The organism is Pseudomonas alliivorans (assembly GCF_017826695.1).
In the GTDB taxonomy this organism is placed as follows: Bacteria; Pseudomonadota; Gammaproteobacteria; order Pseudomonadales; family Pseudomonadaceae; genus Aquipseudomonas; species Aquipseudomonas alliivorans.
This window is the reverse complement of sequence record NZ_JAFFZW010000010.1, coordinates 1-55,693: the sequence shown is the minus strand read 5'-3', so window position 1 is coordinate 55,693 and position 55,693 is coordinate 1. Positions and strand designations below refer to the sequence as shown.

The 55,693-nt window shown below is 60.1% G+C and carries 52 protein-coding genes, 7 tRNA genes and 1 riboswitch; of the genes, 35 read left to right on the top strand and 24 right to left on the bottom strand.

Features of this window, described 5'->3' with window-relative positions:
- Window positions 1-28 precede the first annotated feature (28 nt).
- Entirely contained in the window at window positions 29-700 is a 672-nt protein-coding gene (locus JTJ32_RS22030) for a thiopurine S-methyltransferase (RefSeq protein ID WP_210043269.1), read from the top strand.
- Between the two features lie 117 nt (window positions 701-817).
- On the opposite strand, the gene htpX is transcribed toward JTJ32_RS22030, so the two are convergent.
- Both htpX and JTJ32_RS22020 read right to left on the bottom strand, forming a co-directional pair.
- Window positions 818-1,705, bottom strand: coding sequence for a protease HtpX (gene htpX, locus JTJ32_RS22025; protein WP_004884238.1), 888 nt, complete (start codon window positions 1,703-1,705; stop codon window positions 818-820).
- Window positions 1,706-1,971: 266 nt separating this feature from the next.
- Complete coding sequence (locus JTJ32_RS22020; RefSeq protein ID WP_004884240.1) at window positions 1,972-3,183, bottom strand: pyridoxal phosphate-dependent aminotransferase; 1,212 nt, start codon at window positions 3,181-3,183, stop codon at window positions 1,972-1,974.
- A 191-nt stretch (window positions 3,184-3,374) separates the two neighbouring features.
- Here JTJ32_RS22020 and msrB point away from each other — a divergent pair, with 191 nt between their 5' ends.
- Entirely contained in the window at window positions 3,375-3,770 is a 396-nt protein-coding gene (gene msrB / locus JTJ32_RS22015; RefSeq protein ID WP_210043268.1) for a peptide-methionine (R)-S-oxide reductase MsrB, read from the top strand.
- A 128-nt stretch (window positions 3,771-3,898) separates the two neighbouring features.
- Window positions 3,899-4,384 (top strand): glutathione peroxidase, encoded by a 486-nt coding sequence (locus JTJ32_RS22010; protein WP_099229183.1) that lies wholly within the window; start codon window positions 3,899-3,901, stop codon window positions 4,382-4,384.
- Here JTJ32_RS22010 and JTJ32_RS22005 read toward each other — a convergent pair.
- Window positions 4,381-6,744, bottom strand: coding sequence for a hybrid sensor histidine kinase/response regulator (locus JTJ32_RS22005; protein ID WP_210043267.1), 2,364 nt, complete (start codon window positions 6,742-6,744; stop codon window positions 4,381-4,383). The genes JTJ32_RS22010 and JTJ32_RS22005 overlap by 4 nt on opposite strands.
- Before the next feature lie 89 nt (window positions 6,745-6,833).
- Here JTJ32_RS22005 and JTJ32_RS22000 point away from each other — a divergent pair, with 89 nt between their 5' ends.
- Entirely contained in the window at window positions 6,834-7,724 is an 891-nt protein-coding gene (locus JTJ32_RS22000; RefSeq protein ID WP_099229181.1) for an ATP-binding protein, read from the top strand.
- Window positions 7,721-8,203, top strand: a complete 483-nt coding sequence (locus tag JTJ32_RS21995) for a free L-methionine (R)-S-oxide reductase MsrC (RefSeq protein WP_210043266.1) — start codon at window positions 7,721-7,723, stop codon at window positions 8,201-8,203. The genes JTJ32_RS22000 and JTJ32_RS21995 overlap by 4 nt, the downstream gene beginning before the upstream one ends.
- 151 nt (window positions 8,204-8,354) lie before the next feature.
- On the opposite strand, the gene JTJ32_RS21990 is transcribed toward JTJ32_RS21995, so the two are convergent.
- Complete coding sequence (locus JTJ32_RS21990) at window positions 8,355-9,113, bottom strand: hypothetical protein (protein ID WP_099229179.1); 759 nt, start codon at window positions 9,111-9,113, stop codon at window positions 8,355-8,357.
- Between the two features lie 285 nt (window positions 9,114-9,398).
- On the opposite strand from JTJ32_RS21990, the gene JTJ32_RS21985 reads away from it, so the two are divergent.
- The 4 genes from JTJ32_RS21985 to JTJ32_RS21970 all read left to right on the top strand — a co-directional run bounded on the left by JTJ32_RS21985 (window position 9,399) and on the right by JTJ32_RS21970 (window position 9,806).
- Window positions 9,399-9,474 (top strand) — tRNA-Glu (locus JTJ32_RS21985).
- Between the two features lie 2 nt (window positions 9,475-9,476).
- Window positions 9,477-9,552: transfer RNA gene (locus JTJ32_RS21980), tRNA-Gly, on the top strand.
- A 99-nt stretch (window positions 9,553-9,651) separates the two neighbouring features.
- Window positions 9,652-9,727 (top strand) — tRNA-Glu (locus tag JTJ32_RS21975).
- A 3-nt stretch (window positions 9,728-9,730) separates the two neighbouring features.
- Window positions 9,731-9,806, top strand: a tRNA-Gly gene (locus JTJ32_RS21970).
- 61 nt (window positions 9,807-9,867) lie between these two features.
- Here JTJ32_RS21970 and JTJ32_RS21965 read toward each other — a convergent pair.
- Entirely contained in the window at window positions 9,868-10,293 is a 426-nt protein-coding gene (locus JTJ32_RS21965; protein ID WP_099229178.1) for a cupin domain-containing protein, read from the bottom strand.
- A gap of 213 nt (window positions 10,294-10,506) precedes the next feature.
- A complete protein-coding gene (locus JTJ32_RS21960; protein WP_099229177.1) occupies window positions 10,507-11,229 on the bottom strand; it encodes a pirin family protein in 723 nt (240 codons plus the stop codon).
- A gap of 337 nt (window positions 11,230-11,566) precedes the next feature.
- Here JTJ32_RS21960 and JTJ32_RS21955 point away from each other — a divergent pair, with 337 nt between their 5' ends.
- Both JTJ32_RS21955 and JTJ32_RS21950 read left to right on the top strand, forming a co-directional pair.
- Complete coding sequence (locus JTJ32_RS21955) at window positions 11,567-12,517, top strand: GlxA family transcriptional regulator (RefSeq protein WP_099229176.1); 951 nt, start codon at window positions 11,567-11,569, stop codon at window positions 12,515-12,517.
- Window positions 12,518-12,641: 124 nt separating this feature from the next.
- Entirely contained in the window at window positions 12,642-14,150 is a 1,509-nt protein-coding gene (locus JTJ32_RS21950) for an ATP-binding protein (RefSeq protein WP_210043265.1), read from the top strand.
- On the opposite strand, the gene JTJ32_RS21945 is transcribed toward JTJ32_RS21950, so the two are convergent.
- From JTJ32_RS21945 to JTJ32_RS21935, 3 genes are all read right to left on the bottom strand, one after another.
- On the bottom strand, window positions 14,130-16,901 hold the full coding sequence (locus JTJ32_RS21945) for an ATP-binding protein (RefSeq protein ID WP_099229174.1): 2,772 nt from the start codon (window positions 16,899-16,901) through the stop codon (window positions 14,130-14,132). The genes JTJ32_RS21950 and JTJ32_RS21945 overlap by 21 nt on opposite strands.
- A 63-nt stretch (window positions 16,902-16,964) precedes the next feature.
- Entirely contained in the window at window positions 16,965-17,402 is a 438-nt protein-coding gene (locus tag JTJ32_RS21940; protein WP_236059396.1) for a helix-turn-helix domain-containing protein, read from the bottom strand.
- Between the two features lie 160 nt (window positions 17,403-17,562).
- Window positions 17,563-18,990 carry a mechanosensitive ion channel family protein gene (locus tag JTJ32_RS21935; protein ID WP_210043264.1) on the bottom strand — a complete coding sequence of 476 codons (1,428 nt, stop codon included), beginning with the start codon at window positions 18,988-18,990 and terminating at the stop codon, window positions 17,563-17,565.
- A 115-nt stretch (window positions 18,991-19,105) separates the two neighbouring features.
- Here JTJ32_RS21935 and JTJ32_RS21930 point away from each other — a divergent pair, with 115 nt between their 5' ends.
- The 3 genes from JTJ32_RS21930 to JTJ32_RS21920 all read left to right on the top strand — a co-directional run bounded on the left by JTJ32_RS21930 (window position 19,106) and on the right by JTJ32_RS21920 (window position 23,674).
- Entirely contained in the window at window positions 19,106-20,014 is a 909-nt protein-coding gene (locus tag JTJ32_RS21930; RefSeq protein WP_184320397.1) for a LysR family transcriptional regulator, read from the top strand.
- 174 nt (window positions 20,015-20,188) lie between these two features.
- Entirely contained in the window at window positions 20,189-21,100 is a 912-nt protein-coding gene (locus JTJ32_RS21925) for an ABC transporter substrate-binding protein (protein ID WP_210043342.1), read from the top strand.
- Window positions 21,101-21,403: 303 nt separating this feature from the next.
- Window positions 21,404-23,674 carry a molybdopterin guanine dinucleotide-containing S/N-oxide reductase gene (locus JTJ32_RS21920; protein ID WP_210043263.1) on the top strand — a complete coding sequence of 757 codons (2,271 nt, stop codon included), beginning with the start codon at window positions 21,404-21,406 and terminating at the stop codon, window positions 23,672-23,674.
- On the opposite strand, the gene JTJ32_RS21915 is transcribed toward JTJ32_RS21920, so the two are convergent.
- The 4 genes from JTJ32_RS21915 to JTJ32_RS21900 form a co-directional block, all read right to left on the bottom strand.
- Window positions 23,675-24,850 carry an acyl-CoA dehydrogenase family protein gene (locus tag JTJ32_RS21915; protein ID WP_210043262.1) on the bottom strand — a complete coding sequence of 392 codons (1,176 nt, stop codon included), beginning with the start codon at window positions 24,848-24,850 and terminating at the stop codon, window positions 23,675-23,677. It lies immediately after the preceding gene.
- A gap of 40 nt (window positions 24,851-24,890) precedes the next feature.
- Window positions 24,891-25,877 carry an ABC transporter substrate-binding protein gene (locus JTJ32_RS21910; RefSeq protein WP_210043261.1) on the bottom strand — a complete coding sequence of 329 codons (987 nt, stop codon included), beginning with the start codon at window positions 25,875-25,877 and terminating at the stop codon, window positions 24,891-24,893.
- A gap of 155 nt (window positions 25,878-26,032) precedes the next feature.
- On the bottom strand, window positions 26,033-27,616 hold the full coding sequence (locus JTJ32_RS21905) for a rhodanese-related sulfurtransferase (RefSeq protein ID WP_210043260.1): 1,584 nt from the start codon (window positions 27,614-27,616) through the stop codon (window positions 26,033-26,035).
- Window positions 27,616-28,221, bottom strand: coding sequence for a cysteine dioxygenase family protein (locus tag JTJ32_RS21900; protein ID WP_210043259.1), 606 nt, complete (start codon window positions 28,219-28,221; stop codon window positions 27,616-27,618). Before JTJ32_RS21900 ends, JTJ32_RS21905 begins: the two co-directional genes overlap by 1 nt.
- A gap of 206 nt (window positions 28,222-28,427) precedes the next feature.
- On the opposite strand from JTJ32_RS21900, the gene JTJ32_RS21895 reads away from it, so the two are divergent.
- The gene (locus tag JTJ32_RS21895; protein ID WP_099229166.1) at window positions 28,428-29,333 is read left to right on the top strand and encodes a LysR family transcriptional regulator; all 906 of its coding nucleotides are present in this window, start codon (window positions 28,428-28,430) and stop codon (window positions 29,331-29,333) included.
- Between the two features lie 50 nt (window positions 29,334-29,383).
- On the opposite strand, the gene JTJ32_RS21890 is transcribed toward JTJ32_RS21895, so the two are convergent.
- On the bottom strand, window positions 29,384-30,472 hold the full coding sequence (locus tag JTJ32_RS21890) for an LLM class flavin-dependent oxidoreductase (RefSeq protein ID WP_210043257.1): 1,089 nt from the start codon (window positions 30,470-30,472) through the stop codon (window positions 29,384-29,386).
- A 258-nt stretch (window positions 30,473-30,730) separates the two neighbouring features.
- On the opposite strand from JTJ32_RS21890, the gene JTJ32_RS21885 reads away from it, so the two are divergent.
- From JTJ32_RS21885 to JTJ32_RS21875, 3 genes are read left to right on the top strand one after another with little or no spacing between them, the layout of a single operon-like run.
- The gene (locus tag JTJ32_RS21885) at window positions 30,731-31,585 is read left to right on the top strand and encodes an ABC transporter permease (RefSeq protein WP_210043256.1); all 855 of its coding nucleotides are present in this window, start codon (window positions 30,731-30,733) and stop codon (window positions 31,583-31,585) included.
- 2 nt (window positions 31,586-31,587) lie between these two features.
- Window positions 31,588-32,421: an ABC transporter ATP-binding protein gene (locus JTJ32_RS21880; RefSeq protein ID WP_236059395.1), complete on the top strand. Its 834-nt coding sequence runs from the start codon at window positions 31,588-31,590 to the stop codon at window positions 32,419-32,421.
- A 51-nt stretch (window positions 32,422-32,472) separates the two neighbouring features.
- Window positions 32,473-32,775 (top strand): Rdx family protein, encoded by a 303-nt coding sequence (locus JTJ32_RS21875; protein WP_184320373.1) that lies wholly within the window; start codon window positions 32,473-32,475, stop codon window positions 32,773-32,775.
- On the opposite strand, the gene JTJ32_RS21870 is transcribed toward JTJ32_RS21875, so the two are convergent.
- On the bottom strand, window positions 32,769-33,644 hold the full coding sequence (locus tag JTJ32_RS21870; protein WP_210043255.1) for a DMT family transporter: 876 nt from the start codon (window positions 33,642-33,644) through the stop codon (window positions 32,769-32,771). The genes JTJ32_RS21875 and JTJ32_RS21870 overlap by 7 nt on opposite strands.
- Before the next feature lie 132 nt (window positions 33,645-33,776).
- Here JTJ32_RS21870 and JTJ32_RS21865 point away from each other — a divergent pair, with 132 nt between their 5' ends.
- Window positions 33,777-34,604, top strand: a complete 828-nt coding sequence (locus JTJ32_RS21865) for a UDP-2,3-diacylglucosamine diphosphatase (RefSeq protein WP_099229162.1) — start codon at window positions 33,777-33,779, stop codon at window positions 34,602-34,604.
- Window positions 34,605-34,613: 9 nt separating this feature from the next.
- Here JTJ32_RS21865 and JTJ32_RS21860 read toward each other — a convergent pair whose 3' ends face one another.
- A complete protein-coding gene (locus JTJ32_RS21860; protein WP_099229161.1) occupies window positions 34,614-34,925 on the bottom strand; it encodes an Mpo1-like protein in 312 nt (103 codons plus the stop codon).
- A gap of 166 nt (window positions 34,926-35,091) precedes the next feature.
- Window positions 35,092-36,546 (bottom strand): TrkH family potassium uptake protein, encoded by a 1,455-nt coding sequence (locus JTJ32_RS21855; protein ID WP_210043254.1) that lies wholly within the window; start codon window positions 36,544-36,546, stop codon window positions 35,092-35,094.
- Between the two features lie 174 nt (window positions 36,547-36,720).
- On the opposite strand from JTJ32_RS21855, the gene JTJ32_RS21850 reads away from it, so the two are divergent.
- Window positions 36,721-37,281 carry a nitroreductase family protein gene (locus JTJ32_RS21850; RefSeq protein ID WP_210043253.1) on the top strand — a complete coding sequence of 187 codons (561 nt, stop codon included), beginning with the start codon at window positions 36,721-36,723 and terminating at the stop codon, window positions 37,279-37,281.
- 6 nt (window positions 37,282-37,287) lie between these two features.
- On the opposite strand, the gene JTJ32_RS21845 is transcribed toward JTJ32_RS21850, so the two are convergent.
- From JTJ32_RS21845 to JTJ32_RS21820, 6 genes are all read right to left on the bottom strand, one after another.
- On the bottom strand, window positions 37,288-38,643 hold the full coding sequence (locus JTJ32_RS21845) for a sensor histidine kinase (RefSeq protein ID WP_210043252.1): 1,356 nt from the start codon (window positions 38,641-38,643) through the stop codon (window positions 37,288-37,290).
- A 90-nt stretch (window positions 38,644-38,733) separates the two neighbouring features.
- Window positions 38,734-39,204 carry a Spy/CpxP family protein refolding chaperone gene (locus tag JTJ32_RS21840; RefSeq protein WP_210043251.1) on the bottom strand — a complete coding sequence of 157 codons (471 nt, stop codon included), beginning with the start codon at window positions 39,202-39,204 and terminating at the stop codon, window positions 38,734-38,736.
- Between the two features lie 120 nt (window positions 39,205-39,324).
- A complete protein-coding gene (locus tag JTJ32_RS21835) occupies window positions 39,325-40,002 on the bottom strand; it encodes a response regulator transcription factor (protein WP_099229156.1) in 678 nt (225 codons plus the stop codon).
- A 7-nt stretch (window positions 40,003-40,009) separates the two neighbouring features.
- Window positions 40,010-40,417, bottom strand: coding sequence for an SH3 domain-containing protein (locus tag JTJ32_RS21830; RefSeq protein ID WP_184320358.1), 408 nt, complete (start codon window positions 40,415-40,417; stop codon window positions 40,010-40,012).
- Window positions 40,418-40,573: 156 nt separating this feature from the next.
- Window positions 40,574-40,873 carry a YciI family protein gene (locus JTJ32_RS21825; protein ID WP_004884303.1) on the bottom strand — a complete coding sequence of 100 codons (300 nt, stop codon included), beginning with the start codon at window positions 40,871-40,873 and terminating at the stop codon, window positions 40,574-40,576.
- A gap of 1 nt (window position 40,874) precedes the next feature.
- Window positions 40,875-41,471 carry a septation protein A gene (locus JTJ32_RS21820; protein WP_099229295.1) on the bottom strand — a complete coding sequence of 199 codons (597 nt, stop codon included), beginning with the start codon at window positions 41,469-41,471 and terminating at the stop codon, window positions 40,875-40,877.
- Between the two features lie 65 nt (window positions 41,472-41,536).
- On the opposite strand from JTJ32_RS21820, the gene JTJ32_RS21815 reads away from it, so the two are divergent.
- The 8 genes from JTJ32_RS21815 to arfB all read left to right on the top strand — a co-directional run bounded on the left by JTJ32_RS21815 (window position 41,537) and on the right by arfB (window position 48,656).
- On the top strand, window positions 41,537-42,400 hold the full coding sequence (locus tag JTJ32_RS21815; protein WP_099229154.1) for a PHP domain-containing protein: 864 nt from the start codon (window positions 41,537-41,539) through the stop codon (window positions 42,398-42,400).
- A gap of 13 nt (window positions 42,401-42,413) precedes the next feature.
- Window positions 42,414-43,043, top strand: a complete 630-nt coding sequence (locus tag JTJ32_RS21810) for an L-threonylcarbamoyladenylate synthase (protein ID WP_004884308.1) — start codon at window positions 42,414-42,416, stop codon at window positions 43,041-43,043.
- Between the two features lie 119 nt (window positions 43,044-43,162).
- Window positions 43,163-43,861 carry a segregation and condensation protein A gene (locus tag JTJ32_RS21805; protein WP_173335978.1) on the top strand — a complete coding sequence of 233 codons (699 nt, stop codon included), beginning with the start codon at window positions 43,163-43,165 and terminating at the stop codon, window positions 43,859-43,861.
- Between the two features lie 15 nt (window positions 43,862-43,876).
- Window positions 43,877-44,662: an SMC-Scp complex subunit ScpB gene (gene scpB, locus JTJ32_RS21800; RefSeq protein ID WP_210043250.1), complete on the top strand. Its 786-nt coding sequence runs from the start codon at window positions 43,877-43,879 to the stop codon at window positions 44,660-44,662.
- Window positions 44,663-44,819: 157 nt separating this feature from the next.
- Complete coding sequence (locus tag JTJ32_RS21795) at window positions 44,820-45,011, top strand: DUF1289 domain-containing protein (protein WP_184320352.1); 192 nt, start codon at window positions 44,820-44,822, stop codon at window positions 45,009-45,011.
- A gap of 185 nt (window positions 45,012-45,196) precedes the next feature.
- Window positions 45,197-46,420: a 23S rRNA pseudouridine(2605) synthase RluB gene (gene rluB / locus JTJ32_RS21790; protein ID WP_210043249.1), complete on the top strand. Its 1,224-nt coding sequence runs from the start codon at window positions 45,197-45,199 to the stop codon at window positions 46,418-46,420.
- A 296-nt stretch (window positions 46,421-46,716) separates the two neighbouring features.
- Window positions 46,717-48,126 (top strand): amino acid permease, encoded by a 1,410-nt coding sequence (locus JTJ32_RS21785; protein WP_210043248.1) that lies wholly within the window; start codon window positions 46,717-46,719, stop codon window positions 48,124-48,126.
- A gap of 116 nt (window positions 48,127-48,242) precedes the next feature.
- Window positions 48,243-48,656, top strand: a complete 414-nt coding sequence (arfB, locus tag JTJ32_RS21780; protein ID WP_004884324.1) for an alternative ribosome rescue aminoacyl-tRNA hydrolase ArfB — start codon at window positions 48,243-48,245, stop codon at window positions 48,654-48,656.
- A 57-nt stretch (window positions 48,657-48,713) separates the two neighbouring features.
- Here the strand turns inward: arfB and JTJ32_RS21775 are convergent, their stop codons facing one another.
- Window positions 48,714-49,226, bottom strand: a complete 513-nt coding sequence (locus JTJ32_RS21775) for a 6,7-dimethyl-8-ribityllumazine synthase (protein WP_004884325.1) — start codon at window positions 49,224-49,226, stop codon at window positions 48,714-48,716.
- A 126-nt stretch (window positions 49,227-49,352) separates the two neighbouring features.
- Window positions 49,353-49,520: riboswitch (FMN riboswitch) on the bottom strand.
- 212 nt (window positions 49,521-49,732) lie between these two features.
- Between JTJ32_RS21775 and ltaE the strand changes: the two genes are divergently transcribed.
- The 7 genes from ltaE to JTJ32_RS21740 all read left to right on the top strand — a co-directional run bounded on the left by ltaE (window position 49,733) and on the right by JTJ32_RS21740 (window position 55,692).
- The gene (ltaE, locus tag JTJ32_RS21770) at window positions 49,733-50,737 is read left to right on the top strand and encodes a low-specificity L-threonine aldolase (protein ID WP_210043246.1); all 1,005 of its coding nucleotides are present in this window, start codon (window positions 49,733-49,735) and stop codon (window positions 50,735-50,737) included.
- Window positions 50,738-50,880: 143 nt separating this feature from the next.
- Window positions 50,881-53,505: an alanine--tRNA ligase gene (gene alaS, locus JTJ32_RS21765; RefSeq protein ID WP_099229148.1), complete on the top strand. Its 2,625-nt coding sequence runs from the start codon at window positions 50,881-50,883 to the stop codon at window positions 53,503-53,505.
- 93 nt (window positions 53,506-53,598) lie between these two features.
- On the top strand, window positions 53,599-54,831 hold the full coding sequence (locus JTJ32_RS21760) for an aspartate kinase (RefSeq protein WP_004884328.1): 1,233 nt from the start codon (window positions 53,599-53,601) through the stop codon (window positions 54,829-54,831).
- 172 nt (window positions 54,832-55,003) lie between these two features.
- Window positions 55,004-55,192, top strand: coding sequence for a carbon storage regulator CsrA (gene csrA / locus JTJ32_RS21755; protein WP_002554426.1), 189 nt, complete (start codon window positions 55,004-55,006; stop codon window positions 55,190-55,192).
- Between the two features lie 62 nt (window positions 55,193-55,254).
- A tRNA-Ser gene (locus JTJ32_RS21750) sits at window positions 55,255-55,345 on the top strand.
- 109 nt (window positions 55,346-55,454) lie between these two features.
- A tRNA-Arg gene (locus JTJ32_RS21745) sits at window positions 55,455-55,531 on the top strand.
- 87 nt (window positions 55,532-55,618) lie between these two features.
- A tRNA-Arg gene (locus JTJ32_RS21740) sits at window positions 55,619-55,692 on the top strand.
- Window position 55,693 lies beyond the last annotated feature (1 nt).

The window sequence follows — 55,693 nt, the reverse complement described above, 5'->3', positions numbered from 1 at the left end:
CTGTTTGATCGGATTATCAGGAGGGTTTATGGAAACGGAATTTTGGCAGCAGCGCTGGACGGCGGGGCAGATCGGGTTTCATCAGGCCGACGTGAATCAGGACTTGCGCAGACTCTGGCCTGAACTGGGGCTGGAGAAGGGTGCCCGCGTTCTGGTGCCCTTGTGCGGCAAGAGTCATGACATGAGCTGGCTGGTCGAGCAGGGGTATCAGGTGGTCGGTGTCGAGCTGTCGCAGGCGGCGGTCAAAGACTACTTTGCTGAGCATCAGATCGAGCCGCAGTTGACGCAGCGGGAAGGCTTCGACCTGTACTCGGCATCGGGCATCGAAATCTGGTGCGGTGATTTCTTTGCGCTGACGGCTGAAGACATCGGCCGGTGCGCAGCATTTTATGACCGCGCCGCGATGATCGCGCTGCCGCCTGATATGCGTGAGCGTTACGTCCGACAGCTGGAACAGTTGATGCCGCCGGTGTGCAGCGGATTACTCATCACCCTGGATTACGATCAGGCCGAACTGGATGGTCCGCCGTTCTCGGTTCCTCACGAGTGGCTGCAGGCTCATGTGTCGGCACACTGGAGCATGAAGCGGGTCAGCGAGCGCGATGCGCTCCAGAGCAGCCCCAGAGCGTTGGATGCAGGCTTGGGGCGTATGCAAGAGTGTGTTTACTGGATGGAGCGCAGGGTTACAGCCGACGCTTGATTCTGCAGACACAGCGTCTCGTACCAGGCAGGTGTGCTGTAAGCAGTGTTGCGTCGGCTATCGAAAGCATAAAAAAGGGCGACTCACGTCGCCCTCTTTCCGTCACTGTCAGCTTGATCAACCGCGGCGACGCAGCGCCTCGATACGCACTTCCAGCGGCGGGTGGCTCATGAACAGGCCGGCGATACCGTGCTTCAGGCTGGCATTGATGCCGAACGCCGTCAGGCTGTCAGGCATGTTAACCGGTACACCCTGCTCGGAGCGCAGACGCTGCAAGGCACTGATCATCGACTGGGTTCCGGCCAGGCGTGCACCGGCATCGTCGGCGCGGAACTCACGTTTGCGCGAAAACCACATCACGATGGCGCTGGCCAGGAAACCCAGGACCAGTTCGGCGAAAATCGTCGTGATGTAGTAAGCGATGCCCTGACCGTTTTCGGTCTTGAATATGACCTTGTCCACAAAGTTACCGATGATACGGGCAAAGAACATCACGAAGGTGTTCACCACGCCCTGTACCAACGCCAGTGTCACCATATCGCCATTCGACACGTGGCCGATCTCGTGGGCCAGCACCGCCTTCACCTCATCGGGCGAAAAACGCTCGAGCAGACCCTGGCTGACGGCAACCAGTGCGTCGTTCTTGTTCCAGCCCGTCGCGAACGCGTTGGCCTCGTAGGCCGGGAAGATACCGACTTCCGGCATCTTGATGCCTGCATCGCGGGACAGTTGTTCCACGGTCTGCAGCAACCATTGCTCATGGCGGGTACGCGGCTGGGTAATGATCTGAGTGCCGGTGCTCATCTTGGCCATCCATTTGGAAATGAACAGCGAAAACAGAGAGCCCGCGAAACCGAACACAGCGCAGAAAACCAGCAGCTGATTGAGGTTCAGATCAACCCCGTTGGCCGCCATGAACCCATTGAAGCCAAAAAGGCTCAGGGTAATGCTGGCTATCAGCACGACCGCAAGGTTAGTGGCCAAAAACAGCAAAATGCGCATCATGGTCGAAACGTTCTCCTCAGGACAAAATGTAACTGGATGCCGGGTATATAAGGTGATGCCTGTCGCTATTCAACAGGGGGACTATTTCAAACTGTGTCCTCTGGTCTGATTCGATCTTAATCCCGGCAACCTGAACGGCGCCTGAGCCATAGCCCCCGACCTTGTAGCGGCTGAAAGCCGAACGGCGACCGTGTCGGTCCAGGTCATAAATAAAATGCCCCGAACAGGTCGGGGCATGGTGCGTGGACGTCACATCCGGTGATGGCCTACTGGCGATAACCCTTCAGGAAGTTGCCGATGCGGCCAATGGCCTGCTCCAGCTCGTCCACGCGAGGCAAGGTCACCACGCGGAAGTGATCGGGCCATGGCCAGTTGAATGCGGTGCCTTGTACAACCAGCAGTTTTTCCGACAGCAGCAGGTCCAGCACGAATTTCTCGTCGTTGTGGATCGGACAGATTTTCGGGTCGATGCGCGGGAAGGCATACAGCGCACCCATTGGCTTCACGCAGCTGACGCCGGGAATGTCGTTGAGCAATTCCCAGGTCCGGTTGCGTTGCTCCAGCAGGCGGCCCGGCGGGAGAATAAGGTCATTGATGCTCTGGTAACCGCCCAGTGCGGTCTGGATGGCGTGCTGGCTCGGTACGTTGGCACACAGGCGCATGTTGGCCAGAATGTCGATGCCTTCGATGTAGCTCTGTGCATTGTGCTTGGGGCCGGAAATCGCGATCCAGCCGGAGCGGAAGCCTGCGACCCGGTACGACTTGGACAGGCCGTTGAAGGTCAGGCACAGCAGATCCGGTGCCAGGGACGCGGTGCACACGTGCACGGCGTCGTCATAGAGAATCTTGTCGTAGATCTCGTCGGAGAACACCACCAGATTGTGCTGGCGGGCCAGCTCCAGCATGCCCAGCAGCACTTCTTTCGAGTACACCGCGCCCGTCGGGTTGTTCGGGTTGATGATCACCATGGCCTTGGTGTTAGGGGTGATCTTGGCCTTGATGTCGGCCAGGTCCGGCCACCAGTTGGCCTGCTCGTCGCACAGGTAATGTACCGGGTTGCCGCCGGACAGCGCGACCGCGGCAGTCCACAACGGATAGTCGGGCGCCGGGACCAGCACTTCATCACCGTTGTTGAGCAGCGCCTGCATCGACATCACGATCAGTTCGGACACGCCGTTGCCCAGGTAGATGTCTTCGATGCCGACACCTTCGACCTGCTTCTGCTGGTAGTACTGCATCACGGCCTTGCGGGCGCTGAACAGGCCTTTGGAGTCGCTGTAGCCCTGCGCGGTCGGCAGGTTGCGGATCACGTCCTGCAGGATTTCATCCGGCGCCTCGAATCCAAACGGTGCCGGGTTGCCGATGTTCAGCTTGAGGATGCGATGGCCTTCCTCTTCCAGGCGTTTGGCGTGCTTGAGCACCGGCCCGCGAATGTCGTAGCAGACGTTAGCGAGCTTGTTCGATTTGCTGAACTGCATGGTGATGATCCCGAAAATGGACGAGCTGTTGCTGACTTGCAATTGAAGGTCGCAGCACGAAACACGATGAAATGGGTTTGTGTGCGACAAACGCGGGTGCCAGACTGACGCCTGACCTGGCGCAATCATACGTGCCACCTGATCTGTGGAAAAGATACAGATCAGGCTTTTTCAGAATTGGAGGTGTACCCGTGGAAAAGTTTGAGAAGACGCTCGAAGAGTGGAGGGCGATGCTTGACCCCGAGCAGTACAACGTCTGTCGTCTGAAAGCCACCGAACGCCCTTTCAGCGGCAAGTACAACGATACCAAGACTGACGGTGTCTACCATTGTGTGTGCTGCAACGCGGCGCTGTTCGACTCTGCAACCAAGTTTGATTCGGGTTGCGGCTGGCCCAGTTTCTACGCGCCCATCAAAGACAGTGCAGTGGTGGATGTGCGTGACGTCAGTCACGGCATGATCCGTACCGAAGTGGTTTGTGCCCAGTGTGACGCGCATCTGGGGCATGTGTTCCCGGATGGCCCTCCGCCGACGGGCCTGCGCTACTGCATCAACTCGGTGTGCCTTGATCTGGAGCCACGCGCATAGCGAGAGCCTGCCGGGCGGTCGCTGCGCTTATCGCGTTTTATCAGCGTCGGAAATTGAAGTGCGCGCCGCTCGATTGCACGCTAACGTCATGGGTCATAACTTGATCCCTATTAGCCTGAGGCACTGTCATGAGCGAAAACCTGCTGAGCATCCCGTGCACCACCATCAAGGGTGAGCAGAAAACCCTCGCTGATTTTGCCGGCAAGGCCGTTTTGGTGGTCAATACCGCCAGCAAGTGCGGTTTCACGCCGCAATACAAAGGGCTGGAAAAGCTCTGGCAGGATTACAAGGATGAGGGGCTGGTCGTGCTCGGTTTTCCCTGCAATCAGTTCGGCAAGCAGGAGCCGGGGGATGAAGGCGCAATTTCCGGATTCTGTGAACTCAACTACGGCGTCAGCTTTCCGCTGTTCAAGAAAATCGACGTCAATGGCGATCAGGCGCATCCGCTGTTCGTGCAGCTCAAGAAACAGGCGCCCGGGCTGCTGGGGTCGGAGCGCATCAAGTGGAACTTCACCAAGTTTCTGATCGGCAAGGACGGCAAGCTGGTCAAACGTTTTGCGCCGCTGACCAAGCCTGAAGAACTCACCGGGGAAATAGAAGCGCTGTTGCGTTAAACGTTCTGATCAGCCTGTTCGGTGATCGGAATCCACTGGTCCAGAATGTTTACCAGCTCGGCCCGTCTGAAGGGCTTGGCCAGGTAGTCGCTCATCCCGGCCGCCTTGCAGCGCTCGCGTTCGTCGGGCATGGCGTTGGCGGTCAGGGCGACGATGGGCAGGTTGGGCCAGCGACCGCTGGCGCGGATCTGCCGGCTGGCCTCATAGCCGTTCATGACCGGCATGTTGCAATCCATCAGCACCAGATCGAAATCACCGCGCTCCAGCTCCTCCAGTGCCTCGCCGCCGTGACTGCTGACCACCACGTCGCAGCCAAGTTTGGCGAGTATCCCCTTGGCCACCAGTTGATTCACCGGATTGTCCTCCACAAGCAGGATGCGTGCTGGCCGTTGTGCGGCTGGCTCCGGCAATGCGTTGGCCCTCACGCTGCTCTCTTCCTGAGCCAGCACGCGACGCAATGTGTGGTAGAGCGCATTTCTGGCCAGTGGTCGGGCCTGTTGCTGCAGGGGCGCCAAGGCGCTCACCTGTTCGCCGGGCATGAAATTACCGTAAGCGGTCACCAATAAAATGGGCGCGGGCGTCGCGGGGCGAATGGCGAACAGGCATTCAGGGCAATCGGTGATCACCAGATCAGGGCGGGTATCGAGTTCCAGCTCGTGGGCGCGGTCATTGATGCTGCGCCGTTCCAGATCCACGCCCCACGCGGGCAGCAGGCTGCCCAGCAACTCCACCAGGCCGCTGCCATCGGAACTGATAACGGTCACGCGGCCTTTGAGCGGGGCAGGGGATATGGCTTCGATGTGGACAGGCAGCGGTAGCTCTGCGCAGAACAGGCTGCCAAAGCCTGACCGCGACTGAAAGGTCAGCGTGCCGTTCATGGCCTGACACAGGCTGTGCGTCAGCGACAGTCCGAGCCCGGTGCCGCCGTATTGCCGGGTGATCGCCGCTTCTGCCTGGGTAAACGGCTGAAAGATTCGCGTCTGGGCTTCCTGGGCGATGCCGATGCCAGTGTCGCGTACCTCGATTTTCACCCGGTTCTCCCGGGTCTGTGGGTCCGAAAAGTGGCTCAGTCGCACGTCCACTCGCCCGAAACGGGTGAATTTGAGCGCGTTGGACAGCAGGTTGCTGACAATCTGCCTGACTCTGGTCGGGTCACCGGACACCATGGCCGGGAAGTCCTGCGCGATCAGGCATGTCAGTTCAACGCTGGGCGCGGCGTTCTGGGACAGCAGGTTGGCGGTGTCCTCGACCAGCAGACCCAGGTCGAACGGGATGCGTTCGATCTCCAGATGCCCGGCATTGAATTTGGACATGTCGAGAATATCGTTGAGCAGTTCCACCAACACCTTGCCCGAGTCATGGGCAATCAGCAGCTGCTGACGCTGCTCGGCATTCAGCGGGCCGTCCAGCGACAGTGCCAGCATGCCCAGCAGCCCGTTGAGCGGCGTGCGGATTTCATGGCTCATGTGTGCCAGGAATGCCGAGCGCGCATGGGCCATGTCGAGCGCGGTGCTGCGTGCGATCTGCAGTTCTTCGTTGGACTGGCGCAGACGGATATTGCTGGTGCGCAACTCGTTGGTACGGGCCGAGACGATACTTTCCAGCTGATTCAGGTGGTCAGTGAGGCGATCCTCGGCTTCGCGGCGTCGGGCGAACTCGCTGGTCACGGTCTCGATCTGGCGGTTGAAGGTTTCGACCAGTACCCCGATTTCATCCCGCTCATGGTTCGGCGGGCAATTGATCTTCGACCGCTGTGGACTGCGCGGATCATGGCTGCTCAGCTCGCGGATCAAGCCGACCAAGGGTTTGGTCAGCGTTGCGTAGAACAGGATCGTCAGAATGGCGGCCAGCGCCAGGCTGCGTACGAAGCCGTTGAGCAGGGTGATTTCGGCGCGCTGCATGAAATGGCTGCCAAAGGCAAAAGTGTCGACCGTCAGGTACAGCGTGCCGATGGTTTCATTCGGCAGGTGGTCCAGTTTCAGCGTTTCCTCGAACTGGCGGCTCTCGCCGAACATCCAGTCGCTGAGAACCCGGTAGCGACCGGTTGCCATCGGGCGTTCCACGCTGGAGAGCACCATATTGTTGTTGTCGGTCAGTTTGGCGCTGACCACGGCGGGGGAGCGCAGCAGGCCCAGGGTCAGTTCCTGGGCCAGCTCGGCATCGATGTTGTAAGCGATGCGCGAGGCGGGGTTCTGGATGATTTCCAGCAGGGAATTGATTTCGCGATCGATGGACGCGTCTTCGCTGGCATAATCGATTGCGATTTGAAACAGGCTGAGCAAGGTCCCAAGCGCAAAGCCGATCAGTACGGCCAGCCGCGCCTGCTTGAACGAAAGCCTGTTGTTGAGCCTTATATCCATGAATACTAACTGCCACTTCAGGTGCCCAGTGCCGGGCAAGCATAGCTGATCGGGGCAGATGATCAGTCAGTTAAATATGAGGAGAAACCGTGGATTCCCGGATGAATGCATTTCTTGAGCGTGCGGACGCGGTACTTGCACGTCTGGAGCCTTTGCTGCCCGCGCTGCGCGAACCGGTGGACTGGACGCAGGCGCTGGCCGCCCGCTGGGTGCGTGAGGGCCGTAGCGGCTATCTGATGCCGCTTGAGGTCAGTCTCGATATGCGTCTGTCCGACTTGATCGGTGTCGATCTGCAGCGTGAGCAACTGGGCCGCAATACTCGCCAGTTCATTGACGGCCTGCCGGCCAACCATGCGCTACTGTGGGGTTCGCGCGGTACGGGCAAGTCATCGCTGATTCGCGCGCTGCTGGCCGAATATGCAGCGTCGGGCCTGCGCCTGATCGAGATCGAACGCGATCACCTGGGCGACCTGCCGCGTCTCGTGGAGCAACTGCAGAAGTTGCCACAGCGCTTCGTGTTGTTCTGCGATGATCTGTCTTTCGAGTCGGGCGAGGGTGATTATAGGGTGCTCAAGAGTGTCCTCGACGGGTCACTGGAGCAGGCGCCCGACAACGTGCTGCTTTACGCCACCTCCAACCGTCGTCATCTCGTGCCTGAAAAGGAGAGCGACAATGCCAACTGGCAGCAGGTCGACGGCGAGCTTCATCCGAGCGAGGCGGTGGAGGACAAGATTGCCCTGTCCGACCGTTTCGGGCTGTGGCTGTCGTTCTATCCCTTCACGCAGGATCATTACCTGAATGTCGTCGAACACTGGATCACTCAACTGGCTTTGAAATCCGGCCTTGGCTGGAAGCGCGATGAGGATCTGGACAAGGCCGCGGTCCGCTGGGCGACCGGACGCGGTAATCGAAATGGTCGCTGTGCCTACCAGTTCGCACGTTACTGGGTGGGCCTTCAATTGCTGGAGCAACATACATGATCAATCTGCAAGACACGGGCACAGGCCTGGACGGTTACAACCTGCTGGCCGCGCAACTGGAAGCCTTGCTGGCGGATGAGCGCGACTTCATTGCCAATGCCGCGCAGTTTTCCGCTTTTCTGTACACCCAGATCGATGATCTGAACTGGGCGGGCTTTTACCTCAATCGCAACGAAGAGCTGGTTCTCGGGCCGTTTCAGGGGCAGGTTGCCTGCGTGCGAATTCCTTTCGGGCGCGGTGTGTGCGGCGCAGCGGCGCAGAGCAGGGCAACCCAGCGTGTCGAGGATGTGCACAGTTTTGCCGGTCACATCGCCTGCGACAGCGCATCGAACAGCGAACTGGTCGTGCCATTGATCAAGGACGGAATATTGGTCGGTGTGCTGGACCTGGACAGCCCGAGCGTGGGGCGTTTCAGTGAGGTGGATCAGGCGGGTATCGAACGTCTGGCGGCGATCTTTCTGGCTGCGACCGACTGCTAAGTGGGTTGCGGCAGACGCTTATAAACGGGGGGAGGCGGCTTTCCGGGCGACCTGTCAGCGACTGACAGGACGCCATCGCCGGCAAGCCGCTTTCCACAGTCAGATGTTGCAGGTGCATCTGGTTGTGTCGGGGGGCAGAGGCGGCAAGTCATCAATCGTAGATGACTTTCTTCTTCCATTCCGATTCGGTTTCGTCAGCCTTGAGGCCTTCAGTCAGCGCGTTGTCGTCATCGGCAGTCGGGGCGGTATTGGTCAGGACCATGGAATTGGCGCGGGCCAGTTGCTTTTCCATCGCCAGCAATTGCTGTTGATAAGTGACCGGGTCCGGCTGGTTGCGCAGGTATTGCACGCCACGTTCGAATGCCAAACGCGCTTGACCTGGCTGATCCTGGGAAAGTGCCATCTGACCGAGGTTGTTGAAGAACTCGATATGCAGGTTGACCAGAATCGTGCGAATTTCGCGAATCCAGTGCTTGGCTTCGCTGGTCTGCAGGAAGCCATCGTGGGCAGCGCGTGTCACCTGACCATGCAACGCTTCAAGCAGGAAGCGCACGTCCTTGGCCTTGGCTTCGGTCTGGATCGGTGTGACAGGGTTGGTCACTTCGATGCGGTCGCCCTTGGCCACTTGCTCTTCAAGTTCGGCAACGCGGCTTTTGAGTTGGGCGTTGCCTTTTTCCAGTGCCAGCATGCGCTGCACGACATTCAGCTCCAGGCGGGTCAGCAGCAGTTTGAGTGCCGGAGACATCAGTTGGCCCGGAAACACTTCGGTGATTTCGCCGCACCGACGCAAACGGTCGTTCAGCTCGACCTTGGTGCGTGCCTTGTCCAGTTTGCTGTTTTCAGCGACATGGTTCAAATAGCCGATCGCGATCAGCACAGCGATACCGGCTATTACCATCAGCGTGATCATGAGTGGAGTCACTGCGCAAACCTCAATTGTTCAAGTAATTTTGCAGGGAGTGTAGTGGCTAAGCACTACTGCGCATAGATGTGCCCGTCGGACTTTGTCATATCGCTTCTATTATAGGTACGTAATCGCAAACCGTCGGTCGGTGCCCTGAACGGGGGCGAAGTCGTTGATTTCAATAAATTTTCAGAATGGGGTTGACGACCCTTCAAACCATCCATAGAATGCGCGCCACTTACAGCGTAAAGCACACAGCGAAGCGCAATAAGTAGTGAATGTTGTACGTGTGTCCCCTTCGTCTAGTGGCCTAGGACACCGCCCTTTCACGGCGGTAACAGGGGTTCGAGTCCCCTAGGGGACGCCATTGCGGGAATAGCTCAGTTGGTAGAGCACGACCTTGCCAAGGTCGGGGTCGCGAGTTCGAGTCTCGTTTCCCGCTCCATTTTTAAGCAGCCTTGCTTCACGGCAGGGTTGAGTGAAACCAGAACCGTCTTCGGATGAGGTCTGGAACTGGAACATACACCATGATGTTTCAGGCAGTGTCCCCTTCGTCTAGTGGCCTAGGACACCGCCCTTTCACGGCGGTAACAGGGGTTCGAGTCCCCTAGGGGACGCCATTTGCGGGAATAGCTCAGTTGGTAGAGCACGACCTTGCCAAGGTCGGGGTCGCGAGTTCGAGTCTCGTTTCCCGCTCCAAATTCACAAAAACGCCGCTCAACAGAGCGGCGTTTTTGCATGCGCGTTTTAAGCCCGGCTTTCAAGCCAGTCGTTCAGCCAGCAATGCATCCAGTTCCGGCATCAGTGTCACGCTTTCCTGTTCGTTGGGGTCGGTGCGAGCGATGAGGGCGGTGGCTTCATGCTCGTTGCTCAGGTTGTACGGCACGTGCGGCATGCCTGCGGGAATGTAGAAAAAGTCGCCTTCCTCCACGGTCGCATGTTTCTCGAGCGCTTCGCCGTACCAGCAACCTGTTCCGCCTTTCAATGCATAGATGGCGGTTTCGTGCTCCTGGTGTTTGTGCGCCTTGCCTTTGCCACCAGGCGGGATGGTCAGCAGTTGCATGTGAATATGCCGGGCACCTGCGCTTTCGGCCGATATCCCGACCTTATAATCAAGGCCCTGTTTGCCCTGATAGGTCGCAGCAGGTTTCAACAGCACGCAATCCTGTTGATGGTCGTGGGGCATGGTCAGTCCTTCCGGCTGATAGTTAAAAATCGACAGTGATACGGGGCGGAACGCCAACACGCTTTGGGCGGAGCGTGAATCAGGCAAAGAAGGCGTTCAAGTGAAACAAAGTAAAAAGTGTGCCCTAGCGCTGTGCGCCTGAAGTATGGCGTATACAGAAACGCCGTCCAATGAGGCGGCGTTCTGCATGTTTCGATGAAAGGCTTTCAACCATCACGGCATCTGCGGCAGTTCATTGGGCCGCAGGTCGAACACCAGCACCTCGGCATCCACCCCTTGAGTCAGGGTAATGACCTGCTCGTCACGCAGACGTACACCATCGCCTTCACCCAGCGCCTGACCATTGAGTACCACGCTGCCGCGTGCAACGTGCACATAGGCGTAGCGATTGGCGGCCAGTTCAAGCGTGGCGGTTTCGCTACCGTCGAACAGACCCGCATACACGCGAGCATCCTGACGCACATTCAGCGCTCCGTTCTCGCCGTCGGGCGAAATGATCAACTGCAGGCGGCCGCGTTTCTGTTGGGGGCTGAAATGCTCTTGCTGATACTTTGGAGTGGCACCGCTGACATTCGGTACGATCCAGATCTGCAGAAAGTGCACGCCCTCGGTTTGCGAGTGGTTGAACTCACTGTGCGCCACGCCGCTGCCGGCACTCATCAGTTGCACGTCACCGGGACGAATCACCGAGCCCGTCCCGAGGGTGTCCTTGTGTTCCAGCGCACCTTCAAGCACGTAGGAGAAAATCTCCATGTCGCGGTGCGGGTGCTGTCCGAAGCCTTTGCCCGCGGTCACGCGATCGTCGTTGATCACCAGCAGGTCGGAGAAGCCCTGTTCGTTCGGGTTGCGATAGTTGGCGAACGAGAAGGTGTGAAAGGATTTCAGCCAGCCGTGATCGGCTGCGCCACGATCGGAAGCTTTGCGAAGAGTCAGCATGATAGTTTCTCCATCCAGATGTCGACGCTGCAGATTCAGACATCGACCAAGTGAGATGAAGGTTACTGGTTATCTGCGGGTGCAATAAGTAGCTGAAATACGAATGACTGTCTCACCTAAGTTGACAGTTAGTCAGTCGAGCACTTTGCTCTCATCTGTCATAGCGCTGTTTCACCGTCTCGTCTTTGCCAAACGAGTGTTTTTCAAGAGGCATATACCGTTTCGGATGGAACTGCCTGTCCGAATCGGGTCTGATCCAGGCACATAATCCCCATCGCCTGCGATCTTCGCCATAATGCGCCCCCGACCTTTACTTTTTTCAAGTGACGCCTCATTCATGAAAACCGTAGCAATGGTCCTGTTCCCGGAGTTTCTTCTGCTCGACATGGCAGGCCCCATGGAAGTCTTTTCCATCGCCAACCGCTACCTGGCGCTGGAAAAGCACTACCAGATAAGCACCGTCGGTACGCAACACGGTGCCATCCGGGCATCCAATGGTGTGCGGGTGATGGCCGATGCTCATCTGGAGCAAGTCGCTGGCAGCCACGATTTGCTGTTGGTGCCCGGCGGGCCGGGAGCCTATGACGATAAACATCAGTCGCTGGTGGACTGGCTATTGAGCGCCAGGGCGCAGGCGGGATGTATCGGCTCGATCTGCACCGGCGCGTTCATTCTCGGCGAGGCGGGTCTGCTGGATGGTCACCGAGTCACCACCCACTGGCATTACACCGAACGTCTGATCAAGCGCTTTCCCAAGGCCATCGTCGAGACCGATCAGATCTACATCAATGACCGCAACCTGCTGACCTCCGGCGGGGTAACGGCCGGTATCGACCTGGCGCTGGCAATCGTTGCTCAGGATCACGGCAAGAAAGTCGCGCAGGACGTCGCCAAGGTATTGCTGGTACTGATGAAGCGTCAGGGTGGCCAGGCACAGTTCAGTCCGTTGATGGCGGCTGTCGCGCCTAACGAAACCGCCGTTACACGGGTGCAGAATTACGTGCTGGAGCATCTGGACGAATCGTTCAGCGTCGAGCGCATGGCCAGTATGGCCAACATGAGCGCCCGGCATTTCGCCCGGCTGTTTTCCCGCGAAGTGCAGATGACGCCCATGGAGTTTCTGCAGAACGCACGTATCGATCGCGCCAGAAGCCTGCTGGAGATCAGTGACCTGCCGCTCAAGACAGTGGCTTACCGGAGCGGCTTTGGCAGCGTGCGGCACATGCGCTTTCTGTTCGGTGAAAAGCTGGGTCTGACGCCCAGCCAATACCGTGAGCAATTCAGTTAGTTTCGGGTGAGTTGCGGGGGTGTCCGTATCTGGCATCGCATTGACCGTGTGACTCCCCCCGTGCAACTTGTTCCATCTTCATTGCCTGCCAAGATGAATAGGATCTATTCAGCAAGGTGATGCAATGGACTGCCAGCCCAGGCGTTTCAGCCAGCCAGACACATCGAACCTACCGGAAACGTCCCCACGGGATGAGGTGCTGCGGTTCGGTCCCTACGTATTCCATGTGCGCCAGCGCCAGATTTTGCGCGAGGGTGAACCGTTGCGTCTGGGTGGGCGAGCACTGGATATCCTGCTGGTCCTGATAGAGCGCGCAGGTAGCGCGGTAGAGAAGGAGGCCCTGATCGCGCAGGTCTGGCCCGATTCCTTCGTCGAAGAGATCAACCTGCGGGTGCAGATTGCAGCCTTGCGCCGCGCGCTCGATGACGGGCAGCGTTACATCGAGACGCTGCCGCAGCGCGGATATCGATTCGTGGCGCCTGTTCACAGGGCCGCGAAGTCAGAAAGGCCCGAGCCGGCCTGCGCTCCCAACAATCTGCCTGTGCGTCTCACTCATGTCGTGGGGCGCGATGAGGTGGTGGGCAAGCTGGTGCGGCAACTGCCTGCAAAACGCTTCATCACGCTGACGGGGGCGGGTGGAATCGGCAAATCGACCGTGGCCTGCCGCGTGGCTGAGCGTCTGGTGTCGCGCTATCAGGATGGTGTGTGTGTCATCGATTTCTCTGTGGTGGACAATGAGCAGGCGCTGGCGGTCTGCCTGGCCGGTCTCTTGCAGCGGGACGGGGAGCCGTGCCTGTCGAGCCTGACCGCCGAACTGGCGCAGGGGCGTCGTCTCTTGATTGCCGACAATTGCGAAACGATCGACGATGCCTGTCGGCAGTGGGTCGGCGCGCTGTTGACGCAGTCCGGGGAGCTCGCCGTTCTGGCGACCAGTCGACGACCGCTGGATCTGCAGGACGAGCGACTGTTTCCACTGGAACCGTTGACCGTTCCGCCTGCATCCGCGCAGCTCAGTGTCGAGCAGGGCCTTGCGTATCCAGCGGTGCAATTGTTCGTCAGTCGCGCCCAGGCCTGCCAGCAGGGTCTGGTCCTGCGGGACCGTGACATGAAGGTCATGGGCGAGCTCTGTCGCAAGCTCGATGGTGTGCCCTTGGCGCTGGAACTTGCGGCAGTGCAGATCAACGCCTTTGCGCTGGTCGGCTTGCACGCGCGTCTGGATCAATGTTTTCAGTGGCTGACGCAGGGGCGCCGTACGGCCGTCCCACGTCATCAGTCGCTCAGGGCTTCGCTTGACTGGAGTCATCAATGCCTGAGCCTGCGCGAGCAGGCAGTGCTGCGTCGCCTGGCTGTCTTCGACAAAGCCTTCACGAGCGAATCCGCAGTGGATGTGATCGGGTGTGACGGGCTGGACGCGCACTCGGTGTGGGAGGCACTTGTCCAGCTGGAGCGTCACTCCTGGCTATCGAGTGTGCCTGGCGTCGGCGTGTCGCGTTACCGTCTTGCGCACACCACCCGCCTGTATGGGCTGGAAAAGCTCGAAGATGCTGGTGAACTTCAAACGTTCACGGCGCGCCACGCCCGTCACGTCAGCCTGCAGCGCTTCATGGCGAAGTCAGTGCAAGCGGTCGAGTAGCGCGCGTGCCGCCAGCAGGTCCGGCGTAGCAAATCCTTCGCTGAAGCGGGCATGAACCGGCGCGAGCAGAATCCGTGCCTGCTGCCCCTTGCCCTGGCGCTGCCAAAGCCCCGCCAGTGATGTCGCACTGCGCAATTCCCACGCCAGCGCGTGCTGAGCGCGCGCCACTTCCAGCGCCTGGATCAGCAGCGCCTCGGCGCCGTCCTCGTCATACGCCTGCACGGTTTCGGCTCGGCACCGCAGCATCTCCGCTGTGCACCAGCCTGCCAGACCCGCTTGAGCCCGCTCCACCAACGCCAGGTCCAACAGACCGGGGCGCAGTGTGACCATAATGTCCCGAATCAGGCCTGAGCCCTGAGGCCGGTCGTCTGGCGTAGCGGACTCGCTCAACAATTGCTCGTAAAAGCCCGCCCAGCGATGGAACAGCAGGACCGAGTGTTTCTGGGCCTGTTCCTGCAACAGTTTCACCCTCTCGCCTGCGACCTGGAGATCACCGTTGTAGAACGCGATGGCGCAACCGGCCACAGCCAGGCTGTAGCAGATGGACGCGCCGTGGTTGATCTGTAACGCAATCTCCAGTGCTTGAGTGGCCGTGCGTGCGGCCTGCTCAGGCAGACCCTGCATCCAGAGAATGCGCGCCAGCAAGGTCAGGGACGCGACGCTCAGGTCGTACTGAATGCCGAAGCCCTGGGTAAAGCGGTTCAGATGGCCGTTATGCGCCATGTGCTGGATGACCTGTTCGGCGTCTCGCCTGGCCTGTCGCTGGTCGCCGTTGTAATGCAGCGCCAGTGCACGCAGGCGTTGCGCGCTCAAACGCAACGCCTCATTGGTGTCGAACCCCAGGCGGTTGAACTGGCGGCTCTGTTCAATCGTTTGCGGGTAGTGACCATTGCACAGGTTGACAGCCACCAGACCGGAAATCGCCTGCAATTGACCGGCCAGATCGCCCGACTGCTCTGCCAGCACCTGCGCAGTGCTGAACGCCTCCACCGTTTCCGGCGTACCGCCAACGGTGTGGTAGGAAAAATTGCCCTGCGCCAGTTTCAGGACCATTTTCAAGTCCAGGCAGGGCAGGGGATTGGCGTCCAGCAGTCTCAACGCCCTGCGCACGTAATGGCCGTGCTCCTTGAGCAGAGACAGTTCCTGCCAGAGCGGTGCCGACTGAGCCACCAGGCGAATGGCAACGATCTGCGGCGCGTCTGTGTTCAATCCCCAGGCCAGCGCAGACCGAATGTCTTCTAGGTTGCGGCTGTAACGTTCGATCCACTGTGCGGTGGAAACCTTTTCCCAGTCCAGTCGAGCCTGCTCCATGATGGCCAGACAGCGTCGCGCGTGCCGCTCCTGCGTGGCAGGCAGCTCATGGTGAATGCGCAGTTTTTCCAGCGCATAACGGCGCGTGGTGTCGAGCAGGTGATAGAACACCTCGTCATCACCGACTTCCACGTTCAGCAGGGATTTGGCCACCAGTTGCGTGATGGCGTTGAACACTTCGTAGGTCGCCACTGGCTGATCGGTGATCACTGCGGCGGCCGACTCCAGCGAGAAACGGCCCTTGAAGATCCCCAGTCGCTGCAGACAGTTCTGTTCGCACACGCTGAGCATCTGGTAGCTCCAGTCCAGCGTGGTGCGCAGCGTCTGGTGGCGGGTCATCGCGTCGGACGGGTCGTCGCAATGCTCCCGGCAGCTCTGCTGCAAATGCTCCAGAACGCCGCTCAGGCGCAGGTTTCCGACTTGCGCCGCAGCAAGCTCGATGGCCAGCGGGATACCGTCCAGTCGCTGACACAGCTCGATGGCCAGCGGCAGGTTTTCATCGGTCAGTTCGAACTGTTCATGACTGGCCATGGCCCGCTCGACAAACAGTTGCAGGGCCGCGAAGCCCATGGCGCAAGCGCGATCGCTGTCCGGCGGCGGGCAATCCAGCGCATCCACCCGTTGCACGAATTCGCCTTCAGCCCTCAAAGGCTCGCGACTGGTGGTCAGGATATGCACGTGCGGCGCGCTGCGCAGGATGTGTTCACTGAGTTGCGCGATGGCATCAATCATGTGTTCGCAGTTGTCGATCACCAGCAGCATGTGTCGCTCGCGCAGATACGCAGCCATGTGATTGACGGGGCGGTCGTCGGGCAACGACAGTTCCAGCAGTGACGCCAGGTGCGGGACGATTACCGCAGGATCGGTCAGCGGTGCCAGATCGAGCAGACGGATGCCGTCGTGATAGCGGTCGATCAACTGTTCGGCAACGCGCAGGGCGGTGGTGGTCTTGCCGATTCCGCCGGGGCCGACCAGAGAAATGAATCGGTGCTGCTGCAACTGGCTGACCAGGCGTTCGACCAGTGCTTCCCGGCCCAGCATGCGTGCGCGCCGCATGGGCAGATTGTGATGGGGCGGGGTATTCATCCAGGCATCCGGCGTGTTTTCGCTATGTTCCAGGGTAAACGGGGCGACAAAGCTGTAACCGCGTTGCGCCACTGTCACGATGTAGCGTTGCCCTGCCTGACCATCGCCAAGCGCCTTGCGCAAGGCAGCCATGTGCACACGCAGGTTGCCGTCTTCGACCACGGTTCTGGGCCAGACCCGGTTTATCAGGTGCTGCTTGCTGACCACCTTTCCGGCGTGTTCCAGCAGCACCAGCAGGATGTCCACGGCGCGCTTGCCCAGCCGCAGCGGTCTATCGGCTTCCAGCACCAGACGCTGTTGCGGATAGATGCGATAAGGGCCGAAACGCATGGCCTGCTCGTTGAGAACGGTCAACGGTCTTTTCCAGTTCAGAGGGATTGGGGACGTCTGCGTGCAGCGTAGCTTAACGGCTGCCAGTCACGACGCTGACATCCCTTCACCCTGACCTGCATTTCTCGCATGGCCGCGCCACGTGAAGGGGTTGATGCCTTCGGCGCGGGAGAAGATATGCGAAAAATGCGATTGATCACAGAACCCGCATTCCTGACTGATCTGGGTCAGGCTCATGGCGGTGTGTTGAATCAGGCATTTGGCGCGGGCCAGACGCTGCTCGCGGATCCACTCCTGAGGCGACAGTCCGGTGCTGCATTTGAAGGCGCGGGAGAAGTAACTGCGCGACAGGGCGCAGGCCCGAGCCAACTCGGCCACTTCGATGTTTTCACTCAGGTTGTCACGAATCAGTTGCTTGGCCAGACGTTCTCGCCAGGGGGACAACCCACCGCTGTTGCGGACGGTTTTCTCGCTGTGCAGCGCATCAGGGCAAAGCTTGCAGGCAAAACTTGAATAGTGGGTCATGGCAAATGTCCGTGGTGGGATGAGCTTTCCATGGGCAAGAATTTGCGCAGAGGCCGCTATTCTTGATTTCCGCGAGCCGTACTGACGAGTTAATCGTTGTTAATTCCGGGTCTTCCGGATGGTGGCTAACTGATTGCGCGACAGCTCTGCCACGGGCATCTCAACGGCTTTGCAACCAGCCGAGGAAGCCGCCCTTTCTGACCTGCGGCGGGCGGGCCAGCAGGATCGAGTGGCTGTTCTTCTGACGTACCGCCTGCAGCTTGTGCAGGGCCGTATTGACCTGGCTGGATTGCGCCATGCAGGCGCGGGCGATGTCCTTGTCGATGCGATAGACGATGCTGGAAGTCAGCGCGGTGAAACAGGCTTCGGACGGCGTGTCGTCCAACAGGCCCTGTTCGCCCAACACTTCGCTCGGCCCCATGCGACCGGCTTCGACGCGTTGCTCGCCATTGACCACGGCCGCACTGATCACACCGGTGGCGATCACGAACAGGCCGTCGGGCACCTCGTTCAGGTCCAGCACCACCTGGCCTGCGGAGTACTGCTGAGCGGTCATGTGTTGTGCCAACTGATCACGCTCCTCCTCGCTGAGCGAACGGAACACTTTCACTTCTTCCAGCAGCGCACGGGCCCGGGAAGCTGGCTCGACGACGGCGTCGGGCTGGCGAACGATCCCGGCGGCTTCCAGGTGTCGGTGGGCGAGGTCGAACAATTGGTTGCGCACTTCGCCTTTTTTACTCAAGTCGGCGATGAAACCACTGGCCACGTATTCCGACATGCTGTCCCCCGACGCATGCAGTACGGCCTTTGGCGCAGGGCTCAGCAACAGGCTGCTGCTGCCCTGCAGGGTGCGTTCCAGAGCGTCGAGCACCCGGCGCGGACGTATGTGGGTCGGTACCTGGATGCTGATCGAAACGCCGTGCATGTTGGTCGGGCGACTGAGGTTGACGATCTTGGCCTTGGCCGCCACCGAATTGGGCACTACGGCGGTGCTGCCTGCGTGAGTCAGCAGATGTGTGGCGCGCCAGTCGATGTCGAGCACCTTGCCCTCGACGCCGTCGATCGACACCAGATCGTCCACTTGATAAGGCTTGGTGGCGTTGAGCACGATCCCGGAAAACACGTCGCTCAGTGTGCTCTGCAACGCCAGACCGACGATAATCGCCATCGCCCCTGACGTTGCCAGCAGGCCCTTGACCGGCAACTCCAGTACATAGCCTGCGGCCGCTACCACGGCAATCAGGAAAACCAGCGCGCCGATCACGTCCTGCAACAGGCGTCCGCTGTGTCCGATACGGTGCATCAGCGCCAGACCGATCAACACGGTCAGCACCCTTGCGGCGTAGACCCACCAGAGAATCGCCAGGGCCGTGGCACCCAGCTGGATCACGCTGTCATCCGGCCAGGACGGGGCCTGCAACGGACTGATCCCCGCGTTGATGATGAGTGTGCTGAACGCCAGAAACAGCGCCAGCCGAATGCTGACCTGCGCCACCCGCTGACGCACCGGTGCCAGGTGCCAGATCAGCACATCGGCCAACAGCAGCAGGGCGCTCCAGAGCAGGGGATGGCTCAATGACTGATGCATGGGATGACTCCACAGAACGTTGGGAATGGGCTTTTGCCTGTGGACACAGACTAATCAGGTGCTGAAATGCAAAAAAGCGGCTATAAAGCGTTTAACTGTCAACCAGGTCGTGACAATGAACCCTTTTGAAGACATGCGTATCTTTTGCCAAGTGATGGAGTCGGGCAGCTTCACGGCAGCTTCCGACAAGCTGGGACTGTCCAAGCAGTTCGTCAGCAGACGGCTGATGCAATTGGAAGAGCGATTGGGCGTACGCCTGCTTAACCGCTCGACGCGGCGGCTGGACGTTACGCCGCTGGGCCAGAGTTACTACGAATCGTCCCTGCGTCTGCTCGCTGAAGTCGAGCAGGTGGAGCAGGGCATCACAGGCCAGAACAGCGAGCCACGCGGCACCCTGCGCCTGAGTGCGCCGCTGTCGTTTGCCGTGGCACACCTGGGCTGCCTGCTGCCGCTGTTTCTGCAGCGCTACCGCGATGTGTCGGTCGAAGTGGACCTGAGTGACCGTCCGGTGGACCTGCTCAGCGAGGGCTACGACCTGGTGCTGCGCATCGGCGTGCTGGAGGACTCCACGCTGATCGCCCGGCGCATCGCGACAATCGACCGGGTCTACTGCGCCAGCCCGACTTATCTGGCCGAGCGCGGCACGCCGGAAAAACCTGAGGACCTGCACGCCCACGACTGCCTGCCGTACGGCCATGGTCGTCAGGTGCAATGGCGTTTTCAGGGCGCAGGCAAACCGCTGAACCTCAGCGTCAGCGGGCGGATGCGGGTCAACAATGGTGAGCTGTTGCGCGATGCGGCGGTGGCGGGGCTGGGCATCACGTACCTGCCGACGTTCATTGTCGGCGCGGCCTTGCGTAACGGCAGTCTGGTGCGAGTGCTGGACGATCTGCGCCCGGAGCCGCTGACCCTGTCAGCGGTGTATCCGCAGCATCGCCAGGCTTCCCGGCCAGTGCAGGCCTTCATCGAGTTTCTGCGCGAGCGGCTGGACTCGGGCATCGACCTGGATGACCGTCAGGGGTAAAACCTTTAGCTGATTATTTTGCATATTAGGCTAGATCAAAAATGAATTTAGCTAATTTTGTGCCGGGTGTTAGGGTCGTGCCATCTGCGTGAAGACGCATCTGTTGATGACCTGTGGAGAGCACCTGTGGCGAAAACAATCACCCGCTGGACAACGGGCCTGGCCCTGGCGCTTATGGTGTCGGCCGGTGCGCATGCCGCGAATCTCATTGTCGGCGACCAGAGCTACAGCGCCCGCACCGTGATGGAGGCCGCCGGCGTGCTCAAGGACGTGCCGTACGACATCGAGTGGAAACAGTTCACGGCAGGCTCGCCTGTGGCGGAAGCCTTGAACGTCGGCAGTCTGGATGTGGGATTGCTGGGCGATTCGCCCGCGCTGTTCATGGGAGCGCTGGGTGCGCCGATCAAGGTGATCGGTGTCTCGCGGCAAAACCTTGAAGGCGTGGCGATTGTGGTGCGCAAGGACTCGCCCATCAGAACCGTGGCCGATCTGGCGGGCAAGAAGGTCGCGATCTGGAAAGGCTCGTTCAGTCAGCAGTTGATGCTGACCGCGCTGGACAAGGCCGGTATCGCTCGCGATGCCGTGGATTATCGCTACCTGAGCGCGCTGGATTCCTCCCACGCGCTGGAAGGCGGCTCGGTGGACGCGATTGCCACCTGGGAGCCCTACGTCACCCAGCAGGAACGTCAGGGCGCACGCATCATCACGACGGCCAAAGGGTTGATACCGGCACAAAGTTTCATTGTCGCCAACGACCGCTCGATCAGGGACAAGCGGTCGCAGATCAGCGATTTTCTCCAGCGCCTGCAAGCCGCCCGCGCCTGGTCAGTAAGTGACCCGCAGCACAACGAAATCTACGCCAGTGCCTGGTCCGCCCTGACCAAGGCCGACGCGCAAGTCGCCAGCCGCTGGTTCTCCCGCGCCCAGGTCACCGTCGTGCCCATCACCCCTGACGTCGTCGCAGGCGCACAACAAACCATCGAGTTCTTCAACGGTGCCGGACTGACCAAAAGCTATCCCGCAGCAAGCGTGTTCGACGAATCATTCAACGCCGTGCTCCAGAGCCAGACCCAGGTGTCACGCTAGATCGAGCGTTCGGTACGACCAACATCGGTACGATCAACAAGGGAAGATGACCGTTTCTCACGCTTCGCGTGGGAATGCCTCTCGGGACGCGCCGCGTCCGGACGTGACGGGCACGATCAGCAACGTGCAATCTGCTCAAACGCAGAAATGGTGGCCGGCCAATCGGTTTATCAAGCGACTGATCCATTGCTGAATGGACGCCATCGCCGGCAAGCTGCCCCTCGGTTTTTTTGGTTGCCACGGATTTTGCATTCGGGTGTCGAACACGATAAACATCACCAAACCCAAGGAGTCCGCCCTGACATGAGTCTGACCTCGCTGCACTGGGGCGCTTATCGCCCGCAGGTTGTGAATGGCAAGCTGCAAGCCTTGCAGCCTGTCGAGTGGGACAAGGACCCTTCGCCCATCGGTGACTCGGTGGCAGCGGCCATCACCTCGTCGACACGCATTATGCGTCCGGCCGTGCGGCGCAGTTTTCTGGAGCAGGAGGGCGGGCGTGCGCACTTGCGCGGGCAGGAACCTTTCGTTGAGGTGTCGTGGGAGGTTGCACTGGATCTGGTCGCCCGTGAACTGAAACGGGTCAGGCAGGAGCACGGTAATCAGGCGATTTTTGGCGGCAGTTACGGGTGGGGCAGTGCCGGGCGCTTTCATCACGCCCAAAGCCAGTTACACCGTTTCCTCAACTGCATTGGCGGTTATGTGTCCAGCACCGACAGCTACAGCCTGGGCGCCGGACGGGTGCTTATGCCGCATATTGTGGGCAGCATGGACTGGCTGCTGGCGGCTCACACCTCATGGAAAAACCTCGCCGAACACTGCGAGCTGTTCGTCGCGTTCGGCGGCCTGCCTGCCAAGAACGCCCAGACCAGCCCTGGCGGCGCAACGGATCACCTGCTGACCGACGCGCTGCAAAAAATGTCTGACGCAGGTGTGCAGTTCGTCAACGTCAGCCCGCTGCGTGAAGACCTTGCAGGCCCTGCGCAGATCCAGTGGCTGCCGGTCAGGCCCGGCAGTGACACGGCCTTGATGATGGCGCTGTCCTACGTGCTGATCACCGAGAACCTGCACAACGAGTCATTCGTTCAACGCTACACCGTTGGCTATGAACGCTTTCGCGCTTACCTGCTCGGTCACACCGACAATCAACCGAAAAGCCCGGACTGGGCCGCAGCGCTGACGGATATTCCCTCGGAACAGATCGTCCAGCTGGCGCGCCAGATGGCCGGCAAGCGCACCATGATCAACGTTGCCTATTCGCTGCAGCGCTCGGTGCATGGCGAGCAGCCGTTCTGGATGACCGTGACCCTCGCTGCATTGCTGGGGCAGATCGGCCTGCCTGGTGCAGGTTTCGGCCTTGGATATGGCTGTATGAACAACACCGGCAGCGGACGCAAGGCGTTCTCCGGGCCGCGCTTTTCCCAGGGCAGCAACCCGGTCAAGGCGTTCATCCCCGTGGCGCGGGTGACCGACATGTTGCTCAACCCCGGCACCCCGTTCGATTACAACGGCCAGCGTCATACCTATCCCGATATCAAGTTGGTGTACTGGGCAGGCGGAAACATTTTCCATCACCATCAGGACCTCAACCGGCTGCTGGGCGCCTGGCAGCGTCCGCAGACCATTATCGTTCACGAGCAGTTCTGGACCGCGCAGGCCAGGTACGCCGATATAGTATTGCCCGCGACCACTGCGCTGGAGCGCAATGACATCGGCAGTTCAGCGTCCGACCGGTTCATGATTGCCATGCAGCAGGCCATTCAGCCGGTAGGCGAGTCCCGCGACGACTATACGATCTTCGCCGGTCTGGCCGAGCGCATGGACGTTGCCGAGACGTTCACCGAGGGCCGCGATGCCCAGGCCTGGTTGCGGTTCATCTATGACGATTCCCGTCAGCGTGCCGAGTCGTTCGGCATCGCGTTGCCAGCGTTCGACACGTTCTGGCGCGATGGCCTGCTGGAAATCGACTTTCCAGAAACCGACAATGTGCTGCTCAAGGCCTTTCGGGATGACCCGGATGCCCATCCGCTGCCGACGCCGTCCGGGCGTATCGAAATCTTTTCCGAGCGCATCGCCGGATTTGGTTATGCAGACTGTCCAGGGCACCCGGTGTGGCTGGATAAACCTGCGCCAGCCTTCGCCTTGCACCTGCTGTCCAACCAGCCCAGGACCCGGCTGCACAGCCAGTATGACCACGGCAGTTACAGCCGTTCTTCGAAGATCCGCGAGCGCGAGCCGCTGACCATGAATCCGAAAGACGCGCAGGCACGCGGGATTGTCGATGGCGATGTGATCAAGGTTTTCAATGAACGTGGCGCGTTTCTGGCCGGGGTGATCGTGTCCGAGGCTATTCGGCCCGGCGTGGTGCAGATCGCGACCGGTGCGTGGTTCGATCCGCTGGTGCGGGGCGAGCGGGGCAGCCTGGAGAAACACGGCAATCCCAACGTCATCACGCGGGACGTCGGTGCGTCGAGCCTGTCGCAAGGCTGCTCGGCACAGACGGCGTCGGTGGAAATCGTCAAATGGAATGAGCCGCTGCCATCGGTCACGGCGTTCGAGCCGCCACCGATGGGTTGATCAAACACTGGTGTTGCGGGCAGCGAAAGCGGCCTTGCCGACGCCGATCAGCACGGCATCGTTCTGCGGTGTGTGAACCCGGCCGCACAGCACGTTGCGGTAATGGCGCTGCAGTGGATTGCTGCGCGACAGGCCGGGATTGCCGGACGCTTCGATGGCCAGTTCCACGGCGCGTATCGCATTGCCGGTCACCAGGTATTTGATCTGTCCCGCGTGCTGAGCAGGCGTCAGGCCCTGCGCCGCTGCGTCAAGCAGGCTGCGATTGGCGAACAGCAGCGTGTCGATGTGGCCAACGGTCTCCTGGAAGCGCGGCAGTGTCGAAAGCGCTGCGCCGAGGTTGGAAGGCTGGCGTTGTTCGAGCCAGTCCACCAGCCAGTCGCGTGCGGACTGAGCGATGCCGTCGTAGACCGACGACAGCAGCACCGACATCCACAGCATGCCCGCGGGGTCCAGATCCGACTTCGGTGCGTTCCATGGGCTGACGCTCACCGCATGCTCCAGCGGCACCAGCACGTTGTCGAAGCGGATCTCGTGACTGTTGGTGGCGCGCATGCCCAGATGGTCCCAGTCCTCGATGATCTGAATGCCGGGCGTGTCCTTGTGCACCAGCCAGGTGCCTACCAGCGGGTCGTCGTCATCGCTGCGCGCCCACACGGCAAACCAGGTCAGGCCGTGACTGCCGGTGGAATAGATCTTGGTACCGCTGATGCGCCAGCCTTCAGCGGTACGACGGGCGATAGTGCCCGGCAAACCGCCACGTGCGGGCGTGCCCAGATCCGGCTCCACCCGCAGGGCATTGATCAGCGCGCCTTCACGAACGGCTTCCTTGCCGACCCTAACGCGCAGGTCGCGGGGCCAATTGACGTTGTCCTGCAGGCGGGCGTGTTGCAGGTACTGCATCACCAGAATCAGCGCCGTGGAAGGTTCGCCTCGAGCGATCGCATTGATCACCTGCTGTGCCTTTACGAGATCCGCGCCGCCACCGCCCAGGCCGCTTGGCACCACGAGCCCCGTCAGGCCTTGTTCGTGCAGCAGGCTGAAATTGGCATGCGGAAATTGCGCAGTGACGTCGTAGTGCTCAGCCGTCTCGGCCAGGGTGGCGGTCAGGCTGCTCAGTCGAGCTTCAAACGCTGCGGCCGATTCGGGCAGCGGCTGACGAAGGGGAAAAGGGCTCATGCGGGATCCTTTCGCAACGGGGCTGGATGGAGCGTACTGATCATTGGCTGGCTGTCTGCGCGATTTGAGGCCGCGCCGCGTTGAAACGCTTGTCGAAGCCTGTCGAAACGTCGATCGGCTTGCCCAGAATGCCCTCGGCCAGATAGGTGTCAGCGGTGGCTTGCAGACCTTGAATGATTTTGTCGTCAATCAGCGTGCGCTGCATTTTGGTCGCCTTGGCAACCGACAGGTGCACCTCGAGCGGCAGACCGGTGACCCTGGCCTGCGCGGCGGCGTACTCCTCGGGGTGCGCATTGGTCCAGTTGAAGGCACGTTCGACCCGCGCGACGAAGTCGTCCAGTTGCACACGTTTGCCTTCGATGGCCTTGCCGGTTGCGGCGAGATACAGGTGATTGCTCAACAGCTCGCTGCCGCTGACCAGCACCCGCGCATCGCTCTGACTGATGGAAATGGTGGTGTAAGGGTCCCAGGTCGCCCAAGCGTCGGCTTCGCCGCTGTCCAGCAGCAGCCGTGACTCGCTGGGCAGCAGGTTGATGAAGGTAACATCGCTGGTCTTGAGCCCCGCTTCATGCAAGGCGCGGATCGCCAGATAATGGCCGATGGAGCCGCGCCCGGTCACGATTCGCTTGCCCTTGAGGTCGGCCACGGTCTTGATCGGCGAATTCTTTGACACCAGCAGGGCGGTGGTAAAGCGGCCCTGTGCATGAGTAATGCTGACCACTTTCAGCGGTGCGCCCGCGCCCAGCGCGAACACATAAGGCGCATCGCCCAAGGCGCCGATGTCCACCGCACCGGCATTCAGCGCTTCGCCCAGTGGCGCAGCGGACGGGAACTCGGAAAACTGGATGTCATAGGGCACGTCCTTGAGTTCGCCGGACACCTGCAGCAGGATTTTCAACAGGGACTTCTGGTTGGCTACCCGTAATGGCGCAAGGTCTGCCGCCAGTGCCTGCTGACTGGCGAGCAGGCTGAGCAATGTGGCGAGCACCAGGCTTTTCAGCGCGGCTGATTTGAAGAAAGGCAGCATGGAAGAAGAAACTCCGTCATCAGTAAGGTGGATCGCTCTGCGTCATGCATCCATCAGCCTCACACTGATCGTTGGCTACGTGCAGCGATCAGTGTCGAGGCAGACTTGCATATGAAATGAGCGCTGAGCGTCGGCACGGGAGGCTGTCTGGTGTCTCAGATCACCCGAAACCCGTGTGTCCCATCGCGGCCCAGTTGTTCGACCAGACCGAGCTCCCAATCCAGATACGCCTGCATGGCGGCCTTGGGCGCGTCGGTGCCTTCGTAAGGACGGCGATAGCGGTCGATGCGCGGTGACGCCAGACGCGTTTCGCCCTGTTCCAGCGCAAATCCGGCCTTGACCCAACTGGCCGTGCCGCCTTCCAGCACGAAAACCGGCCGATTCGTCAGGGCCTCGACGTCGGCTGCCGCGAAGCGTGCCAGACGGCTGCTGCCACAGGTCAGCACATAGCGCTCGGCAGTCGGCACCCTGGCCAGTATCTGTTGGAGATCAGCCCGCAGGCTCCACCAGGCGCCGGGGATGTGCTGCTTCACGTAGTTGACGCTGGTGGTGAAATCCAGCACCGCCACACCGCCGTGGGTCTGCCAGTCGGCGAGGGTCCCGGCACTGATGAACTCCACCTGTGCAGGCGCAGGGAAGGGCGCGTCCCAGTCGCCCTGCTCGGAGAAGTCGATGGCTTGCAGCCCATCGATCACCGCCACCTCCCAGCCCAGTTGCGCCAGCCACGAAGAGGACATATTGGCGCGCACGCCATCGTCATCGACCAGCACAATCCGTGCGCCGCGTACGCTGGCGTAGTGATCGGTTTCCTGCACCAGTTGTCCGCCGGGCGTTGAACGAGCGCCCGGCAGATGGCCTCTGGCGAATTCCTCGGGCGTGCGCACATCGAACAGGTAGGTGGTACGTGCCGTCTCCCTCTGCCAGCCGTGCAGATCGACCAGGCTGGCGCGCTTCACGCCTGCGCGGTCAGCCACGTTGCGGGCGTCGGCGCCGGCCGTGTCGCGGGTCCTGTCGCTGACTTCTGCGAAGCGTCGGCTTTGCCCATGATCCAGCGTCTGATCGGCGAGCAGCCAGCCTATGGTGCCGTTGCGCAGCGCATGGACCTGATTGGGCAGGCCTGCATTGATCAACGACTGGGTACCGATGATGCTGCGGGTACGGCCCGCGCAGTTGACGATGATCCGGGTGTTCGGGTCCGGTGCCAGTTCACGGGCGCGCAGCACCAGTTCTGCGCCTGGCACGCTGATGCCGCTCGGGATGCTCATGGTCTGGTATTCGTCATAGCGCCGCGCATCGAGCACCACCACATCGGCCTGGCTGTCGAGCAGGGCCTTGACCTCTTCAGCGGCCAGCGACGGCGTGGCGCGATGGTGTTCCACCAGTTCGCCGAATGCCTTGCTTGGCACATTGACGTCGATGAACAGCTCGCCGCCGGCGTCGCGCCAGCCCTGCAAACCGCCTTCCAGCAGCTTCACATCGCTGTAGCCCAACGCCTTCAAGCGTTGCAGGGCAATATCGGCCAGGCCTTCGCCATTGTCATACAGCGTTACGGCGGTGTCGCGACGCGGGATGCGCGAGAACACTTCCAGCTCCAGTTTAGACAATGGAATGTTGGCTGCGAATAAGGGGTGTGCCTGCGCGAAAGGTGCTTCCTCGCGCACATCCACCAGCGCCAGTTCCTGATGGTCCAGCAGGGCCTGGCGAATCTCGGCAAAGGATCGGGTTGCGTGTGTGCTCATCAGGCGTGACTCCCTGTCGGTTGTGCTTGAGATGGAATCGGGGCTGCGTTGGAGTACCCCGAAATAAACAGCTTTTCAGTGCCGTCCAGCTCGTAGACCGCGCGTTTCACCTGACCGATGTCGGCGCCGTATACATGGATGCTGATCGAGACCTGATCGCTGAAGGCATTGCTGACCTGATGGACATCATTGTGATGCGGCAACAACGCTTCGACCTGACCTGGTACCAGACGCACCGCCGCACCCTGTGGCTCAAGACGCCCTTCAGCACCGCGCACATAACCCTGAGCGTCTTCTGCGCCGCGCAGCATGCCGATCAGCCCCCAGACACGGTGGTCATGAATCGGCGTGCGCTGGCCCGGACCCCAGACGAAACTCACCACCGAGAAGCGCTGGTGTGCATCGGCGTGCAGCAGAAATTGCTGGTAACGCGTCGGGTCGGGAACCGCGAATTCGTCAGGCAGCCAGTCGTCGTGGCTGACCAGTTGCGCAAGCAGCCTGCTGCCGCGAAGCAGCAGGTCGGTTTCGTGGGTATCGCTGCCGATCAGTTCGGTCAGCGCATCGATGAAAGCCCCGAGTCGTTCGGGGTGTCGGTTCTGAGTCATGTCCATTCCAGATCAGCGTCAGGTATGGATCGATATAAGCATAATGCACAGGTTTAATATGCTATTTTTTAATGATTAGGATATAACGAAAACGTCTTTCAGTGGCAATGATTCGGCCTTATGTTGGAGGTGTGGACTATTCATGAACGCCCATTGGCACTATGCTTTTTGCCTATGTTTCTTTTATATTTTTATGTGCGGTCCGAATGAAAATTGATGATATCGATGCGTTCGTTGCGGTGATTCGCTGTCAGTCGATCAGCCATGCGGCTGAATCGCTGGACCTGACCCAGCCGGCCATCACGCGCCGGGTGCAGAATTTCGAGCAGGCGCTGGGCGTTGAACTGTTCGATCGCAACACCAAACCGCTCAAGCCCACCGCCATGGGCATTCAGGTCTATCAGAAATGCCTGGCGATCCTGCGTGAAATGGACGCGCTGCGTGAGCTGGTGGCCAGCGATACGCCGCCCAGCGGCCTGCTGCGGCTGGGTGTGCCGCAGACCATTGGTGATGTGGTGCTGCTCGACGCGCTGAAGCAACTGCGGAGCGAGTTTCCCGACCTGCGCGCCCAAGTGAGCACCGGCTGGGGCAGTTATCTGATCGGCAAAGTCGAAAACGGCGAACTGGATGCGGCTGCCGCACTGTTCCCGGCCGGCAAGATTTTTCCGGAAAACATCGTGGCGCAGTCCATTGGCCGAATGGAGCTGGTGGTAGTCGCTGCCAGGGACACGGTGCCGAAAAAGCCCGGCAAGCTGGCCGACTGTTATCAGCAGGGCTGGGTACTGAATCCCGACGGCTGCGGATTTCGGGCGGGCCTGCAACGCACGTTGTCCGATCAGGGCCTGAGCATGAAGGTCAATCTGGAAACCTTCGGCACCGAGCTGCAACTGGGGCTGGTTGCCGATGGCATGGGGCTTGGCCTGGTGCCGCGTCCTTTGCTGGAGCGCAGCATCCACCGCGATCAACTGGCCGTCATGCCTTTGAAAGACTTCAAGCCGGTGATGGACCTGTGGCTGTTCTATCCGCGTTTTCTGGGCAACCTGCAAGGTCCGGTGGATGCGTTCGGCGCGCTGGTGGCGCAGTCGCTGGAACAGGTTTCGGCTGCTGCCTGACGAGGCTCACCGGCAGGCATGACTGCCGGCCGGTGTCATCTTTCAAACGCTCAGGCGACCTGCTCGCGGGCTTCGCGCTCGCGCTGGGCGACCAGTTCGCGGGTCAGCGGAATAAGCTTTTTGCCGTAGTCGATGGCGTCATCCAGCGGGTCGAACCCGCGAATCAGGAAGGTGGTAATCCCCAGGTCGTAGTAATCCAGCAGCGCGTGCGCGACCTGTTCGGGCGTGCCCACCAGCGAGGTCGAATTGCCCTGCGCGCCCAGCAATTCGGCGATACCTGTCCACAAACGCTTGTCCAGACGCGACCCTTGCGCGGCAGCGGCCAGCAGGCGGCGAGAACCCTCGTTCGGTGGTTCTCGGCGTATAAACCCGTTGCGCTCGGCCAGTGCCCTGGCTTTTTCCAGAATGCTGTCGGCACGTGCCCAGGCCTGTTCTTCGGTATCGGCCAGAATCGGCCGCAGCGACAGGCTGAAACGAATGGTGCGACCGTGTCTGGCGGCCTCGGCGCGAACCCGTTTGACCACGTCCCGCACCTGCTCATACGTCTCGCCCCACAAGGCATAAACGTCGGCGTGTTTACCTGCGACGGCAATCGCGGCGGCTGACGAGCCACCGAAATACAGGGGAATGTGCGGTTGTTGCGCAGATTTGACCAGCGAGTGCGCGCCCTCGAACTGGTAGTAAGTGCCCTGGTGATCGAAGGGTTTGTCGCTGGTCCATTCCTGACGCACTACGCTCAGGTATTCGTCGCTGCGCGCATAACGCTCATCCTTGCCGATATGGCTGCCGTCGGCACGCAGTTCCTTGTCATCGCCACCGGTGATGATATGCACCGCCGTCCGGCCGCCATTGAACACATCCAGCGTCGCGAACTGACGGGCCGCGACGGTCGGCGAAATGAAACCGGGACGATGCGCGATCAAAAATTTCAGTGTGTGGGTCACGCTGGCAGCGTGCGCAGCCACCAGAGTGCTGTCCGGACTGTTGGAGTGATAGGCGATCAGGGCTCGGTCGAAACCTGAGTCTTCATGAGCCCTGGCGACTGTCTGTACGTAATCGGGCTGGACGGCCGCGCCACTGCGTGGATGGATTTCCGAACCGGGCTGCGTCGCGATATAGCCGATGAATTCGATGCTCATGAATAACTCCTGCCAATGGTTGAGGTCCGTTCGACCTTGTCGACTGGCACCTTAATGGGCGGGAGCGGAGGCTGTGAAATTCGATTTTGGTCTAAGTTAATTATAAAAAATATGCATTATGTGAATTGGCGATAATCAAATATTTTAACTATTAGCTTAGATTTAAATAGAATTTCACTCAGTGTTCTTATGCACCTAGCATGGGCTTATCCAGTGAGTCGGGTGCGTTTGCCCGATCCGTTCAGCAAGGATGCCTTCATGCCTGAAACAACCCTCAGTTCCATCGATGCCGGATTTCTGGTCGTCAACAAACCCGAGCGACAGGCCGCTGCGCCGTCCGGCAGCCCTTGGCGCGTGCCCGGTTTCGTGCTGCGTCTGCTCAGCCCGCTCGCGTTGTTACTGCTCTGGGAGCTGGCCTCACAGACCGGCCTGCTGCCGGTGCGGGTCATTGCTGCGCCGTCGCAGATTGGCGGCACGCTCTGGTCGATGATTCTGTCTGGCGAACTGGGCCGACACTTGTGGGTGTCGCTGCAGCGCGCGCTGCTGGGCCTGAGTATCGGTGTCAGCATCGGGGTCGTGGCCGCGTTGATCACCGGTCTGTCCAAGCGTGGTGAAATTGCCCTCGATTCTCCGATGCAAATGCTGCGCACCATTCCCTCGCTGGCGCTGGTGCCGCTGTTCATCCTCTGGTTTGGCATCGGCGAGTTCACCAAAGTCGCGCTGATCGTGATGGGCACCACGTTCCCGGTGTACCTGAACCTGTTTTCCGGGATCCGCAACATCGACCCCAAACTGATCGAGGCCGCCAACACGCTGGGTCTCAGCCGTCGCGAACTGATCTGGCACGTGATCCTGCCTGGCTCGCTGCCATCGTTCTTCGTCGGCCTGCGCTATTCGCTGGGCATTTCCTGGCTGGCGCTGGTATTCGTCGAGCAGATCAACACCACGGCGGGTATCGGCTATCTGGCCAGTGACGCCCGCGACTTCATGCGCACCGACGTGATTGTCATTTGCCTTCTGATCTACAGCGTTCTCGGGCTGGTGATCGACGGCATCATTCGTACGCTGGAGCGCTACGCCCTGGCCTGGCGCCCGACTTTTCTGAGGAACTGAACATGACTGCTCTCGACGTGCGCAACACACAGACGACCCTGCACCGTGCCCCCGAAAAAGCCGAGCAGGCTCCGGTCCAGCTGCGCAATGTGGTCCGGCAGTTCGGCCAGCAGCGGGTGATTGACGGACTGGACCTGGACATCGCGCCGGGTGAATTCGTCGCGTTGCTCGGGGCCAGCGGATCCGGCAAGACAACCTTGCTGCGTACCCTCGCCGGGCTGGACAGCATCGACAGCGGCGAGCTGCGCGTGCCGGTGGCGCGGACGGCGGTGTTTCAGGAGCCCCGCTTGATGCCATGGAAGAGTGCCTGGAGGAACGTGGTGCTCGGTCTGCACATCGACAACGCCAAGGCGCGTGCCGAAGCCGCGCTGGGCGAAGTCGGTCTGTCGCATCGGGTCAATGCGTTTCCAGCCACCTTGTCTGGCGGTGAAGCACAGCGCGTGGCATTGGCCCGTGGGCTGGTGCGCGAACCTAAGCTGTTGCTGCTGGACGAACCCTTTGCTGCGCTCGATGCTCTGACGCGCATTCGCATGCATCAACTGATCATCGACCTGTGGCGCAAGCACACCCCGGCAGTGCTGCTGGTGACCCATGATGTGGATGAGGCGATTCTGCTTGCCGACCGGGTCATCGTGCTGGCCGATGGCAAGATTGCCGACGAGATTCGTATCGAACTGCCGCGCCAGCGCGACAGTGGGCAAACCGGGTTTCAGGCGATACGCAGTCGTCTGCTCGGGCTGCTGGGCGTCAAAGGGCATGAGCAGAACGCCGAACCGGACGATGTTGCGCACAACCCGACACTCAGCGACCTGCGACGTGTCGCCAACGCTCGTTGAGCGGGTAAACGGTGCGTATCATGGGCGCTCCTTCATGCGGAGCACGCGGTCATGTCTGCCGGAAAACCTGACGTTGTCATTACCTACTGCACCCAGTGCCAATGGTTGCTGCGTGCGGCCTGGCTGGCGCAGGAGCTGCTGAGCACGTTCTGCGACGATCTGGGCAAGGTGTCGCTCGAGCCGGCCACAGGTGGCACCTTTCGTATTACCTGCGATGGCGTGCAGATCTGGGAGCGCAAGGCCGACGGTGGTTTCCCGGAAGCCAAGGTGCTCAAGCAGCGGGTGCGGGATCAGATCGACCCGGCGCGTGATCTTGGCCACAACGACCGGCACCGCGCGGCGGACCCTCAATGAGATTCTGTTTCTGCATCTCGGCTGCCCATCAGGCCTGAGATCAGAATGGCGACAATAATCAGCGCCCCGCCCAACAGCATGCGCAGCGTGGGCGTTTCGGCGAAGATCATCCACGCGAAGGCAATGCCGTAAAGCGGCTCCATGGCAAACACCACAGCGGCCATCCTTGCCTTGATCACGGCCAGACTGGCGACGAACAGGCTGTGCGCCAGCCCGGTGCAGAACACGCCGAGCAGCGCAATCCACAGCCAGTCAGTGGTCGAGACGTCGGGCAATGAAGCGGCTGCCCAAGGCAGCAGGCACACGGCCACGATCAGGTTCTGACACAGCGCGGCCTGCACCGCAGGCACATGAAGCGCGCTGGCGCGGTTGACCAGCGACAGCAGGGCGAAGGTAAAGCCCGAAAAAATCGCCCATAACAGGCCGCCCGTCGCTTCGCTGGCCAGATCGAACCCTGGCGTTACCAGCATCAGGCCCACCGTGACCAGTGCGACCAGCAGCATCTCGATGCGCCGGATACGCTCACGAAATACCAGACCCTCGAGTATCACGGTGAACGCTGGAAAGCTCGCAAAGCCCAGCGTCGCCACGGCCACCCCTGCCACTTTCACCGCAATGAAAAACGACACCCAGTGCAGGCTCAGTAGCACCCCGCTGAGCGCCAGACGGGCGCCGCTGGCTCGGCTCAATGGCTTCCAGCGTGTGCTGCCGACAACGCGCGCGAACACGGCGAGTGCTGCGGCAGCGAATGCAGCACGGCCGAAAACGATCACGGACGGGGATGCATGGGCCAGTTTGCCCAGTACGCCGGACAGGCCGAACAATAGGGCACCCATGTGCAGGGCGAGCAGGGCGGAACGCGGAGTCATGACCATCCTTGTGGGCGCGGCGACAGGCAAGTCTACCTCGCAGAGGCCATTGTCATGACATCGCCATGTGCGTGTCACATTCAATTAACCGGCATGCCGCACTCTCTTGGAAAACCCGCCGGAGGTCGTCCCATGAGCAGTGCTCAGCTCGCCAAACCCAGCCGCAAGCAACGCGTGCGGACCTTGTGGATTTCCGATGTGCATCTGGGCACGCGCGATTGTCAGGCTGAACACCTGTCGGCGTTTCTCAAGCGCTATCAGGCTGACCGGATCTATCTGGTGGGCGATATCATCGACGGCTGGAAGCTGCGCGGCGGCATGTACTGGCCGCAGGCGCACACCAATGTCATCCGACGCCTACTGACCATGAGCAAGCGCGGCACCGAAGTCATCTACGTCACGGGCAACCACGACGAGTTCCTGCGCCGTTACTCGAAGCTGATTCTGGGCAACATCCAGTTGGTGGACGAAGCCGAGCATGTGACGGCTGATGGTCGTCGCCTGCTGGTGATTCACGGCGATCAGTTCGATGTGATCACCCGTTACCATCGCTGGCTGGCGTTTCTCGGCGACTCGGCCTATGAGTTCACCCTGACCCTGAATCGCTGGCTCAACCACTGGCGGGCGAAATACGGCTATGGCTACTGGTCGCTGTCGGCGTACCTGAAGCACAAGGTCAAGACCGCTGTGAATTTCATCAGCGATTTTGAAGAGGCCATCGCCCATGAATGTGTGAAGCGCGGGTTGGACGGCGTGGTGTGCGGGCACATTCATCACGCGGAAATCAGCCAGGTGGGCGGCGTGGAGTACATGAACTGTGGCGACTGGGTCGAATCCTGCACAGCGCTGATCGAGCACCTGGATGGCCACATCGAACTGTTCCGGCTGGCCGATGCTCACCTGAAAGCCAGCCCGGAAGTCGAGCAGCAGGAAGTGCCGGTCAGCGAGCCGGTTGCCTGACTTCCTCTCTCAGAACGGCACCTTGCCCAGCAGCATATCGCGGTACATGACGAAATCGCCGAGCAGGCTGTAGAAAGGGTGCTTGAAGGTGGCGGGTCGGTTTTTCTCGAAGAAGAAATGCCCGGCCCAGGCAAAGCCGTAACCGGCAATCGGTAGCAGCGCCAACAGCCACCAGCGTCCACTGCCGATACCAAAAGCCAGTAGAAAGATCACCAGTGTGGTGCCAATGAAATGCAGGCGCCGGCTGGTACTGCTGCGGTGCTCTTCGAGGTAGTAAGGGTAGAAATCGGCAAAGCGGGTGAACGGCTTGACGGTATCCATGTGCAGACCCTCGCGTTGGCTTCGGATCAGTCTAGCCTGACAGGATGCTGTTTGGCAGTACCCATTCGGCGCAGTTCACCGTACTGCAGGACCCGGCCTGTCGGCGATCTGCCGTGAACCGGCAGCAGAGTCGACACATCAGGCGTCAGCTTTTTTCAGCTGCGCATCAATGTCGCCAGAACGCAGGCACGCACAATACCAGCACGGTGATGATTTCCAGGCGACCCAGCAGCATGCCGCCGGACAGAATCCATTTTGCCGCATCCGGCAGGGTGGAGAAGTTGCCCGCGGGCCCGATGACCTCGCCCAGCCCCGGTCCGACGCCCGACACCGTGCTGGCGGCGCCAGTCAGCGCCGTCATCCAGTCCAGACCCAGCAGCGACAGCATCAGCGCGATCAGGCAGATGGTGATGGTGAAAAAGAACGAGAACGTCAGGATCGAACGCACGATCTCGTCGTCCAGCCGATGGCCGTTGTATTTTTGCTTCATCACGGCGCGTGGATGGATCAACTGGTTAAGGTTGGTCTTGAGCAGAATATAGGCGACCTGGAAACGGAAAATCTTGACGCCGCCTGCGGTGGAACCGGAACAGCCGCCGATGAAACCCAGATAAAAGAACAGCATCAGCGAAAAATTGCCCCACAGGCTGTAGTCGCCCAGTGCAAAACCAGTGGTGGTGACCACCGAAGTGACGTTCAGCGCCACGTGACGCAACGCTTCGGTCCACGGCAGGTCGGTGGTGTTCGCGTACCACACGGTCATCACCAGCCAGGTGATCAGCAGCAGGGCGATCAGACCCTGCACTTGCTCGTCCCGAAACAATGCACCCCGGTTACCGCGCAGTGTGGCGACATAAAGGGTGAAGGGCAGGCTGCCGAGAATCATGACCACAATGGCGACCCAGTGCACCGCAGGCTGCGGCCATTTCGCCAGGGACAGGTCGGACGTCGAGAAACCGCCGGTGGAAATCGCCGACATCGCATGATTGATCGCATCGAAGAGGCTCATGCCCGCCATCCAGAACGCCAGACTGCCCAGCGCCGTGAAGCTCACATAAGCCAGCACAATGAACTTGGCCACCATGTGCGAGCGGGGCATGACCTTTTCGGAGCGGTCGGACGATTCGGTCTGGAACAGCCGCATGCCGCCGATCCGCAGCAGCGGAAGAATCGCGACGGCCATACCGATGAAGCCGATGCCGCCCAGCCAGTGCAGCATCGAGCGCCAGATCAGAATCCCCGGTGACATGCTGTCCAGATGGCTGAGCACGGTGGAGCCGGTGGCCGTGATACCGGACATGCTTTCAAAGAAGGAGTCGGTATAACTGATGTGCTGGGTCAGCAGAAACGGCAGTGCCGCGAAGATGCACACCACTATCCAACTGGAGACGGTGAGCATATACATGTCCCGCGGGCGCAACTGAACGTGCTCCGGCCGACCGGGAACCACCATCGCAAGCCCGGCGATGAAGGTGATGGCGCTTGCCCACAGGAACGAGCGCAGGTCTTCGAAGCGATCGTAGATGACCAGCGTGGCCATGGGCACAATCATGGCGACAGCCAGAGTGATCAGGAAGATGCCGATGATGAAACCGATGATGCGAAGGGTCGGCAACGACATGAAGGACTCTGACTGCAATGAAGAAAGGCGCCATTCTACCCGCGCTTACGGGCATGTAAACCAGCATGGCCGGGGCTTGCGTTCGACATTGCCTGTAAGTAATTGCCCGGCGTACTCGTTATTGAAGCTGTACAGGCTCTAGAATGCCCGATCCATTTCGAAAGGAGACAGCCCATGCAGGCGCTCGATGCTTTGCTCAACCGCGTATCGGTTCCACGTCTGGTCGATCCGGCCCCGGATGCCGCACAGCGCGAAATCATGTTCGGCGCAGCCTTGCGCTCGCCTGATCACGGCCAATTGCGGCCGTACCGATTTCTGACCGTCGAGGGCGCAGCACGCGAGCGCATGGGCGCCTTGCTGGCCGAGGCGCTGGAGCAGGGTGGTGGCGAAATCACCCCGCAGGCGCTGGACAAGGCCCGCCTCGGCCCCTTGCGTGCGCCATTGGTTGTGGTGGTGATTGCGCGGTTGCAGGATCACTTCAAGGTGCCGCGCAAGGAACAACTGATGACTGCCGGGTGTGCGGCGCATGGCGTACTGCTGGCGGCTTACGCACTGGGCGTCGGAGCAGTCTGGCGCACGGGCGAGTTGTCGTATTCGCCCCACGTGGCCAGCGGGCTCGGGCTTGAAGCCGATGAGGAAGTGGTCGGTTTCCTGTACCTGGGCACGCCGCTGAACCCGCCCCGCGAAGCACCGAAAGTGGACGTGGGCGGGTTTGTCAGCGAGTGGCAGGGCTGACGGGCGTCAAACCGATGAGGGGTTGACCGGTTCTGGCGGCAAATCCAGTGTGGCGATAAAACCGCCCTCGGGATGATTGCCCAGCGTCAGGCTGCCGCCATGGCGTTCTGCAGCGCGTCGGGCGATGGCCAGTCCCAGCCCGTGGCCCGGCGCGGTCTGGCCGGGCGCGCGATAGAAAGGTTCGCCCAGTTGCGCCAGATGTTCCTCGGCAACGCCGGGACCATGGTCGCGCACGCTCAGGCGAATGCGGTTGTCCACGCGAGTCGCCTGTAAATCGATGCTCTGGCCCGGCGGGTTGAAGCGCAGGGCGTTGCGCAGCAGGTTGTCCAGCGCACGTTCGATCATGTCGGGCCAGCCCTGCAACTGCAGGTCGCTCTGTACCTGCACCTTGATAGCCTGTTCGGCGCCATCGAGTTGCGTGTCGTTTTTCAGACGATGCAGCAGTCCTTCCAGATCGACCGGCTCGGCGCTGCCGAAGTCTGCATCCAGACGTGCCAGTGCGAGAATTTCGCTGATCAGTGCTTCCAGTCGATCACATTCGCGGCCCAGACGCGGCCACAGCTTTTCACGCTCGGCAGGTTCAGCGCGCTCGGCCAACGCCAGCGCGATGCGCAGGCGTGCCAGCGGCGAACGCAATTCATGAGAAACATCGCGCAGCAACTGGCGCTGACTGCCGATCAGGCTTTGCAGGCGGGCACCCATGCGGTTGAAGTCAGTCGCCAGTACGCCGAATTCGTCCCGCCGGTTGGCCAGTTGCGCCAGGCTGTGCTGTTGATAACTGGTCTGCCCCAGGTCGTGTACTGCGCCGCGCAAACGACTCAGTGGCCGGGTGATCGACAGGGTCACGAACAGACTGAACAGGGTCAGCACGACCAGTGCGATGCCCAGCGCACTCAGCGGCCACATCAGGCTCTGGCGATGCCATTGATCGAGTTCGGGGTGCGGAATCCGGTAAATGAACAGGTAAGTTTCGTTGGTCTTGGGGCTGGTGTATTCGGTTGCCAGACGACGCCATGGCAGTTTTCTGCCTTCATCGTCGTCACCGCCTTGCTGCTGGCGGGCCTCGAGGGCGGCTGCACGGGGTGGAAAGGTGCCGCGCACGACCGGTTCACCGCTGTCATTGAGCACCTGAACGTCGATCCGGTTGCGGCGTTTGAGGGTTTGCAGGTAGTCCTGAGACGCGTCGGCACCCTGTTCTTCGAACCGTTGTGTCCAGTTTTCCGGCAGCTCGTTGAGCACCGGGTGGCGGCTGAGGATCCAGGCGTCCTGATTGAGCATGTGCCCGAGCAGAATCGACAAACCTGCAACCAGAGCAATGGCCAGCCAGAAACTGGCCAGGATTCGCCAGAACAATGAGCGCACAGGTTTTCCTCGGTCAAGAAATGAACAAGCCCGGCATGCTCCAGCATGCCGGGTTGGTTGCAATCAGTCTGCCGTCAGGCGTGACTGATGTTATTGCGTCTTGGCAGCCTTGGCTGCTTTCCAGGCCTTGAACTCGGCCCATTCGGCACGACGCTCGTCCTGCTTCTTCTTGATTACGTCGAACTGCTTTTGCTGATCAGGCTTGAGCAGGGCGCGAATCTGGGTATCGGTTTCGTTACGCTTGGCGTTGATTTCGTCTTGCATGGCTTTCTGCTCGGGAGCAGGCATCTTGTCCAGGTAACGCTGAGTAATGTCACGACGCTCGTGCATCTGGTCACGCATCAGGCGGTCGATCTGCTGACGCTGTTCACGCGACAGGTCCAGATCACGAAAAGGGCCAGGACCTGGGCCGCGATGCATGCCTGGGCCTGGGCCACGGTCGTCGCGCTCCATGTGCATGGCGGGTGCGTCGGCTTCAGGACCTGCAGGCGGTGGTGGAACAGCCATGGCAACGGTAGGCAGGGCAGCAGCAAACATCAAAGCGATCAGGGTCTTGCGCATGGTGTATCTCCTTGTCTCTAGTGCGGCTCTATGCCGTTGAGCCCAGTTTAGGGAGATCAAGGTCAAGCGCGGTCAGGGCTTGGTAAAGCTTGTGTAAGGATCGTCAGGACCGGAAAACGCTCAGAGGCTGTAATAGTAGCCACGGCTGCGCAGCGCCACGATGCGCGGACGACCATCCGGATGCGGGCCGATTTTCTTGCGCAGGTTGCTGACGTGCATGTCCAGGCTGCGGTCGTAGAGGGTGAGCTTGCGGCCCAGCGCCAGTTGCGCCAGTTCCTGCTTGTCCAGCGGCTCGCCAGGCTGGCGCAGCAAGGCTTCAAGCAGGCGACTTTCCGAGACCGTGAGTGTCAGTTCTTTTTCATCGATGCTGACCACGCCGCGCACCGGGCTGAAGGTCAGGTCGCCGAGTTCAAGCTGGGTTGACGAGGCGACCGGGTGGCTGCGGCGCAGGACGGCGCGCAGGCGGGCGGTCAGTTCGCGGGGATCGCAGGGCTTGGCCAGGTAATCGTCGGCGCCAAGCTCCAGACCCAGAATACGGTCCAGCGGCTCACCGCGTGCCGACAGCATGACCACCGGCAGGTCCGGGTGCTCGGACCGCAGTTGCTTGAGCAGCTCAAGACCGCTGCCGTCGGGCAGCATCACGTCCAGTACCACAGCGGAAGGGGCCTGCTCGGCAAGGGCCTGACGCGCGCTGTTGCCATCGTGGCAGGCACGCACCTGAAACCCTTCCTGACTCAGCCAACTGCTCAGCAGCTCACAGAGCTCCTGATCATCATCAATTAGTAACAGCTCGCTCATGACTCACTCAATTTAGCCACTGCCGACGTTGCCTACGCCAACCGCTGACAAATATACCGCACAGAAGGGCGATCATCGCAACGCCACCGCCCGCGACGAACCATTGTTGTTGCTCGGTCAGCAGACGCGGCGGCGTGGCTGACAGTGCCTCTTTGAGCTGCAACTTGAGCTTTTGGTTCTCTTGACGCAAACGGCCCAGCAGTGCGCTGTCGCGTTCGGTGTTCTGGACCTGCTTCATCAAGTCTTCGCGCTGGCGTTCGCTGTTGCCAAGCCGCGACTGAAGATCCGCGATCTGGCCTGCTGCATTTGAATAATGCGTTGGCTGTGACGCCCCGGCGGCGTCCGTTCCTTCCGCCTGAACCTGCAGGCTTGTACTCGATATCGCTATCAGCAGACACAACGTACCTGAACGCATCTGAACTCCCGTTGACCCGAACCGTTTTTGTTTGAACTCGGCAGGTTATCGGCAGCGCGTCAGGAATGATGAGTGTTGCGCAGGGGGGCGGTCGAAGTGGCAGGGCCTGTTGTGTTTCATGCAGGACCGCTGCCACCGAAGGATATCAACTGCGAATCAGGGCAGAACCTTTTTGAACGGCTTGACCACAACGTTGGCGTAGACGCCTGCCTCGACGAACGGATCAGCCTTGGCCCAGGCTTCTGCTGCAGCCAGAGAATCGAATTCGGCGACGATCAGGCTGCCGCTGAAACCGGCTGCGCCTGGATCGTTGCTGTCGACCGCAGGGTTCGGGCCGGCCAGTTCCAGGCGGCCTGCGTCCTTGAGGGCATTCAGGCGCTCAAGGTGGGCAGGGCGTACGCTCAACCGTTTTTCCAGCGAGTTTTCGACGTCAGTGGCGATGATTGCGTAGAGCATGTCAGTCCTCGGATTTGGTCGTGGTGGTAGCAGTGTCGTTCATGTGGCGAGACAGGTAGATACCCTGGGCGACCAGAAAGATCAGGGTCATCGCCAGACTGCCGAAGACTTTGAAGTCGACCCAGAAGTCCTGGTACGTGAACGCCACGTACAGGTTGGCCGCGCCGCAGAACAGGAAGAAGAAGATCCAGGCGATGTTCAGTTTGGTCCAGATAGCTGCAGGCAGTGTCAGGGCGTGGCCCATGATGCGCTGGATCAGCGGACGATCACCGATGAAATGGCTGCCGGCAAACGCTACGGCAAACAGCCAGTTGACCACCGGCGCTTTCCACTTGAGGAAGGTTTCGCTGTGAAAGGCCAGCGTCAGGCTGCCGAACACCAGACACGCGATGAGGGTCAGCCACTGGCTTTTCTCAAGCTTGCGCTGCTTTATATAGAGGATGCCGTAGACCACCACCGAACTGATGATCAGCATGGCCGTGGCGCTGAAAATGCCGCCTACCGTATAGCTGTTACCGAGGATCTCGACAGCACGCGGTTCGGTTTTGTAGACAATGAAAAACAGGAGCAGCGGGATGAAGTCGATGAATTGTTTCACAATGGCAGCCAGAAGCAGGATGTAGCGGCATAATAACAAACATCAATGACTGCGAAAGCACCACTATGAATGTTGATCTGCATTGCCACAGCACCGCTTCGGACGGGGCCTTGTCGCCCACCGCACTGGTTACGCGTGCTTATGAGAATGGCGTGCGTGTCCTTTCGCTCACCGACCATGACACTCTGGAAGGCCTCGAAGAAGCCCGCGAGACGGCGCATTCACTGGGTATGCAGTTGGTCAACGGCGTCGAGTTGTCCTGCACCTGGGGCGGGGCGACCATCCATATATTGGGTTACGCGTTCGACACCAAGGCCCCCGCGCTGACCGAAGCGATCTCGCGTTTGCACGAAGGGCGCTGGTTACGGGCTGAAGAAATCAGTCGCAAATTGGCGATCAAAGGTATGCCCGGAGCGCTGGAAGGCGCCCGGGCGATCCAGAAAGAGCTGGGCGACAGCGGCAATGCGCCGGCTCGTCCGCACTTCGCCGACTTTCTAGTGCGTGAAGGTTTCGTCAAGGACCGCGCCGAGGCGTTCCGAAAATGGCTGGGTGCGGGCAAACTGGGCGACGTCAAGCAACATTGGCCGACACTTGAGGACACGGTGGCGACCCTGAGGGCTTCCGGCGCCTGGGTCAGTCTCGCGCATCCTTCGCATTATGACTTTACCCGCAGTAAACGGCGTAAACTGGTCGGCGATTTCATCCAGGCAGGTGGTCACGCCATCGAAGTGGTCAATGGCATGCAGCCTGCCGATCAGGTCGGAACCCTGGCGATCCTGGCGCGGGAGTTCGGTCTGCTGGTGACTGCCGGCAGCGACTTCCATGGCCCCGGTGCCTGGGGTGAGATTGGCATTTACCGCCCCGTGCCCGAGGATTTGCCACCTCTATGGTGCAGATTCAAACATGATCAACCTACTGCCGCCGTCTGAACAGGAAGTTACCGTGAGTCAATTTTTCCAGGTCCACCCGGAGAACCCGCAACCGCGCCTGATCAAACAGGCTGCGGAAATCATCAAGGCCGGCGGGCTGGTGGTGTACCCGACAGATTCGTCCTATGCGCTGGGTTGCCAGATTGGCGACAAAAGCGCCATCGAGCGTATCCGTCGTCTGCGTCAGTTGGACGACAAGCACAACTTCACGCTCATGTGCTGCGATCTCTCGCAACTGGGGCTGTTTGCCAAGGTCGACACCGGCGCTTTCCGTGCGCTCAAGGCGCACACGCCGGGCCCGTACACCTTCATTCTCAACGCGACCCGTGAAGTGCCGCGTCTGGTCCTGCACCCGAAACGTCGCACCATCGGTCTGCGCGTGCCCAGCCATCCGATTGCCCAGGCGCTGCTGGAGCAACTGGGCGAGCCGCTGATGAGCGTCAGCCTGATCATGCCCGGCGACACCGTGCCGTTGAGCGACCCGTATGAAATGCGCCAGATTCTCGAGCATCAGGTGGACCTGATCATCGACGGCGGCATCGGCGGTATCTCGGCGTCCACGGTCATCAACCTGTCCGAAGGCGAGCCGCAGGTGATTCGTGTCGGCTGCGGTGATCCGACGCCGTTCGGTGACGACGCGTAATGACAGTGGTCGAGACGGTCGACAGTCAGGCCGACGCCCAGCAGGAGCTGCCGTTTGCGCTGGTCTACGGACAGGCGCTCACGCAGATGCCGCTGGACCTCTATATTCCGCCGGACGCGCTGGAAGTCTTTCTTGAGGCGTTCGAAGGGCCGCTCGACCTGCTGCTGTACCTGATCCGCAAACAGAACATCGATATCCTCGACATCCCGGTGGCGGAAATCACCAAGCAGTACATGGGGTATGTCGAGCTGATGAAAACCGTGCGCCTGGAACTCGCGGCCGAGTATCTGGTGATGGCTGCCATGCTCGCCGAGATCAAATCGCGCATGTTGCTGCCGCGTTCGGCGGAAATCGAGGAAGAGGAAGGCGATCCGCGTGCCGAGCTGATTCGTCGTCTGCAGGAGTACGAACGTTTCAAGGCCGCTGCCGAAGGCATCGATGGCCTTAAGCGGGTAGGGCGCGATGTCATCGTGCCAAAACTGGACGCTCCCGAGGCCCGCGCACGCAAGCTGCTCCCGGATGTCAGCCTCGAAGAAGTGCTGATGTCGATGGCCGAAGTGTTGCATCGCGGCGACATGTTCGAAAGCCACCAGGTGAGCCGCGAGGCGCTGTCCACTCGCGAGCGTATGAGCGATGTGCTGGAGCGCCTCAAAGGCGGCGGTTTTGTGCCGTTCGCCGAACTGTTCACCGCCGAGGAAGGGCGACTCGGTGTGGTAGTGACGTTCATGGCCGTGCTGGAATTGGTCAAGGAATCGCTGGTCGAGCTGGTCCAAAACGAGCCCTTTGCGGCGATCCATGTCCGGGCGCGAGCCGAGTAGACCTAGAGCACATCCATGAACCTCAATGAACCCCGCGAACTTGCGCCCTTGCTTGAAGCGTTTCTGCTGGCTTCTGGAAAACCGCAAACGCTCGACCGCCTTTATGAGCTGTTCGAAGAAGGCGAGCGCCCCGAGCCGCCAGTCTTCAAGAAGGCTCTGGACATACTGCGCAAGTCCTGTGACGGCCGTGCTTTCGAGCTCAAGGAAGTCGGGTCCGGCTATCGTCTGCAGATCCGTGACAAATTTTCACCCTGGGTCGGGCGCCTGTGGGAAGAGCGGCCGCAACGCTATTCCCGCGCCATGCTGGAAACCCTGGCGCTGATTGCCTACCGCCAGCCGATCACCCGTGGCGAGATCGAGGATGTGCGGGGTGTGGCGGTCAACAGTCACATTGTCAAGACGCTGATGGAGCGCGAGTGGATTCGCGTGGTGGGTTACCGCGATGTACCGGGCAAGCCTGCGATGTTCGCCACGACCAAGGGTTTTCTCGACCACTTCAACCTCAAAAGCCTGGACGAGCTGCCGCCGCTGGCGGATCTGCGCGAGATGGAAACCGAGCCCGAACTGGACTTCGAAGATGCTCCAGTGCCGGCGCATCTTCAAGCGCTGGCCGATGCCAGTCTCGATGTCGATGAAGCGCCCGAGCCGCCACGCGACGAGACAAGCTTCCGCAGCCTGCTGGTCGAGCTGGACTCGATGGAGCAGGGGCTGAAAACGGATTTCGACGATCTGTTGCGGGCCGAGCCTGAATCGGTGGATGAGGATGAGTCCGACCCCGAGAGCGGAGGCGGAGCGTCCTAGACGTTAAGCACACTGATCAGGCCAATGCTCTGCGTTGACATGCTGTCCGTGTAGCTCGGCGTCGCGAATGGCGCAGGCGATGATTTTCATCCGTTCGAATTCATCCCTCCACCTGCGGTCACACGTTCAGTCATCTTCCCCATGAGAGTTGCTGTCCATGAGTTCAGTCAAGAACCCCTGCATCAGCCTGTGCAAATTCGATGACGACATTTGCCTGGGATGCGGTCGCAGCAAGCGGGAAATCAAGGCCTGGAAGAAGCTGGAAAAGGATGAAAAGCGCGAGGTGCTGAGCGAGTCGGCCAAGCGTCTGGCGAAGCTCAAGACCGGTGGTCGCAAAAAGAAGAAGTGATGCCGGTAATTGCGCGCAAGGCTGGATGCGTAAAGTGCCGCATGAGCGTATGATGGCCGACCCTCGGCGATAACCCATTTGCCAGGGCTTCAACGTATTCCGTCCTGCCGCTATCCACAGCGCGCCGGGCACAGGTCTCGCCGGTTCTCGGTCAGCCCTGATTCGACACACCGGGAGGTGCCCAGATGAGTGAAAAAGACAAGCAGGACAGCCAGGAAATCGGACCCGCAGGCGAAAAGCTGCAAAAGGTTCTGGCCCGCATTGGCGTCGGATCGCGCCGCGACGTGGAAGCCTGGATCACCCAGGGCCGCATCAAGGTCAACGGCAAGGACGCGACCCTCGGTCAGCGTGTTGACCTGCACGACGCCATCAGCGTCGACGGCCGCGTGATCAAGCGCGAAGAGGCAGCCGAAACGGTTCGCCGCGTCATCATGTACAACAAGCCGGACGGTGAAATCTGCACCCGTGACGACCCTGAAGGCCGTCCGACCGTCTTCGATCGTCTGCCGCGCCCGAAAGAAGGCCGCTGGATCAATATCGGTCGTCTGGACATCAACACCACCGGTCTGCTGATGTTCACCACTGACGGTGAGCTGGCCAACCGCCTGATGCACCCGTCGTTTGAAATGGACCGTGAATACGCAGTGCGCGTACGTGGCGAGGTCGATGACGACATGCTGCTGCGTCTCAAGAACGGCGTGATCCTCGAAGACGGTCCTGCGCGTTTCACCGACATCCAGCAGGCACCCGGCGGCGAAGGCTTCAACCACTGGTATCACTGCGTGGTGATGGAAGGTCGCAACCGTGAAGTTCGTCGTCTCTGGGAATCCCAGGGGCTGGTGGTCAGCCGTCTGAAGCGCGTGCGTTACGGACCGGTGTTCCTGAACTCCGACCTGCCGATGGGTCGCTGGCGCGAAATGAGCCAGTACGAAGTCGACATTCTGGCTGCCGAAGTCGGTCTGACACCTGTGGCCCAGCCGCAGATGAATGCCAAGACCAAGGAAAAGCTCGAGCGTCTGCAGCGTCAGTCGTCCCGCCCGCTGGGCAAGGGCGAGCGCGTTCGTACGCTGCGTCCTGCCGCTGGCGCACCGGCGTCCGGCGAGCGTGCGCAGCGTCAGCCACAAATCACCGGCAGCGATCGTGATCGCCCGCGTGGCGATTCGACCCAGCGCCCATCGCCGCGCAAGGATTCCGGCAAGCCAGGTTCCCGTTCGCCGCGTCCGGCCGACAACAGCCGTGGTACACCGGTGGCTGAGCGTCCGAGCGAAATGAACAAGCGCCCGGCCAAGCCAGCACCCAAGCGTGCCGGCATCAAGCTGGTCGACGATGATGCGCCGTCAGGCAAGCGTCGTGGTCCACCGGCAGGATCGGGTCAGCGTCCGGGCTTCGGTCGTCGCAAGCCACAGTAAACGTGGCGTGCGAGTCAGGTGTGTGAATAAACGGAAACGCCAGCCCTTAGCGGCTGGCGTTTCTGTTTCTGGATGTTTTTGCTCTGCGAAATGATTTGGATAAACGACCCGACACATCTGCCCGTCCTCTTTTAAACCTCGATGTGGAGGCCGGTGTACAATGCCGCGCTTTTTTCTGTGAATCACTGCTGTTTTGAAACGCTCGGGGCTACCCGTCCCGCGTGCTGCATTCTGTTACGTCACGAGCGCAACAGGTCCTATTCCGTCACAGAACAAGAACAATCAGGTGGCTTTTGATGAGTGAACAAAACTCAGCGTCTGGCGAGTTGAAGCGTGGCCTCAAGAATCGACACATCCAGTTGATCGCGCTTGGCGGCGCCATCGGCACTGGCCTGTTTCTCGGCTCGGCGGGCGTGCTGAAATCAGCCGGGCCGTCGATGATTCTCGGGTATGCGATTTGCGGCTTTATCGCCTTCATGATCATGCGCCAGCTAGGTGAAATGATCGTCGAAGAGCCGGTGGCCGGGTCGTTCAGCCATTTCGCGCACAACTACTGGGGCGGCTTTGCCGGTTTTCTGTCCGGCTGGAACTGCTGGCTGCTGTATATCCTGGTCGGCATGTCGGAACTGACGGCGGTCGGCAAGTACATCCATTACTGGTTGCCCGATATCCCGAGCTGGGTCTCGGCTGCCGTCTTCTTCGTGCTCATCAACGTCATCAACCTGGCCAACGTCAAAGTGTTCGGCGAGACCGAATTCTGGTTCGCGATCATCAAGGTTGTCGCCATCATCGGCATGATCGCGCTGGGCAGTTACATGCTGGTCAGTGGCAACGGCGGACCGCAGGCGTCGGTCAGCAACCTCTGGGAGCACGGCGGATTCTTCCCCAATGGGGTCAGCGGTCTGGTGATGGCGCTGGCGATCATCATGTTTTCATTTGGTGGTCTGGAAATGCTTGGCTTTACTGCGGCCGAGGCAGAGCAGCCGAAAACGGTCATTCCGAAAGCCATCAATCAGGTCATCTACCGCATCCTGATTTTCTACATCGGCGCATTGGTGGTGCTGCTCTCGCTCACCCCTTGGGACAGTCTGCTGACCAGTCTTAATGCCTCGGGCGATTCCTACAGCGGCAGCCCGTTCGTCCAGGTGTTCTCGATGCTGGGCAGTGACACCGCTGCGCACATTCTCAATTTCGTTGTCCTGACTGCGGCGTTGTCGGTCTACAACAGCGGCACCTACTGCAACAGCCGTATGCTGGTCGGCATGGCCGAGCAGGGCGATGCGCCCAAAGTGCTGGCGCAGGTGGACAAGCGTGGTGTACCGGTCAAGGCGATCTTCGCCTCGGCTGCGGTGACGCTGGTGGCGGTGCTGCTCAATTACTTCATTCCGCAGCATGCGCTGGAGTTGCTGATGTCGCTGGTGGTGGCCACGCTGGTCATCAACTGGGCAATGATCAGCTATTCGCACCTCAAATTCCGTCAGCACCTGAATCGCACGCAACAGATCCCGCTGTTCAAGGCCTTGTGGTATCCGTACGGCAACTACTTCTGTCTGGCGTTCGTGGTGTTCATTCTGGGCATCATGCTGATGATTCCCGGCATTCAGATATCGGTCTACGCAATACCGGTCTGGCTGGCTGCGATGTGGCTCTGCTACCGGATCAAGAGTCGACGCAATCGGGTGGCGGCGTCTGCGACCGCCAAGTAGTGTGATTCGCTTTTGAAGAACCCGGCTCATGAGGCCGGGTTTTTTATTTCGGCCATGCACGTGGGCTGCGGGCGGCGTATCCTTGGCTTTCATTCCGATTTTGCGTAGATGTTTTCATGCTGGTGATTTCCAACAACGTCCATCTGCCGGACACTGAGATCGAGTTGACCGCTATTCGTGCCCAGGGCGCGGGTGGGCAGAACGTCAACAAGGTGTCCAGTGCCATGCATCTGCGTTTCGACATTCACGCGTCTTCGCTGCCGCCTTTCTACAAGGAGAGGCTGCTGGCGCTGAGCGACAGTCGGATCACCAGCGATGGCGTGATCGTGATCAAGGCGCAGCAATACCGTACGCAGGAGCAGAACCGTGCCGATGCGCTATTGCGGTTGAGCGAGTTGATCGTCAATGCAGCGAAGGTCGAGAAAAAGCGCAGGCCGACGCGGCCGACCCTAGGTTCCAAGACTCGCAGGCTGGAGTCCAAGAGCAAACGGGGTTCGATCAAGGCAGGGCGGGGGAAGGTAGACTTCTGATCAGGCGAGGCTGCAACTGATGCGCAGGGCAGTCAGTGCAGCCTCATCCTTACCGGTTTAGCGAGCGGCTTTCTGCTGAAGCTCGTGACGACGCAGGGCGCGCACCTTGTTGAGGGTGTCGGCACAGGTCTTTGCAGCTTCTTCACCTTTATGCACGAAGTGATCGAAGAAGAATTTCTGATGCTCTTCGCCCGCATGGAAGTGATGCGGCGTCAGTACCACGGAGAAGACCGGGACTTCAGTTTCCAGCTGGACCTGCATCAATGCACTGACGACGGTCTGCGCAACGAACTCGTGGCGATAGATGCCACCGTCCACGACCAGAGCGGCGCCTACGATGCCGGCGTAGCGGCCCGAATTGGCGAGCAGTTTGGCGTGCAGCGGGATCTCGAAAGCGCCGCCTACTTCAAAGAAGTCGATATCGCTCTCGGCGTAGCCGTGGTTGGCCATTTCGGCGACAAAACCTTTACGGCTCTGGTCGACGATTTCCTTGTGCCAGCAGGCCTGGATGAACGCGACGCGTTCGTTCGGGTGACTTTTGCTTTTGCTGTCGATTGCAGTGGGTTGCACGTGTTCTGACTCCTGTTTATAGAAAAAACAGGGCATTTGGATCGAAAGGGATTCTAGTCGCGTAGGAAAACCGCTTGAACGGTGTCGTTCAAGATGGGGTTTTGCAGACGTTCTTTTAGACGCCACTCCCGCTCTCTCTTCATCCGGACTATGACCGTCGGCCCCGGGATCACACCGGGTCTGCTGACCTTGCGAGTCGTCAGCCGTGGCTGTCGACCCTCAAGCGCTCGCGGGCTAGATGCATTGCGCATCATTACCGCCGGTGGGGAATTACGCCCCGCCCTGAGAACGTTGCCGACACATTTCTTGGCCGGCGCGGGATTTTTATCACAGTTTTTTGGATCATGCATGGACACTTTCGTACAGTGAACCTGCCTTTTCCTTATAAAGGAGCGCAATGCCGGGTCGTTCAGGCTTGATTATCATGGAGCGAGGCCTCAGTAATGCCTTGTTGCAACCGCTGGCTCGCATGCATTATCGACGTTCGAATTTCAGGGAGCTTTTTCGTGACAGTCATTGATCTGCGCAGTGACACCGTGACTTTACCGACGGCTGGCATGCTTGATGCCATGAGCAAGGCGCCTGTTGGCGATGACGTTTACGGGGAAGACCCGACGGTCAATCTTCTGGAGGCCACGCTGGCTGAACGGCTGGGCTTTGCCGCCGCGTTGTTCGTGCCGTCGGGCACCATGAGTAACCTGCTGGCGTTGATGGCCCACTGCGAACGGGGCGACGAATACATCGTCGGACAGCAGGCACACACCTATAAATATGAGGGTGGCGGTGCAGCGGTGCTGGGCTCGATCCAGCCGCAACCACTGGATGTGCAAGCCGACGGATCGCTGGACCTGCAGCAGGTCCGCGAGGCCATCAAGGCCGATGACTTCCATTTCGCCCGTACCCGTCTGCTCGCGCTGGAAAACACCATGCAAGGCCGGGTATTGCCGTTGTCCTATCTGGCCGATGCACGCGCCATGACCGCTGAAAAAGGTCTGGCGTTGCATCTGGATGGTGCGCGGCTGTACAACGCAGCAGTCAGGCTGGACGTCGATGCGCGCGAGATCACCCGTCATTTCGACTCCGTTTCGATCTGCCTTTCAAAGGGCCTTGGCGCTCCGGTGGGTTCCGTGCTCTCCGGCGCTCATGAACTGATTGCCAAGGCGCGCAGGCTGCGCAAGATGGTCGGCGGCGGCATGCGTCAGGCCGGTTCGCTGGCGGCTGCCGGACTGTACGCGCTGGATCATCAGGTCGAGCGTCTGGCCGACGATCACGCCAACGCACAGTTTCTTGCCGACGGCCTTGCCGGGCTTGGCTACAGCGTTGAGCCTGTGCAGACCAACATGGTGTATGTGAACATCGGCGACCGCGCTGCTGCGCTCAAGGCATTCTGTGCCGACCGCGGCATCCGGCTCGTGGCCGCGCCACGCCTGCGAATGGTCACGCACCTGAATGTTTCACGTGCAGACACCGAGCGAGTCATTGCAGAGTTCGCCGGGTTTGCACGCCAATGACATGCCAATAGTCCAGTTACTTGTGTCTATCGTACAAACAGACTGTACCGAGGGCGCAACGCCTATATAATGCGGCCCTTTGCCGTCGCTACGTCTTTGACGTTTTGCAATTGCCTCTGGCCGCAGTCTCCGTGGAAGAACCTATGAAAAGCGCAGAAATCCGTGAAGCCTTCCTTGGCTTCTTCGAAGAGCAGGGCCACACCCGTGTCGCCTCCAGCTCCCTGATTCCGGGCAACGACCCGACCCTGTTGTTCACCAACGCAGGCATGAACCAATTCAAGGATTGTTTCCTCGGTCAGGAGAAGCGTGCCTACACCCGCGCCGTCACCAGCCAGAAGTGCGTGCGTGCCGGTGGCAAGCACAATGACCTGGAAAACGTCGGTTACACCGCTCGTCACCACACGTTCTTCGAAATGCTGGGCAACTTCAGCTTTGGCGATTACTTCAAGCGTGATGCCATCACCTATGCCTGGACATTCCTGACCTCCGAAAAGTGGCTGAACCTGCCCAAGGAAAAGCTCTGGGTTACGGTTTACGCCACTGACGATGAGGCGTACGACATCTGGACCAAGGAAATCGGCGTACCCGCCGAGCGCATGGTTCGCATCGGTGACAACAAGGGTGCGCCTTACGCTTCCGACAACTTCTGGACCATGGGCGATACCGGTCCGTGCGGCCCTTGCAGCGAGATCTTCTTCGATCACGGTCCCGAAATCTGGGGCGGCCCTCCAGGTTCGCCGGAGGAAGACGGCGATCGTTACATCGAGATCTGGAACAACGTTTTCATGCAGTTCAACCGCACCGCTGACGGCGTGCTGCATCCGCTGCCAGCGCCGTCGGTCGACACCGGCATGGGCCTTGAGCGTGTGAGCGCGGTGCTGCAGCACGTTCACTCCAACTACGAAATCGACCTGTTCCAGAGCCTGCTGGCGGCCTCCGCCCAGGCCATCGGTTGCACCAATGACAACCAGGCATCCCTGAAAGTCGTGGCCGACCACATCCGTTCGTGCGGCTTCCTGATTGCCGACGGCGTGCTGCCATCCAATGAAGGTCGCGGCTACGTGCTGCGCCGCATCATTCGTCGCGCCTGCCGTCATGGCAACAAGCTGGGCGCCAAGGGCAGCTTCTTCTACCAGATCGTTGCTGCACTGGTCGCGGAAATGGGGGCTGCGTTCCCTGAGCTGGTTCAGCAGCAGGCGCACATCGAGCGCGTGCTGAAAGCGGAAGAAGAACAGTTCGCCAAGACCCTTGAGCAGGGCCTGAAAATTCTCGAACAGGACCTGGCCGAACTCCAGGGGTCGGTCGTGCCGGGCGAAGTCGTGTTCAAGCTTTACGACACGTACGGCTTCCCGATGGACCTGACCGGCGACATCGCCCGCGAGCGCAACCTGACGCTGGACGAAGCCGGCTTCGAACGTGAGATGGACGCCCAGCGCGTGCGTGCCCGTTCGGCCAGTTCGTTTGGCATGGATTACAACAGTCTGGTCAAGGTCGACGCGGCAACCCTGTTCACCGGTTACTCGGCGACCACTGGCAGCGCCAGCGTCGTAGCGCTGTACAAGGACGGCCAGTCCGTCCCGCAACTGAGCGAAGGCGAAGAGGGCGTTGTGATCCTCGACACCACACCGTTCTACGCAGAATCCGGCGGCCAGATTGGTGACAGCGGCTTCCTGCAGGCCGGTGATGTGCGTTTCGATGTACGCGACACCACCAAGACCGGCGGCGCTTTCCTGCACCACGGCGTTGTGGCCAGTGGCAGCCTGACCGTCGGCACGCAGGTTGAAACCGAAGTGTCGGCCGAGGTTCGTCAGGCCACCGCGCTGAACCACTCTGCCACTCACTTGCTGCACGCGGCATTGCGTCAGGTGCTGGGCGATCACGTCCAGCAGAAAGGCTCGCTGGTCGACAGTCAGCGCCTGCGCTTCGACTTCAGCCACTTCGAAGCCATCAAGCCTGAGCAGTTGCGTGAGCTGGAAGATATCGTCAACGCCGAGATTCGCAAGAACACCCCGGTCGTGACCGAAGAAACCGACGTCGAGACCGCCAAGAAGCGCGGCGCAATGGCGTTGTTCGGCGAGAAGTATGGCGACAGCGTTCGCGTGCTGAGCATGGGCGGTGATTTCTCCGTCGAGCTGTGCGGCGGTATCCACGCCAACCGCACCGGCGACATTTCGCTGCTGAAGATTGTCAGCGAGGGCGGTGTCGCTGCAGGTGTGCGTCGTATCGAAGCGGTCACCGGTGCTGCGGCACTGGCCTGGCTGAACTCGGCCGAAGACCAACTGAAGGAAGCCGCGACGCTGGTCAAAGGCAATCGCGACAACCTGCTGGACAAGCTGACGGCTGTGCTTGAGCGCAATCGTCTGCTGGAAAAACAACTGGAGCAACTGCAGGCCAAGGCCGCCAGTGCCGCGGGCGATGATCTGTCGTCGGCTGCGCTGGATGTCAAAGGCGTCAAGGTTCTGGCCACACGCCTGGATGGTCAGGACGGCAAGGCGCTGCTGGCGCTTGTCGACCAGTTGAAGAACAAGCTCGGCCGCGCAGTGATCCTGCTCGGCAGTGTTCATGAAGACAAGGTTGTCTTGGTTGCAGGCGTGACCAAGGACCTGACTGGCCAACTCAAAGCCGGTGATTTGATGAAACAAGCGGCCGCAGCGGTAGGCGGCAAGGGCGGCGGTCGTCCTGACATGGCTCAAGGTGGCGGTGTCGATGCAGGTGCGCTGGATGCTGCGCTGGCACTGACCGTTCCTTTTGTAGAGCAGGGTATCTGAATCGAATCCGCAGGTCCGTCCGCGCAAGGCGGGCCTGTCATGCGAATTCGACGATCAATGGGTGCCCTTAACGGGTTCTGAGGCGGCTTTGAGATGGCTTTAATCGTACAGAAATTTGGCGGCACCTCCGTGGGCTCTGTCGAGCGCATCGAGCAGGTGGCCGACAAGGTCAAGAAATTCCGTGAGGCGGGCGTTGATCTGGTCGTGGTCCTGTCGGCCATGAGCGGCGAAACCAATCGCCTTATCGAGCTGGCCAGGCAGATCAGTGATCAACCGGTTCCACGTGAGCTCGACGTAATCGTGTCCACGGGCGAGCAGGTCACGATCGCACTGCTGGCCATGGCGTTGATCAAGCGCGGTGTGCCTGCGGTGTCCTACACCGGCAACCAGGTGCGTATTCTCACCGACAGCGCGCACAACAAGGCGCGCATTCTGCAGATCGACGACCAGAAAATCCGCAATGACCTGAAAGAAGGTCGTGTGGTGGTGGTTGCCGGTTTCCAGGGTGTCGACGAGGACGGCAACATCACTACGCTGGGCCGCGGCGGCTCGGACACCACGGGTGTCGCGCTGGCGGCAGCCTTGAAAGCTGATGAGTGCCAGATCTACACCGATGTCGATGGTGTCTACACCACCGATCCGCGGGTTGTTTCGCAAGCGCAGCGTCTGGACAAGATCACCTTCGAAGAGATGCTGGAAATGGCCAGCCTCGGTTCCAAGGTGCTGCAGATCCGGGCGGTCGAGTTTGCCGGCAAATACAATGTCCCGCTGCGCGTTCTGCACAGCTTCAAGGAGGGTCCGGGCACCCTCATTACCATTGATGAAGAGGAATCCATGGAACAGCCGATCATTTCCGGCATCGCTTTCAACCGCGATGAAGCCAAGCTGACGATCCGTGGCGTGCCAGACACTCCGGGTGTGGCGTTCAAGATTCTCGGCCCGATCAGCGCGGCAAACATCGAAGTGGACATGATCGTGCAGAATGTTGCGCACGATAACACCACCGATTTCACCTTCACGATTCATCGCAACGACTATCAGGCAGCCCTTCAGGTGCTTGAAACGACGGCGCGTGAAATCGGCGCACGTGAAGTGTCCGGTGATACCAAGATCGCCAAGGTCTCTATCGTCGGCGTGGGCATGCGTTCCCATGCAGGCGTCGCCAGTCGCATGTTCGAAGCGCTGGCCAAGGAGAGCATCAATATCCAGATGATCTCTACCTCGGAAATCAAAGTGTCCGTGGTCATTGAAGAAAAGTATCTGGAGCTGGCGGTACGTGCACTGCACACGGCTTTTGAACTGGATGCTGCTCGACAGGGCGAGTGATCGGTCTTCAAGCGGCCCGGCCTGGCTGTGCCGTTTGCGGGCTACGCAGAAAGGCTGTTCTTTTCTTTGCGTTAGTTGATACTCGGGTCACGCCTGCAGCCTTCACTGTTGCAGGCTGTGCCTACCGGTTGTGCAGACTGTTGTTCCTGAATGAATGCGTAAGGAGAAAGTTATGCTGATTCTGACTCGTCGGTGCGCAGAAAGCCTGATCATTGGTGATGGTGAAATCACTGTGACCGTGCTGGGCGTCAAGGGTAACCAGGTGCGTATTGGTGTCAATGCGCCCAAGGAAGTCGCGGTTCATCGTGAAGAGATCTACCTGCGGATCAAGAAAGAGAAGGACGAAGAACCAAGCCATTAATTTTTATTGAATTTTTGGTTTGCAAACGGGGAAAAGGGTGGTTATTATACGCCCCGTGTTGCGGAGAGCTGGCCGAGTGGCCGAAGGCGCTCCCCTGCTAAGGGAGTACACCTCAAAAGGGTGTCGGGGGTTCGAATCCCCCGTTCTCCGCCATTATTTATGTAGTGCGTTAGATTTGGCTTGATCTGTAAGTTGTTGAATTTACTAGAAAAAGTGCTTGACTAAACAATCTGACGACCTATAATGCGCGGCACCAACACATGCACTCGTAGCTCAGCTGGATAGAGTACTCGGCTACGAACCGAGCGGTCACAGGTTCGAATCCTGTCGAGTGCACCATTTAAGGTTGGCTTCAAAGTTGTAAGTTATTACAACGCTGAAGTTGACTGGCTTCAACCAGAGGTGATCTGGTCTAAAAATACCAATGCACTCGTAGCTCAGCTGGATAGAGTACTCGGCTACGAACCGAGCGGTCACAGGTTCGAATCCTGTCGAGTGCAC

Excerpts from the sequence above, each read along its gene's own strand:
- JTJ32_RS22030 (WP_210043269.1), top strand. The coding sequence starts at position 29 with ATGGAAACGGAATTTTGGCAGCAGCGCTGGACGGCGGGGCAGATCGGG.
- htpX (WP_004884238.1), bottom strand. The coding sequence starts at position 1,705 with ATGATGCGCATTTTGCTGTTTTTGGCCACTAACCTTGCGGTCGTGCTG.
- JTJ32_RS22020 (WP_004884240.1), bottom strand. The coding sequence starts at position 3,183 with ATGCAGTTCAGCAAATCGAACAAGCTCGCTAACGTCTGCTACGACATT.
- JTJ32_RS22010 (WP_099229183.1), top strand. The coding sequence starts at position 3,899 with ATGAGCGAAAACCTGCTGAGCATCCCGTGCACCACCATCAAGGGTGAG.
- JTJ32_RS22005 (WP_210043267.1), bottom strand. The coding sequence starts at position 6,744 with ATGGATATAAGGCTCAACAACAGGCTTTCGTTCAAGCAGGCGCGGCTG.
- JTJ32_RS21995 (WP_210043266.1), top strand. The coding sequence starts at position 7,721 with ATGATCAATCTGCAAGACACGGGCACAGGCCTGGACGGTTACAACCTG.
- JTJ32_RS21990 (WP_099229179.1), bottom strand. The coding sequence starts at position 9,113 with ATGATCACGCTGATGGTAATAGCCGGTATCGCTGTGCTGATCGCGATC.
- JTJ32_RS21965 (WP_099229178.1), bottom strand. The coding sequence starts at position 10,293 with ATGCCCCACGACCATCAACAGGATTGCGTGCTGTTGAAACCTGCTGCG.
- JTJ32_RS21960 (WP_099229177.1), bottom strand. The coding sequence starts at position 11,229 with ATGCTGACTCTTCGCAAAGCTTCCGATCGTGGCGCAGCCGATCACGGC.
- JTJ32_RS21955 (WP_099229176.1), top strand. The coding sequence starts at position 11,567 with ATGAAAACCGTAGCAATGGTCCTGTTCCCGGAGTTTCTTCTGCTCGAC.
- JTJ32_RS21950 (WP_210043265.1), top strand. The coding sequence starts at position 12,642 with ATGGACTGCCAGCCCAGGCGTTTCAGCCAGCCAGACACATCGAACCTA.
- JTJ32_RS21940 (WP_236059396.1), bottom strand. The coding sequence starts at position 17,402 with ATGACCCACTATTCAAGTTTTGCCTGCAAGCTTTGCCCTGATGCGCTG.
- JTJ32_RS21935 (WP_210043264.1), bottom strand. The coding sequence starts at position 18,990 with ATGCATCAGTCATTGAGCCATCCCCTGCTCTGGAGCGCCCTGCTGCTG.
- JTJ32_RS21930 (WP_184320397.1), top strand. The coding sequence starts at position 19,106 with ATGAACCCTTTTGAAGACATGCGTATCTTTTGCCAAGTGATGGAGTCG.
- JTJ32_RS21925 (WP_210043342.1), top strand. The coding sequence starts at position 20,189 with ATGGTGTCGGCCGGTGCGCATGCCGCGAATCTCATTGTCGGCGACCAG.
- JTJ32_RS21920 (WP_210043263.1), top strand. The coding sequence starts at position 21,404 with ATGAGTCTGACCTCGCTGCACTGGGGCGCTTATCGCCCGCAGGTTGTG.
- JTJ32_RS21915 (WP_210043262.1), bottom strand. The coding sequence starts at position 24,850 with ATGAGCCCTTTTCCCCTTCGTCAGCCGCTGCCCGAATCGGCCGCAGCG.
- JTJ32_RS21910 (WP_210043261.1), bottom strand. The coding sequence starts at position 25,877 with ATGCTGCCTTTCTTCAAATCAGCCGCGCTGAAAAGCCTGGTGCTCGCC.
- JTJ32_RS21905 (WP_210043260.1), bottom strand. The coding sequence starts at position 27,616 with ATGAGCACACACGCAACCCGATCCTTTGCCGAGATTCGCCAGGCCCTG.
- JTJ32_RS21900 (WP_210043259.1), bottom strand. The coding sequence starts at position 28,221 with ATGACTCAGAACCGACACCCCGAACGACTCGGGGCTTTCATCGATGCG.
- JTJ32_RS21895 (WP_099229166.1), top strand. The coding sequence starts at position 28,428 with ATGAAAATTGATGATATCGATGCGTTCGTTGCGGTGATTCGCTGTCAG.
- JTJ32_RS21890 (WP_210043257.1), bottom strand. The coding sequence starts at position 30,472 with ATGAGCATCGAATTCATCGGCTATATCGCGACGCAGCCCGGTTCGGAA.
- JTJ32_RS21885 (WP_210043256.1), top strand. The coding sequence starts at position 30,731 with ATGCCTGAAACAACCCTCAGTTCCATCGATGCCGGATTTCTGGTCGTC.
- JTJ32_RS21880 (WP_236059395.1), top strand. The coding sequence starts at position 31,588 with ATGACTGCTCTCGACGTGCGCAACACACAGACGACCCTGCACCGTGCC.
- JTJ32_RS21875 (WP_184320373.1), top strand. The coding sequence starts at position 32,473 with ATGTCTGCCGGAAAACCTGACGTTGTCATTACCTACTGCACCCAGTGC.
- JTJ32_RS21870 (WP_210043255.1), bottom strand. The coding sequence starts at position 33,644 with ATGACTCCGCGTTCCGCCCTGCTCGCCCTGCACATGGGTGCCCTATTG.
- JTJ32_RS21865 (WP_099229162.1), top strand. The coding sequence starts at position 33,777 with ATGAGCAGTGCTCAGCTCGCCAAACCCAGCCGCAAGCAACGCGTGCGG.
- JTJ32_RS21860 (WP_099229161.1), bottom strand. The coding sequence starts at position 34,925 with ATGGATACCGTCAAGCCGTTCACCCGCTTTGCCGATTTCTACCCTTAC.
- JTJ32_RS21855 (WP_210043254.1), bottom strand. The coding sequence starts at position 36,546 with ATGTCGTTGCCGACCCTTCGCATCATCGGTTTCATCATCGGCATCTTC.
- JTJ32_RS21850 (WP_210043253.1), top strand. The coding sequence starts at position 36,721 with ATGCAGGCGCTCGATGCTTTGCTCAACCGCGTATCGGTTCCACGTCTG.
- JTJ32_RS21840 (WP_210043251.1), bottom strand. The coding sequence starts at position 39,204 with ATGCGCAAGACCCTGATCGCTTTGATGTTTGCTGCTGCCCTGCCTACC.
- JTJ32_RS21835 (WP_099229156.1), bottom strand. The coding sequence starts at position 40,002 with ATGAGCGAGCTGTTACTAATTGATGATGATCAGGAGCTCTGTGAGCTG.
- JTJ32_RS21830 (WP_184320358.1), bottom strand. The coding sequence starts at position 40,417 with ATGCGTTCAGGTACGTTGTGTCTGCTGATAGCGATATCGAGTACAAGC.
- JTJ32_RS21825 (WP_004884303.1), bottom strand. The coding sequence starts at position 40,873 with ATGCTCTACGCAATCATCGCCACTGACGTCGAAAACTCGCTGGAAAAA.
- JTJ32_RS21815 (WP_099229154.1), top strand. The coding sequence starts at position 41,537 with ATGAATGTTGATCTGCATTGCCACAGCACCGCTTCGGACGGGGCCTTG.
- scpB (WP_210043250.1), top strand. The coding sequence starts at position 43,877 with ATGAACCTCAATGAACCCCGCGAACTTGCGCCCTTGCTTGAAGCGTTT.
- JTJ32_RS21795 (WP_184320352.1), top strand. The coding sequence starts at position 44,820 with ATGAGTTCAGTCAAGAACCCCTGCATCAGCCTGTGCAAATTCGATGAC.
- rluB (WP_210043249.1), top strand. The coding sequence starts at position 45,197 with ATGAGTGAAAAAGACAAGCAGGACAGCCAGGAAATCGGACCCGCAGGC.
- JTJ32_RS21785 (WP_210043248.1), top strand. The coding sequence starts at position 46,717 with ATGAGTGAACAAAACTCAGCGTCTGGCGAGTTGAAGCGTGGCCTCAAG.
- arfB (WP_004884324.1), top strand. The coding sequence starts at position 48,243 with ATGCTGGTGATTTCCAACAACGTCCATCTGCCGGACACTGAGATCGAG.
- alaS (WP_099229148.1), top strand. The coding sequence starts at position 50,881 with ATGAAAAGCGCAGAAATCCGTGAAGCCTTCCTTGGCTTCTTCGAAGAG.
- JTJ32_RS21760 (WP_004884328.1), top strand. The coding sequence starts at position 53,599 with ATGGCTTTAATCGTACAGAAATTTGGCGGCACCTCCGTGGGCTCTGTC.
- csrA (WP_002554426.1), top strand. The coding sequence starts at position 55,004 with ATGCTGATTCTGACTCGTCGGTGCGCAGAAAGCCTGATCATTGGTGAT.